55 protein-coding genes and 1 pseudogene (1 of these 56 running past the window's edge) are annotated in these 56,972 nt (G+C 58.5%); 30 read left to right on the top strand and 26 right to left on the bottom strand.

What is annotated here, in order from left to right; translation table 11 throughout:
• The 7 genes from ACNA0J_RS21905 to ACNA0J_RS21875 all read left to right on the top strand — a co-directional run.
• Positions 1–24: the final stretch of a YebC/PmpR family DNA-binding transcriptional regulator gene (locus tag ACNA0J_RS21905; RefSeq protein ID WP_415821008.1), read on the top strand. Its footprint begins 708 nt before the window's first position; the window shows 24 of its 732 coding nt (coding positions 709–732); its start codon lies off the left edge, out of view; the stop codon is at positions 22–24.
• 140 nt (positions 25–164) lie between these two features.
• Positions 165–1,466, top strand: coding sequence for a phosphoribosylamine--glycine ligase (gene purD / locus ACNA0J_RS21900; protein WP_415821007.1), 1,302 nt, complete (start codon positions 165–167; stop codon positions 1,464–1,466).
• Positions 1,467–1,599: 133 nt separating this feature from the next.
• Positions 1,600–2,511, top strand: coding sequence for an oxygen-dependent coproporphyrinogen oxidase (gene hemF, locus ACNA0J_RS21895; protein WP_415821006.1), 912 nt, complete (start codon positions 1,600–1,602; stop codon positions 2,509–2,511).
• Between the two features lie 20 nt (positions 2,512–2,531).
• Complete coding sequence (gene nadD, locus ACNA0J_RS21890) at positions 2,532–3,161, top strand: nicotinate (nicotinamide) nucleotide adenylyltransferase (protein ID WP_415821005.1); 630 nt, start codon at positions 2,532–2,534, stop codon at positions 3,159–3,161.
• Positions 3,162–3,247: 86 nt separating this feature from the next.
• Positions 3,248–3,649: a ribosome silencing factor gene (gene rsfS / locus ACNA0J_RS21885; protein ID WP_415821004.1), complete on the top strand. Its 402-nt coding sequence runs from the start codon at positions 3,248–3,250 to the stop codon at positions 3,647–3,649.
• A 150-nt stretch (positions 3,650–3,799) separates the two neighbouring features.
• Complete coding sequence (gene rlmH / locus ACNA0J_RS21880; protein ID WP_094822058.1) at positions 3,800–4,270, top strand: 23S rRNA (pseudouridine(1915)-N(3))-methyltransferase RlmH; 471 nt, start codon at positions 3,800–3,802, stop codon at positions 4,268–4,270.
• A 43-nt stretch (positions 4,271–4,313) separates the two neighbouring features.
• Positions 4,314–4,943, top strand: coding sequence for a Maf family protein (locus ACNA0J_RS21875; protein ID WP_415821002.1), 630 nt, complete (start codon positions 4,314–4,316; stop codon positions 4,941–4,943).
• Between the two features lie 85 nt (positions 4,944–5,028).
• Here ACNA0J_RS21875 and ACNA0J_RS21870 read toward each other — a convergent pair whose 3' ends face one another.
• Both ACNA0J_RS21870 and ACNA0J_RS21865 read right to left on the bottom strand, forming a co-directional pair.
• Positions 5,029–6,018, bottom strand: a complete 990-nt coding sequence (locus ACNA0J_RS21870) for a Bug family tripartite tricarboxylate transporter substrate binding protein (RefSeq protein WP_415821000.1) — start codon at positions 6,016–6,018, stop codon at positions 5,029–5,031.
• 236 nt (positions 6,019–6,254) lie between these two features.
• Entirely contained in the window at positions 6,255–6,908 is a 654-nt protein-coding gene (locus ACNA0J_RS21865; RefSeq protein ID WP_415820999.1) for a DsbA family oxidoreductase, read from the bottom strand.
• A 196-nt stretch (positions 6,909–7,104) separates the two neighbouring features.
• On the opposite strand from ACNA0J_RS21865, the gene ACNA0J_RS21860 reads away from it, so the two are divergent.
• From ACNA0J_RS21860 to ACNA0J_RS21825, 8 genes are all read left to right on the top strand, one after another.
• Positions 7,105–8,022 carry a LysR family transcriptional regulator gene (locus ACNA0J_RS21860; RefSeq protein WP_415820997.1) on the top strand — a complete coding sequence of 306 codons (918 nt, stop codon included), beginning with the start codon at positions 7,105–7,107 and terminating at the stop codon, positions 8,020–8,022.
• A 69-nt stretch (positions 8,023–8,091) separates the two neighbouring features.
• Positions 8,092–9,480, top strand: a complete 1,389-nt coding sequence (locus ACNA0J_RS21855) for a 3-isopropylmalate dehydratase large subunit (RefSeq protein WP_415820995.1) — start codon at positions 8,092–8,094, stop codon at positions 9,478–9,480.
• 1 nt (position 9,481) lies between these two features.
• Entirely contained in the window at positions 9,482–10,000 is a 519-nt protein-coding gene (locus tag ACNA0J_RS21850; protein WP_415820994.1) for a 3-isopropylmalate dehydratase small subunit, read from the top strand.
• Positions 10,001–10,052: 52 nt separating this feature from the next.
• Complete coding sequence (locus tag ACNA0J_RS21845) at positions 10,053–11,057, top strand: Bug family tripartite tricarboxylate transporter substrate binding protein (RefSeq protein WP_415820993.1); 1,005 nt, start codon at positions 10,053–10,055, stop codon at positions 11,055–11,057.
• Between the two features lie 2 nt (positions 11,058–11,059).
• Complete coding sequence (locus ACNA0J_RS21840) at positions 11,060–12,052, top strand: phosphoglycerate dehydrogenase (protein ID WP_415820992.1); 993 nt, start codon at positions 11,060–11,062, stop codon at positions 12,050–12,052.
• Between the two features lie 44 nt (positions 12,053–12,096).
• Entirely contained in the window at positions 12,097–12,966 is an 870-nt protein-coding gene (locus tag ACNA0J_RS21835) for a fumarate hydratase (RefSeq protein ID WP_415820991.1), read from the top strand.
• The gene (locus ACNA0J_RS21830) at positions 12,963–13,604 is read left to right on the top strand and encodes a fumarate hydratase C-terminal domain-containing protein (protein WP_415820990.1); all 642 of its coding nucleotides are present in this window, start codon (positions 12,963–12,965) and stop codon (positions 13,602–13,604) included. The genes ACNA0J_RS21835 and ACNA0J_RS21830 overlap by 4 nt, the downstream gene beginning before the upstream one ends.
• Positions 13,605–13,672: 68 nt before the next feature.
• A complete protein-coding gene (locus tag ACNA0J_RS21825; protein WP_415820989.1) occupies positions 13,673–13,999 on the top strand; it encodes a putative signal transducing protein in 327 nt (108 codons plus the stop codon).
• 46 nt (positions 14,000–14,045) lie between these two features.
• On the opposite strand, the gene ACNA0J_RS21820 is transcribed toward ACNA0J_RS21825, so the two are convergent.
• The 4 genes from ACNA0J_RS21820 to ACNA0J_RS21805 form a co-directional block, all read right to left on the bottom strand.
• Positions 14,046–14,573, bottom strand: coding sequence for a dihydroxyacetone kinase subunit L (locus tag ACNA0J_RS21820; protein WP_415820988.1), 528 nt, complete (start codon positions 14,571–14,573; stop codon positions 14,046–14,048).
• A 92-nt stretch (positions 14,574–14,665) separates the two neighbouring features.
• On the bottom strand, positions 14,666–15,664 hold the full coding sequence (locus ACNA0J_RS21815; protein ID WP_415820987.1) for a dihydroxyacetone kinase subunit DhaK: 999 nt from the start codon (positions 15,662–15,664) through the stop codon (positions 14,666–14,668).
• Positions 15,665–15,699: 35 nt separating this feature from the next.
• A complete protein-coding gene (locus ACNA0J_RS21810; RefSeq protein WP_415820986.1) occupies positions 15,700–16,680 on the bottom strand; it encodes a Bug family tripartite tricarboxylate transporter substrate binding protein in 981 nt (326 codons plus the stop codon).
• A gap of 33 nt (positions 16,681–16,713) precedes the next feature.
• Positions 16,714–17,604 (bottom strand): dihydrodipicolinate synthase family protein, encoded by an 891-nt coding sequence (locus ACNA0J_RS21805; RefSeq protein ID WP_415820985.1) that lies wholly within the window; start codon positions 17,602–17,604, stop codon positions 16,714–16,716.
• Positions 17,605–17,753: 149 nt separating this feature from the next.
• Here ACNA0J_RS21805 and ACNA0J_RS21800 point away from each other — a divergent pair, with 149 nt between their 5' ends.
• Entirely contained in the window at positions 17,754–18,485 is a 732-nt protein-coding gene (locus ACNA0J_RS21800) for a GntR family transcriptional regulator (RefSeq protein WP_415820984.1), read from the top strand.
• Between the two features lie 69 nt (positions 18,486–18,554).
• Here the strand turns inward: ACNA0J_RS21800 and ACNA0J_RS21795 are convergent, their stop codons facing one another.
• Positions 18,555–19,319 carry an IclR family transcriptional regulator gene (locus ACNA0J_RS21795; RefSeq protein WP_415820983.1) on the bottom strand — a complete coding sequence of 255 codons (765 nt, stop codon included), beginning with the start codon at positions 19,317–19,319 and terminating at the stop codon, positions 18,555–18,557.
• Positions 19,320–19,494: 175 nt separating this feature from the next.
• Here ACNA0J_RS21795 and ACNA0J_RS21790 point away from each other — a divergent pair, with 175 nt between their 5' ends.
• The 6 genes from ACNA0J_RS21790 (at position 19,495) to ACNA0J_RS21765 (ending at position 26,906) form a co-directional block, all read left to right on the top strand.
• Positions 19,495–20,778: an NAD(P)/FAD-dependent oxidoreductase gene (locus ACNA0J_RS21790; RefSeq protein WP_415820982.1), complete on the top strand. Its 1,284-nt coding sequence runs from the start codon at positions 19,495–19,497 to the stop codon at positions 20,776–20,778.
• Between the two features lie 81 nt (positions 20,779–20,859).
• On the top strand, positions 20,860–21,882 hold the full coding sequence (locus ACNA0J_RS21785) for a dipeptidase (protein WP_415820981.1): 1,023 nt from the start codon (positions 20,860–20,862) through the stop codon (positions 21,880–21,882).
• 17 nt (positions 21,883–21,899) lie between these two features.
• The gene (locus tag ACNA0J_RS21780; protein WP_415820980.1) at positions 21,900–22,916 is read left to right on the top strand and encodes a tripartite tricarboxylate transporter substrate binding protein; all 1,017 of its coding nucleotides are present in this window, start codon (positions 21,900–21,902) and stop codon (positions 22,914–22,916) included.
• 35 nt (positions 22,917–22,951) lie between these two features.
• Positions 22,952–23,968 carry a Bug family tripartite tricarboxylate transporter substrate binding protein gene (locus ACNA0J_RS21775; RefSeq protein ID WP_415820979.1) on the top strand — a complete coding sequence of 339 codons (1,017 nt, stop codon included), beginning with the start codon at positions 22,952–22,954 and terminating at the stop codon, positions 23,966–23,968.
• Between the two features lie 52 nt (positions 23,969–24,020).
• Entirely contained in the window at positions 24,021–25,784 is a 1,764-nt protein-coding gene (locus ACNA0J_RS21770; protein WP_415820977.1) for a gamma-glutamyltransferase family protein, read from the top strand.
• Between the two features lie 162 nt (positions 25,785–25,946).
• Positions 25,947–26,906 carry a LysR family transcriptional regulator gene (locus ACNA0J_RS21765; RefSeq protein ID WP_415820975.1) on the top strand — a complete coding sequence of 320 codons (960 nt, stop codon included), beginning with the start codon at positions 25,947–25,949 and terminating at the stop codon, positions 26,904–26,906.
• Here ACNA0J_RS21765 and ACNA0J_RS21760 read toward each other — a convergent pair.
• From ACNA0J_RS21760 to ACNA0J_RS21720, 9 genes are all read right to left on the bottom strand, one after another.
• Positions 26,878–27,855, bottom strand: a complete 978-nt coding sequence (locus ACNA0J_RS21760) for a Bug family tripartite tricarboxylate transporter substrate binding protein (RefSeq protein ID WP_415820974.1) — start codon at positions 27,853–27,855, stop codon at positions 26,878–26,880. The two genes, ACNA0J_RS21765 and ACNA0J_RS21760, sit on opposite strands and share 29 nt — an antisense overlap.
• Before the next feature lie 89 nt (positions 27,856–27,944).
• A complete protein-coding gene (locus ACNA0J_RS21755) occupies positions 27,945–29,573 on the bottom strand; it encodes a hydantoinase B/oxoprolinase family protein (protein WP_415820973.1) in 1,629 nt (542 codons plus the stop codon).
• Positions 29,570–31,675 carry a hydantoinase/oxoprolinase family protein gene (locus ACNA0J_RS21750; RefSeq protein WP_415820972.1) on the bottom strand — a complete coding sequence of 702 codons (2,106 nt, stop codon included), beginning with the start codon at positions 31,673–31,675 and terminating at the stop codon, positions 29,570–29,572. The genes ACNA0J_RS21755 and ACNA0J_RS21750 overlap by 4 nt, the downstream gene beginning before the upstream one ends.
• 420 nt (positions 31,676–32,095) lie before the next feature.
• Entirely contained in the window at positions 32,096–32,539 is a 444-nt protein-coding gene (locus tag ACNA0J_RS21745) for an acyl-CoA thioesterase (RefSeq protein ID WP_415820971.1), read from the bottom strand.
• Position 32,540: 1 nt separating this feature from the next.
• Positions 32,541–33,257, bottom strand: a complete 717-nt coding sequence (locus ACNA0J_RS21740; RefSeq protein ID WP_415820970.1) for a GntR family transcriptional regulator — start codon at positions 33,255–33,257, stop codon at positions 32,541–32,543.
• 19 nt (positions 33,258–33,276) lie between these two features.
• Entirely contained in the window at positions 33,277–34,539 is a 1,263-nt protein-coding gene (locus ACNA0J_RS21735) for a TRAP transporter large permease (RefSeq protein WP_415821026.1), read from the bottom strand.
• Positions 34,540–34,553: 14 nt separating this feature from the next.
• The gene (locus tag ACNA0J_RS21730; protein WP_415820969.1) at positions 34,554–35,021 is read right to left on the bottom strand and encodes a TRAP transporter small permease; all 468 of its coding nucleotides are present in this window, start codon (positions 35,019–35,021) and stop codon (positions 34,554–34,556) included.
• A 21-nt stretch (positions 35,022–35,042) separates the two neighbouring features.
• Complete coding sequence (locus ACNA0J_RS21725; RefSeq protein ID WP_415820968.1) at positions 35,043–36,029, bottom strand: TRAP transporter substrate-binding protein; 987 nt, start codon at positions 36,027–36,029, stop codon at positions 35,043–35,045.
• Positions 36,030–36,050: 21 nt separating this feature from the next.
• Entirely contained in the window at positions 36,051–36,866 is an 816-nt protein-coding gene (locus ACNA0J_RS21720; RefSeq protein WP_415820967.1) for an alpha/beta fold hydrolase, read from the bottom strand.
• 146 nt (positions 36,867–37,012) lie between these two features.
• Here ACNA0J_RS21720 and ACNA0J_RS21715 point away from each other — a divergent pair, with 146 nt between their 5' ends.
• The 4 genes from ACNA0J_RS21715 to ACNA0J_RS21700 all read left to right on the top strand — a co-directional run bounded on the left by ACNA0J_RS21715 (position 37,013) and on the right by ACNA0J_RS21700 (position 41,257).
• On the top strand, positions 37,013–37,801 hold the full coding sequence (locus ACNA0J_RS21715; protein WP_415820966.1) for an enoyl-CoA hydratase/isomerase family protein: 789 nt from the start codon (positions 37,013–37,015) through the stop codon (positions 37,799–37,801).
• Positions 37,802–37,884: 83 nt separating this feature from the next.
• The gene (locus tag ACNA0J_RS21710; RefSeq protein WP_415820965.1) at positions 37,885–38,865 is read left to right on the top strand and encodes a Bug family tripartite tricarboxylate transporter substrate binding protein; all 981 of its coding nucleotides are present in this window, start codon (positions 37,885–37,887) and stop codon (positions 38,863–38,865) included.
• Positions 38,866–38,869: 4 nt separating this feature from the next.
• Entirely contained in the window at positions 38,870–40,084 is a 1,215-nt protein-coding gene (locus ACNA0J_RS21705; protein WP_415820964.1) for a CaiB/BaiF CoA transferase family protein, read from the top strand.
• Positions 40,085–40,102: 18 nt separating this feature from the next.
• On the top strand, positions 40,103–41,257 hold the full coding sequence (locus ACNA0J_RS21700; RefSeq protein WP_415820962.1) for an iron-containing alcohol dehydrogenase: 1,155 nt from the start codon (positions 40,103–40,105) through the stop codon (positions 41,255–41,257).
• Between the two features lie 21 nt (positions 41,258–41,278).
• Here the strand turns inward: ACNA0J_RS21700 and ACNA0J_RS21695 are convergent, their stop codons facing one another.
• A complete protein-coding gene (locus ACNA0J_RS21695; protein WP_415820961.1) occupies positions 41,279–42,163 on the bottom strand; it encodes a LysR family transcriptional regulator in 885 nt (294 codons plus the stop codon).
• A 167-nt stretch (positions 42,164–42,330) separates the two neighbouring features.
• Here ACNA0J_RS21695 and ACNA0J_RS21690 point away from each other — a divergent pair, with 167 nt between their 5' ends.
• Both ACNA0J_RS21690 and ACNA0J_RS21685 read left to right on the top strand, forming a co-directional pair.
• Positions 42,331–43,137 carry a class II aldolase/adducin family protein gene (locus ACNA0J_RS21690; protein ID WP_415820960.1) on the top strand — a complete coding sequence of 269 codons (807 nt, stop codon included), beginning with the start codon at positions 42,331–42,333 and terminating at the stop codon, positions 43,135–43,137.
• Between the two features lie 195 nt (positions 43,138–43,332).
• Complete coding sequence (locus ACNA0J_RS21685; protein WP_415820958.1) at positions 43,333–44,184, top strand: tripartite tricarboxylate transporter substrate binding protein; 852 nt, start codon at positions 43,333–43,335, stop codon at positions 44,182–44,184.
• A 205-nt stretch (positions 44,185–44,389) separates the two neighbouring features.
• On the opposite strand, the gene ACNA0J_RS21680 is transcribed toward ACNA0J_RS21685, so the two are convergent.
• Positions 44,390–45,400 carry a 4-hydroxythreonine-4-phosphate dehydrogenase PdxA gene (locus ACNA0J_RS21680; protein WP_415820957.1) on the bottom strand — a complete coding sequence of 337 codons (1,011 nt, stop codon included), beginning with the start codon at positions 45,398–45,400 and terminating at the stop codon, positions 44,390–44,392.
• 32 nt (positions 45,401–45,432) lie between these two features.
• Entirely contained in the window at positions 45,433–46,407 is a 975-nt protein-coding gene (locus ACNA0J_RS21675) for a Bug family tripartite tricarboxylate transporter substrate binding protein (protein WP_415820956.1), read from the bottom strand.
• A 110-nt stretch (positions 46,408–46,517) separates the two neighbouring features.
• Here ACNA0J_RS21675 and ACNA0J_RS21670 point away from each other — a divergent pair, with 110 nt between their 5' ends.
• The gene (locus ACNA0J_RS21670; RefSeq protein WP_415820955.1) at positions 46,518–47,462 is read left to right on the top strand and encodes a LysR family transcriptional regulator; all 945 of its coding nucleotides are present in this window, start codon (positions 46,518–46,520) and stop codon (positions 47,460–47,462) included.
• 117 nt (positions 47,463–47,579) lie between these two features.
• Here ACNA0J_RS21670 and ACNA0J_RS21665 read toward each other — a convergent pair whose 3' ends face one another.
• From ACNA0J_RS21665 to ACNA0J_RS21635, 7 genes and pseudogenes are all read right to left on the bottom strand, one after another.
• The gene (locus ACNA0J_RS21665) at positions 47,580–49,388 is read right to left on the bottom strand and encodes an IlvD/Edd family dehydratase (RefSeq protein WP_415820954.1); all 1,809 of its coding nucleotides are present in this window, start codon (positions 49,386–49,388) and stop codon (positions 47,580–47,582) included.
• Positions 49,389–49,511: 123 nt separating this feature from the next.
• The gene (locus ACNA0J_RS21660; RefSeq protein ID WP_415820952.1) at positions 49,512–50,465 is read right to left on the bottom strand and encodes a 2-hydroxyacid dehydrogenase; all 954 of its coding nucleotides are present in this window, start codon (positions 50,463–50,465) and stop codon (positions 49,512–49,514) included.
• A 30-nt stretch (positions 50,466–50,495) separates the two neighbouring features.
• The gene (locus ACNA0J_RS21655) at positions 50,496–51,827 is read right to left on the bottom strand and encodes an MFS transporter (protein WP_415820951.1); all 1,332 of its coding nucleotides are present in this window, start codon (positions 51,825–51,827) and stop codon (positions 50,496–50,498) included.
• A gap of 69 nt (positions 51,828–51,896) precedes the next feature.
• Positions 51,897–52,688, bottom strand: a complete 792-nt coding sequence (locus tag ACNA0J_RS21650) for an SDR family oxidoreductase (protein ID WP_415820950.1) — start codon at positions 52,686–52,688, stop codon at positions 51,897–51,899.
• Positions 52,689–52,737: 49 nt separating this feature from the next.
• Positions 52,738–54,318 (bottom strand): aldehyde dehydrogenase (NADP(+)), encoded by a 1,581-nt coding sequence (locus ACNA0J_RS21645; protein WP_415820949.1) that lies wholly within the window; start codon positions 54,316–54,318, stop codon positions 52,738–52,740.
• A 102-nt stretch (positions 54,319–54,420) separates the two neighbouring features.
• Positions 54,421–55,145: pseudogene (locus tag ACNA0J_RS21640) on the bottom strand (dehydroquinate synthase/iron-containing alcohol dehydrogenase family protein); the annotation flags it as partial.
• Between the two features lies 1 nt (position 55,146).
• A partial coding sequence (locus tag ACNA0J_RS21635; protein ID WP_415820948.1) for an iron-containing alcohol dehydrogenase occupies positions 55,147–55,560 on the bottom strand: 414 nt, incomplete at its 3' end.
• Positions 55,561–55,743: 183 nt separating this feature from the next.
• On the opposite strand from ACNA0J_RS21635, the gene ACNA0J_RS21630 reads away from it, so the two are divergent.
• On the top strand, positions 55,744–56,673 hold the full coding sequence (locus ACNA0J_RS21630; protein ID WP_415820947.1) for a LysR family transcriptional regulator: 930 nt from the start codon (positions 55,744–55,746) through the stop codon (positions 56,671–56,673).
• The last annotated feature ends 299 nt before the right edge of the window (positions 56,674–56,972 follow it).

Here is a 56,972-nt window from a genome sequence, read left to right as displayed (position 1 = left end):
GTTGTATTTGACGAAGCCCAGTAGTAACCGCCATGCCCCCAGGGACATACGTCCCCGGGTGGGTCTGCAGTAAAAAACCGACCGGCAAAACGGGGTGACCCGTCAGCCTTTTGTGCCAAGCCTGTGGCGGCAACGCCCTGGCCTCTTTAAGAAGTCATCGAAAAATGAAACTCCTGGTAATCGGCTCTGGCGGCCGCGAACACGCCCTGGCTTGGCGCCTGGCCCGCTCGCCCCGTGTCCACAAGGTCTATGTCGCGCCTGGCAATGGCGGCACCGAGCAGGGCGACCTGCTGCAAAACGTGCCGCTCACCAGCCCTGAGGATCTGGCTGATTTCGTTGAGCGTGAAGGGGTTTCTCTGACGGTCGTAGGCCCCGAGGCGCCTCTGGCAGCCGGCGTCGTCGACGTTTTTCGTGAACGCAAACTGAAAATCTTTGGCCCGACCAAGGCCGCGGCACAGCTGGAAAGCTCCAAAGACTACGCCAAGGCCTTCATGGTGCGCCATGGGATTCCCACGGCCCGCTACGAAACCTTCACTGATCCCGCCCGCGCCCACGCCTACATCGACCAGGAAGGCGCCCCCATCGTCATCAAGGCAGACGGCCTGGCCGCCGGCAAGGGCGTCGTCGTGGCCGCCGATCTGGCCGAGGCCCACGCCGCCATTGACGCCATGCTCGGCGACGGCAGCATGGGCCAAGCCGGTGCCCGCGTCGTCATCGAAGAATGCCTGGTCGGCGAAGAAGCCAGCTTCATCGTCATGTGCGACGGCCGCAACGTCCTGGCACTGGCCACCAGCCAAGACCACAAGCGCCTCAAAGACGGCGACGCCGGCCCCAATACAGGCGGCATGGGCGCCTACTCGCCTGCCCCCATCGTCACGCCGGAACTGCATCATCGCATCATGCGCGAAATCATTCTGCCCACCGTTCAGGGCATGGCGCGTGATGGCATCCCCTATACGGGTTTCCTGTACGCCGGCCTGATGATCGCCCCGGGCGACGATCCGGATCGGTCCATCAAGACGCTGGAATTCAATTGCCGCATGGGCGACCCCGAAACCCAGCCCATCATGATGCGCGTCAAAAGCGATCTGCTCGATGCGCTGGAACATGCCGTCGAGGGCACGCTCGACCAGGCCGACATCACCTGGGATCGCCGTACCGCCCTGGGCGTCGTTCTGGCCGCACACAACTACCCCGGCACACCGCGCAACGGCGACACCATTGCGCCGCTGCCTGCCGAGACCGAAGACTGCACCGTTTTCCACGCGGGCACCCGCCTGGAAAACGGTCAATTGAAAACCTCCGGCGGCCGCGTGCTTTGCGTCACCGCCTTGGGCGACTCCGTCCGCATGGCGCGTGAGCGTGCCTATGCTGCCGTCGACGGCGTGCAATTCGATGGCCGCCAATACCGGACCGACATCGGATGGCGCGCACTGAAACCGTCCCAACAAAAGGCCAAACCTTAATCAAACGCAAAGCAATGGTGGCCTCTCAGGCTTAAGCTATCCAGGTCACGCGGCGTCAGCTTCTCCGCCGCCGCGTCCCACACTGCTGACGATCTTCGTCAGCAGTCAGCCTGAATCCCCATCTGGACACTGCATGAGCAATATCCCCGTTTCCGACGTACGAGACTACCTGACCGGCCTGCAAGCGCGTATCGTGCAAGCTCTCGAGCAAGCCGGCGGCGAGGATTTTCGCACCGACGCCTGGCAGCGTGCCGAGGGTGGCGGTGGTGTGTCTCGCTTGATCGAAGGCGGTCAATTGCTCGAACGCGGCGGCGTATTGTTCAGCCATGTCCAGGGTACCCAGTTGCCGCCCTCCGCCAGTGCCCACCGTCCGGAGCTGGCCGGCCGTCCCTGGCAAGCCATGGGCGTGTCGATGGTCTTGCACCCTCGCAATCCCTATGTGCCCACCGTACACATGAACGTGCGCATGTTCATGGCCGCGGCTCGCCCGGGCCAAGACGAAGACGACGTATTCTGGTTCGGCGGCGGCATGGACCTGACGCCCTACTACGCCTTCGAAGAAGACGCACAGCATTTCCATCAGGTCTGCCACGATGCGTTGGCTCCCCATGGCGACACGTACTATCCCCGCTACAAGCGCTGGTGTGACGAGTACTTTTTCCTGAAACATCGCCAGGAAACCCGTGGCATTGGCGGCGTGTTCTTCGACGACCTCAACGAACCCGGCTTTGACGCCTCGTTTGCGTTGCTGCGCTCGGTCGGTGACGCATTTTTGCCCGCCTACCTGCCCATCGTCGAACGCCGCCGCCATATCCCCTACGAGCAGGCTCAACGCGATTTTCAGGCCTATCGGCGTGGACGCTATGTCGAGTTCAATCTCGTATATGACCGCGGCACCCTATTCGGCCTGCAATCCGGCGGCCGCACCGAGTCGATTTTGCTTTCGATGCCGCCCGTGGCACAGTGGCGCTATGACTGGCACCCCGAGCCCGGCACACCGGAATCCGAGCTCGCCGCCTTCCTGAAACCCCGAGACTGGGTGTAATCCCAGCGCCGCTGTCCACAATGCCTGTCCACTCAGAAAACGAACCCCGTATTGGCCTGCTGGGCGGCAGTTTCGACCCCATTCACCTCGCACACCTGGCGCTGGCTCGCGCTGCCCTGCGTGAATTGCATCTCGCGCAGGTGCAATTCATCCCCGCTGCCAACCCATGGCAACGCGCGCCCTTGAACGCCGCGCCCGAACATCGCCTGCGCATGATCGAGCTGGCGATCGACGGCGAGCCCGGCATGGCCGTCAATCCCATCGAAATCGAACGCGGCGGCGCTACCTATACCGTCGACACTCTACGCGCCTTGCCGTCTGGCGCCCGTTACGTCTGGATCCTGGGCGCCGATCAGCTGACCAATTTCTGCACGTGGAATGAATGGCGAGAAATATCGGCCCGAGTAGACCTGGCTGTCGCTACACGCCCCGGCACGCCGTTGATTCCCCCCGAGGAATTGACGCATTGGCTAGCCAGTCAGAACCGTCAGGATGGTTCCACACACCGCGAATTGACCACGCTGCCCTTTACCCCCATGGCGATCTCCGCCTCTGACATCCGTGCCAGGCTGGCTCGCGGCGACACGACCGAGGGCCTGCTGCCCCCGCCAGTCGCCCGTTACATCGCAGCGCACGGCCTTTACCGCTAATTCCAATAGTCCGACACCGGCAGCCGGACTCGCGCTGCCCTCAAACAGCTCCACCAGGTTTCCCCTCGCGGGTTATATTTACACCCATGGATATTCAAAAATTACAACGCGCCGTCATTGACGCCCTCGAAGACGTCAAAGCCCAAGACATCAAAGTCTTTAACACGACGCATCTCACCAGCCTGTTCGACCGCGTGGTCATTGCCAGCGGGACATCCAACCGGCAAACCCGCGCCCTGGCGTCCAGCGTGGCCAATTGCGGCCGTGCCCTGGACCTGACCGGCATCACCGTCGAAGGCGAAGACACCGGCGAGTGGGTCGTCGTCGACTTGGGCGACATCGTCATCCACGTCATGCAGCCTGCCATCCGCCAGTACTACAACCTGGAAGAAATCTGGGGCGACAAGCCCGTTCGCGTCAAGCTACTGCCCGGGTCAGGTGCCCCCGTACACGCTGCTGACCGCGATACTGGCGAAGACGAGGCCTGAAACCCTCGCTAGCCTGCGCGTTACGGCTCGCCCGGCCGCAGCCTGATGCCCGGCCCAAGCCTGCCGTAGCCGTATACTGAATCTGCCGCAGCCCGAACTCACGCGCCTCACGTTGCGTCGTGTGAGTTCTCTCCAGCCAGAGGCCATCACGTGAAACTCATCGTCATCGCCGTCGGCAACCGCATGCCCGCCTGGGTCGAAACTGCCTGGGACGATTACGCAAAACGCTTGCCTGCCGACTGCGCGCTCGAACTCCGCGAAATCAAACCCGAGCCACGCACGACGGGTAAAACGCCCGCCCAAATGATGGCGGCAGAAGCCCGCCGTATCGAGGCTGCCATTCCCCCCGGCGCCTTGAAACTCGCCCTGGACGAACGCGGGCGCGACCTGACCACGATGGCCCTGTCGCAACGCCTCGAACAATGGCGCGGCGATGGCCGGGACGTGGTGTTCCTGGTAGGAGGCCCGGATGGCCTGGACGCCTCGCTCAAGGCCGCCAGCGACGGGCAGATTCGTCTCTCGTCGCTGACCCTGCCACACCCCATGGTGCGTGTCGTGCTGGCCGAACAGCTTTATCGTGCCTGGGCGATCATGACGAATCACCCGTATCATCGGGCCTGAATCTGTCCACCTCTCGCGTGTACACAGATCATCCAGCTCACTCATGGCAAACCCAAGCCCTGCTCTCAGCACCATGACCTCACAGATCTATCTCGCCTCGGCTAGCCCGCGCCGCCGTGAACTGTTGACCCAGATCGGATTAGCTCACACCGTATTACAGGTCCCTGCGCCTCCGGGTGAAGACGAGCCGCAGCATGCTGGTGAAACCGCGGCAGACTACGTCCAACGCACTGCCCGCGAAAAAGCCGAGCGCGGACAACAATGGATGACGTCCCAGTCACTGCCAACGCTGCCGATCCTGGCGGCCGACACCACTGTCATCCTGCAAGGCGAGGTGTTGGGCAAACCTACCAACCTCGCTCACGCCACCGACATGCTAAGCCGCCTGTCCGGCACCAGCCATCACGTTCACACCGCTGTCGTCCTGTGGCACGACGGCCAACTGCACGAAGACGTATCGATCTCCGAAGTCCGCATGCGCACGCTTAGCGCAGACGATATCGCCCGCTACTGCGACAGCGGCGAGCCCTTTGGCAAAGCGGGCGCATACGGCATTCAAGGTCTCGCAGGCACATTCATCGCCCATTTATCCGGCAGCTATACCGGTGTCATGGGCTTGCCCGTGTTCGAAACGGCGAACCTGCTGCGCCGCGTGGGCATAGCGCTACCGTAGCCTCATCAGAGCCGTCCCCATCAAAAATGGCCAGCCTGCAAAATTCACAGGCTGGCCATTTTTTGTGCAGATAAACGCAACGTAATTACTTTTCCGCTTTCGCCCCGGAAATCTGCACCAGCTCCGCTGCCTCGACCATCCCCTTTTGCACCATGTCCCAATACGCGTCGATCGACATGGGTTCAGCCGGTACCGAGCCGAGATCCACGAACTTTTTACGCAGCTCCGGATCTTGCAGCGCTTTGGTCAACGCGTCATTCAGCTTGATCAAAACCGGACGCGGCGTCCCGGCAGGTGCCACGAGCCCATACCAGGAATCCATGTAAAACCCTTTGACCCCCGCCTCGTCAAACGTCGGCACATCGGGCAACGCGGCAATTCGCGATTTCGCCGTGATCGCCAGCGGACGCACCTTGCCCGAAGCAATCGGCGCCATCGCACCCGTGGTGATGATCATATCGATACGGCCCGCCATCACATCCGTCAACGCAGGCGCCGTGCCTTTAAACGGTACATGCAAAATATCGATCCCGGTACGTGTCTTGAAACTCGCTCCCGCCAGATGCTGCGACGAGCCCACACCGCCGGAGCCGTATGTCAATTTCCCCGGATTCTCTTTCGCATACGCCACATAATCCTGGACCGTTTTAAACGGCGAATCCAGCGGCACCAACATCGTCGAAGGCGAGGTATTGATCAACCCCACTGGCGCAAAATCCTTGATCGAGTCATATCCGATATTGTCGTACAGCGCAGAATTCAAGCCGTGCGATGCCACAGTCGCCAACATAATGGTGTAGCCATCAGGCGTAGCGCGCGCAGCAGCCACCGAGCCGATATTGCCGCCCGCCCCGCCCTTATTGTCCACGACAATGGATTGACCCAGATGCTTGCCCATTTCGGCGGCCACCATGCGCCCGACGCCGTCCGCCGGTCCGCCAGCCGCCCAGCCAATAATCATCGTGACGGGTCTGCTCGGATAGCTGTCCACCGATTCTGCCTGCGCAGACAAAGCGGACAGCCCGAGAGAGAGTGCTAGCGCAACTTGTTTATAACGACGCAATATTGTGGTCATAGTAAAACGCCTGATCAGAGAAAATCGAAATAGGAACACAAAGGATCGCTACGATAGCGCAATCCTTCAGCGATATACGGTTGCTACGAGGAATCGACAACGTCGGCGGCACGGCACGTGCATGCCACGACATCACATTGACGCCGGCGAACGGCCGAGGCGTAGCGATACCTGCCGGTCTGATTACGACATCGTCAGCTCAAGGTATCGCGCCGTTGAATACGACGCGCTAGCTATCACGCCTCCGAGGCAACTTGACGCAACGCCTGCTCAAACGCCTCGGGCGGCTGCCCGCCAGACACTAGATACTTATCATTAATGATCACTGACGGCACAGAGGTAATCCCCAACTCGCGCCATTTCGCCTGCTCTGCGCGGACCTCATCCGTATAGCGTCCGGACGCCACGACATCACGCGCAGCGTCCGCGTCCAGTCCCACGTCTTGCGCGGCTTGCACCAACACCTCGGTCTCGCTGGTGTCGTAATTATCAAAGTGATAGACCTTCAGCAATTGCCGTTTGAGTGCGACTTGCTGCGGTTGCCCCAGCGTACCTGCCCAATACAGCAATCGATGTGCGCCGAACGTATTGTAGGAACGGCTTTCTTCCGTCTGATGCATCGGCATCCCCACCGCCGCCGCGCGTTCTGCAATCACCTTGCGGTTCTCTTGCAAACGCGCCTGGTCAAAGCCGTACTTCTTCATCAAACGTTCGCCCGTATTCTGCCCACCCTTGGGCATATCCGGATTCAGCTCGAACGGCTGCATATGAATGTCGAACTGCGCCTCGGAGCCAATGCGATCGATAGCCGTCAGCAAACCACCCAAGCCTACCGCACACCACGGGCAAGCGACATCGGATACGAAATCGATTTTGATTTTTTTGGACATGAATGGCTCCGGACAATGCGCTGATAGCGTAAATCTATGCATCAAATACAAAGAAATACGAGCTGGCGGCTAAAACATCAATCTAACACGTGCTTGACCAGTATATAGGGACCCTGCCGAGATTCCACGTACAGCAAAAAGTTGTTAACGTTGAACGTACTGAGAATTGAGATGCCTCACGTGGACTACAAAGAATATGCATATCGACTTCCTCGGCATTCAAGCGTTCTTGGCAATTGTCGAAACCGGCAGCTTTCAACTGGCCGCAACAGAACTCAACCTGTCCCAAACAGCCGTCAGCCACCGTATGCGGAAGCTGGAAGAAACACTCGGCGTCAAGTTGATTGCCCGTACTACACGCGACGTCACGCTCACCGAAGCTGGCCGCGCTTTGCTTCCCACCGCGCGCAGTGCGGTGAAGGAGCTTGGCATGTCTTGCGACGCCATCCGTAAACACGGCCAAAATGCACCCGATTGGCTGGCGTTTGCTTGCCTCCCTAGCCTGAGCCACGGACTGGTAAGTCCTTTACTCCTAGCGGCCAAAGACCGTTGGCCGGACGCACTCGTCAGAGTCTTCGATACCTCTGTCCGAGAGATGGTAGAGCTACTCGAGTCACGCGTCGTGTCATTTGGAGTGTCGGTACTGCAACAGGGCTATGGTGATTTACAAGTCGAATCGATAGGCGACGAGCATTTCGTACTCGCATGTCCGCCGCAGCACCGGTTTGCCCAACAACCGAATGTCGATTGCTCCACCCTCGAAAACGAGTCCATGATCCGGATCAGCCTGACTTCGGGTAACAGCGCAACCATCGACAGCGCACTCGGCCACCTGCGCGAGCGCTTGCGTTGGCGTTATGAAGCGCTTCATAACGCCATGGCCCTGGATATGGTGCGCGCGGGTCTGGGACTAGCTATTGTGCCGCGCCTCTTCGTCCCGCCCAACTCTGGCGTAGCCGTTGTGCCTATCAAGGCGCCAATCATCAAGCGAACGCTGTGCCTGCTGTCCCGCGGGGACGATACGCCGAGCGCACAGGAGCAATGGCTGCGCGATCAAGCGATGACCCTGTTGAAGATGCATCTGACAACGAAAGAAGATGATTCGTATGCATGAATAGCGCAGAACTATTCATTTGATCTTACTGAAGGGCATATCTAGACTTTCTCCCGAACAAATCCGCATATGCGGGACCGGCTGCCAGCCGCAGCCGATAAAGGAGACAGCCTCATGCCCCCCAACGTCGGCGAGCCGACTGTCGCGCCCAGTACGCACCGCGGCCAAACCATCGCACAGAAAATTATCGCGCGCCATGCCGGGCGCGAGCATGTCGAGGTGGGTGAGTATCTCAGTTGCGTTCCAGACCATGTCGTAACGCAGGAGCTTTACTGGCCCACACATAAAGAGAATCTCGAAAAAATCGGTGCCAAAGGGCTTGCTCGGCCCGACAAGGCCATTATCGTCATCGATCACACCGCTGCAGCCGCCGTAGGCTCTCGGCATGCCGCAACCCACAAGCTGCTCAAGGAACTCACCGAGAGATTCGGCATCGAGAATTTCTTTGGGCCCAATACCGGTCTGCGTCACTTGGTACTCGTGGAACGAGGATTTGCCAGACCTGGCTCGCTGGTCTTCTCTGACGAAGGGAATATCGCCAGCATTGGTGCTGTCGGCGCATTGAACATACCTACATCCGCCGATATTCTCGTTCCTTTGCTAAAGGATGAGAACTGGCTTCGCGTTCCGAAGACCGTTCGCATCAATCTTTTCGGCCAGTTGGCATTCGGGGTTTCCGCCCGCGATGTTGTTCAATCCATCATCCGAGATTATGGAAGCGGCGAATTCCTTCAATGCTGCGTCGAATATGGCGGCCCCGGCGTACATGACCTCACGCTTGACGACCGACAAACGATTCTGGCCTCGACCTTTCACACGATGTCGGACACCGCGATCATGGAAGTGGACGACGTGGCGCTTGCTTATGTCGACGAGCGCGCGAACGGCCGCCCCTATGAGACCATCTTCAGCGACCCCGATGCGCAGTACGAACGGGTCATCGACATCGACCTGTCCTGCATCGAGCCATTAGTCACAGTGCCGCCCGAACTCACCGGGGCACAGCCGGTGTCGCTGCTTGCAGGTACCCCTATCCATCAGGCAACCATTGGATCGTGCGCCGGCAATCGGCTGCAAGACATGCGCGACGCGGCCGCCATCTTGAGCGGCCGCACCATTGCCCGAAAGGTCACCCTGTACATCTCGCCGGGCAGTCAGAACGTATACGCACAAGCTGCCCGCGAAGGGTTGCTAGCAATTTTCGCCACCGCGGGCGCAACCGTACTCTCTCCCGGCTGTAATACCTGTTGGGGTTATCTCGGCGTACTGAACGAGAACGAGAACTCCATATCCACCCATCAATTCAATTACCAAGGCAGAAATGGCGCAGAAACCGCTCGCATTTTTCTGGCCTCACCTCTGACCGTGGCCGCCTCCGCTGTCTGCGGAGAAATCGTGGACCCACGTATTTTGCTGGGAGAAGCACGATCCCCTAACGCATTGATGGAAGCGGACTGATATGGAAGACCCCCAGCTGAAAGGACGAGTCTGGAAATTCGGTGATCAGGTCTCCGGCGATGACGGGATCATCGACTTTTCCGCAGTGCGTGATGGCTTCGGCAAGCCTTTCGATGCGCCTCTGCTCCGGTCCATGTGTTTTCGCAGACTCAACCCGCGGTTTCCATCGGAAGTGCGAGAGGGTGACATCGTGGTGGCCGGCAAGAATTTTGCCCACCATAACCATATCGAAGTCAGTGCAGCCATCAAACTCTCCGGTATTTCAGTGGTTCTCGTGGAATCCTGCGAATCTGGATTTGTCAGGCGCGCCTTATCACAAGGCTTGCCGATCTTGACTGTCCCCGGCATCACGGCCCACGTCAGCAACGGAGACACCATTGGGGTCGATCCCGCCAATGGCCTGATCACCCTCGCCGACGGTAGAACACTGTCCGCGCAACCATTTTCTGAGCGAATGCTGGCCATCTGGCGGGCCGGCGGCCTGGTTCGAGCCCTTCAAAACGAGTTTCAACAACGCTAACGGCTCTCACCTGCGATTGCATGGACATACCAATAATATCCACGGAGACAATATGCAAATCAAATACTCGGCATTTTTGCCAGCGAGCGTCCGGCGTGCCGCTGCCACATTGCTATGTGGCGCGATGGCGGTCTCGCCATTATTGGCACGCGCAGAATACCCTGACAAGATGATCCGCCTCGTGCACCCGTATGCAGCGGGCGGCGCGGGCGACCTGCTGACCCGCGAACTTGCCGACGGCCTCAAGACAGCTTTCAACGGCGCCGCCGTCATTACCGACAACAAACCAGGCGGCGGCACCATCGTGGGCGCCGTCGCGGTGGCCCATTCGGCGCCGGACGGCTACACCGTATTGATGATCGGCCCGGCCACGCATGTGATCATGCCTCTCATCAATCCCAAGATCCCCTACAACGCGAAGAAGGATTTCGAACTGGTGGGCATGTGGAGTGTCATCGGCAGCATGGTTTCCGTGAATGCCGAAACCCCCGTACATTCGCTGAAGGAACTGGTCGACTATTCCCAAAAGAATCCTGGCAGCTTGAACTATTCGAGCGCAGGCGCGGGAACCGGCCCACACCTGGCTGGCGAGATGTTCAAGGATCTCACCGGGGCTCGCATCACCCATATTCCGTACAAAGGGGCGTCGCCGGCCGTGATGGCACTGGCGGGTAACGAAGTCCAGGTGTCGTTCGTCAACATCCCGCCGCAGGTACCCTTCGTGAAGAACGGAAAGATCCGGCCCCTGGCGGTATCCACGCCCCAGCGCTCGCCCTTGTTACCTGACGTTCCCACCACTGCCGAGGCAGGAATGCCGGGGTTCATTTCCGAATCCTGGTACGGCGTAGCTGTCCCCGCCGGCACGCCCGCGGACATCCGTGCCAAGCTGCTAAGCGGTATGCAGGCAGCCGCTGCCGATCCGGCCCGCAGGGAGCGCCTGGCGGCGGCCGGCGTCGAATTGCGGGTGACCGATGCAGCAGAGTTGGCCCAGTACATTGACTCGGAAGAGCAGCGTCTCAAACCCGTACTCAAGCGTCTCGACATCAAGATGGAGTGACCGTGAAAAAACCAATCCGCAACGGCATTTCCGGGCGAGTACTCGTCACAGCCAAGAGCGTGGCCCAGTCCCAGAAAGCCATCGCATTAATGCAGGAAGCGGGCCATGAAGTCATCGTCCGAAACACGCCGGCCCCAATCGATGGGGCCTGGCTGGTAGAACAGGTACGGGACATCGACGCTCTGGTGTTCGCCATGGAGCCCATGGACGCAGCCGTAATCGGAGCAGCCAACCGGCTCAAGCTGATCGCCCGGCCGGGTGTCGGCTACGACAACGTGGATCTGGAGGCGGCGACCCGCAACGGCGTGATCGTCTGCATCGCGGCCGGGACCAACGACCAGAGTGTCGCCGATTTCACCCTTGCCCTGATACTGGAAGCGATGCGCGGCATTTCCCGCGCGTCGACCAGCGTGCGAGCACATGGATGGGAGCGGTTCACAGGAACCGAGGCCTGGCGCAAGAAGATCTGCGTCGTGGGTCTGGGTCGCATCGGCCGAGGTGTGGTCAAACGTGCTCGCGGCTTCGACATGGAGGTGCTTGCTGTCTGTCCGCGGCCGGACCTGGATTTCGGCCGGGAACAAGGTGTGCGTTTCTGCTCACTCGATGAAGCGTTGGCGGAAGCAGACATCGTGACGCTGCATTTGCCCCTCGATCACTCGACGCGGCACATGATCAACGCACGCACGCTGGCACAGATGAAACGAGGTGCTTACCTGATCAACACCTCGCGCGGTGGTTTACTGGACGAAGAGGCCGTTGTGCAAGCCATCCGCAGTGGCCATTTGGCAGGCGTAGCCGTCGATGTCCTGCAGCAACAGGGGGTGGGCAGTCCTAGTTGCCTGATCGATGTCGAAGGCATCACCGTCACGCCGCACATGGCCACCTTTACGCACGAATCCATTGAGAGGGTGGCAATGTCCGTGGCTGAGAGCGTCATCACCGCATTAGCCGGCAGAATGCCGCGCCACGTCATCAATCCCACCGCGTGGGATTGATCGGTGCACGATCACTACCCTACTTTTTCGGCCGAGGCCGCATAATGTCCATCCAACCCGAAACCATCCGCCGTGTCACAGCGAAGCTCTACGACCGCTCGCTACGCGGAATTCCGTCCGACACCCGTTCTGCCCTCCTCGCACTGGAAACCACTGATCGCAGCGAAACCGCCAGGCACACGCTGCGCATCATGGTGGAAAGCGCAGACGCCGCAGCACGCGACAATCACTTCATTTGCTCGGATGCCGGTGTGCCGGTGTTCTTTGTGCGAGTCGGCACCCAGGCGCGCTTCGCGGGCGATGTCCGCCAGGCCATCACCGACGGGTTTGCGGACTTGGTGGGCAACATTCAGCCGCCCCTGCTGCCCCACGTCACCCACCCGCTCACGCTAGAGCGAGGCCATGCTGGCAAGGGCATGCCGCTCACCACCTTTGACCTAGTCGATGGCAGCGACTGTGTGGACATCACCTGCAGCCCCAAGGCACTGGGTTCGGGACGGTGGGAAGCGTTGGAAATCTTCAGTTTTCCCGATCTGGCGACTATCGAGCGATACGTCATCGACACCGTCTGCAAGGCGGGCTCGCAGCCCTGCCCGCCAGTGGTGATCGGTGTAGGCGTAGGCGGCTCTTTCGACTACGCCGCCAAGATGGCAAAGGAGGCCACTTTGCGCCCTATCGGAGAACGCCATGCCGAACCACTGGTGGCCGACATGGAGCGTCGATTGGCTGCAGCCATCAACAAGACCGGTTTCGGCCCCATGGGGACGGGCGGCGATAGTACCGCGCTATCGGTCAACGTGAACTACTGTGCCGGCCATGGTTTTACCCCGGTGGCCGTGGCTTTCAACTGCTGGATCAACCGGCGCACCCGCGCGCGGATCTACAACGACAATCGAGTGGAGATCGTAGAATGAGCATCCGCACGCATCGTATGAATTTCCCGCTGTCGGCCGAGGACGCACGCTCGCTTCGTGCCGGTGACCAATTGATCTTGGATGGCGAAATAGTCGTAACGGCCGGCCTGCCCACGCACCAGCGCCTGCTAAAAGCGCTCGACGGGGCCGAACCGCTACCTCTGCAACTGCACGACGGCTGCCTGTTTCACATCGGCAGCTACAGTCAGGAGGCAGCCGATGGCAGCTTCCAGGTGCTCTATATCAATCCCACCACGAGCACCCGTTTCAATCCCTACATGCCTGCGCTGATCCGCCAGCTGGGTTTGCATGCCGTGGGCGGCAAGGGCGGGCTGGATGCGGCGTCGGTCGAGGCAATGAAAGAGACCGGCTGCGTTTATCTCTCCTTTCTGGGGGGAGGTTGCACCCTGCTGTCGCAATCGCTGCGCGGCGTGCTGGAAATCGGCTGGCCCGATATGCTGACCCACTACCGCGTAGTGCGGCTAAAGGTCGAAGGGCTAGGGCCAGTCACCGTAGCCATTGATGCGCATGGAAACAGTTGCTATGCCGATGCACAAGCGCAGGCCAGCGCCGCCATGGATACCATCCTGTCGGAGCTGGACGCCGGCCGCGCTGAATTCTGCAGGAACGGCCCATAAACAGACACGCAAGATTTTGCGTCTACTTGCCGTATGATTAACGCGTCTGCCCTCCTCCGGACGCGCCCATGATTCGACTAATGCGAGCACCCGATTTAATGCTGGCTCAACATTGGGTCAACCTGCTAACTCAGGCCGGCATCACCTGCCACCTCACGAACCGCTACATGCAAGGCGGCGCAGGGGAAATCCCGGTAGATCAATGCGGCCCGGACATCTGGCTGGAAAACGAACACGACAAAGCCGTGGCCATGCAAATTATTGAGGGTCCAGTAAAGAACGAGCTATTCGGCGCCAGATTCAACTGGCACTGCGGCGACTGCGGAGAATGGCTGGAGCCGCAATTCACCACCTGCTGGCAATGCGGCGCGGCACGTCCTCAAGGTATTGAATAGTCTGGCTCTCACCAAAACTGGGCCGAGCCTTGAAATAGTTTTGGTTTTAACCAAGCGCATCGCTCTGCACGGAAAGCCCTTCCACCATCCTCAACAGCGCCACCATTCCCGGATCATCCATCCCGATAGTTCGATCCGCAAACATGCGAGCGCGCCCTATCCGATTCGGCCTGTCACGGAATTCATCGAGCGCCCTCTGCACGGCATCACGGGCCACAGGTAAGAGACAGTCTTCGTCAGCCGCTGCTTGCAAGGCCACACAAATCGCCTGCAGCCCATCCAAAACCGTTTTATCTCCCAGGCTGGCGCCTCCTCTGGCAGACAAGGCCTCAATCACAACAGTGAGCAGATCCGCAATGTCTGATCGACTCAAACTCGTTTTGCCGGCGCTTTTTTTCGCAGCAGTCATGAATGCCACCGTCAACAGCGTACCGAAACTCGAGCCCGACGCTCTAGCGCTAGCCTGTGCCAACTTTTTAAAAGCCCCGTCCAAATCATCAGGCAGGCTCAACAGTTCTTGCTCAATCAGAACGGCACATTTGTCGAGCGTCGCCCCCAGATCCGCATCGCCCAACCTGCCATCCAATTCATTCAATTCTGGGGCCGCTGCGCGCATCGCGACACACCAACGACCCGTGGCAGCTTTCAATTCAGACTGAGACAACATCAATGCACCCTCCAGAACGGACAATCCGCCGGCGCCGTCAATAACTGCTCCAGCTCATCATCCAATTTCATCAAGGTCAACGACGCACCTGTCATCTCCATGGAAGTCGCATATCTGCCGACCAACGGCTGCACGATTTCAACTCCCTTGCTCCGCATCACGGCAGCCACTCGTCGGAACAGGATATACAGATCTTCCGCTGGCGTCGCCCCCAGGCTGTTAACGATGACCCCGACGCGACTCCCCTGACACAACGCCAACTCAGGCATCAAATGGCTGAGCATCTCATCGGCCAATTCATCAGCGGTTTTCAGCGGCCCACGCCAGAGTCCCGGCTCTCCGTGAATCCCCATGCCGAACTCCATCTCTCCGTCCTGAATCGTGAACGAGGGCTTGCCCGATTCTGGCACCACGCACGGCGTAATCGCTACACCGATAGAACGGCAAGCCTCATTCGCCTTGTTCGCGAGGCGTGTAACCTCTTCGAGCGACGCCCCCGCAGCAGCCTTCGCGCCAGCCACCTTGTAGACCAACACCAACCCCGCCACGCCTCGGCGCTTTTCCTGTTGATCGATCGGCGCGCTCGCCACATCATCCGTCACACGCACAGATGCCGTAGCAATACCCTCCAGCTCAAGCATCTCTGCCGCCATATCAAAGTTCATACGGTCGCCACCGTAATTGCCGTATAGCTGCAAAACACCCGCGCCCCCATCAGCAGCGCGCGCTGCCTCCATGCAATCCGCCATCCGAGGGCCTGCAAAGACATTGCCTACCGCACAACTGTCCAGCAAGCCCTCGCCAACATAGCCCAGAAACACAGGCAGATGGCCCGATCCGCCGCCAGTCACAATACCTACTTTTCCGGCAACCGCTCCTCGGTTGCGCGCAATCACGCGGCCATCGTCACCCATTCGTTTGAGTTCAGGATGGGCGACGCAAAGCCCCTCCAGCATTTCATCGACATAGTGTTGGGGATTGTTGAGAATTTTTTTCACGGGATTGATTCACTCGCTATTTACGCCGCATCGCCTCAGTCGACTTTCAGTCGACCGTCTTTTGCTGCCTGTGTTGCAACCGCATACTCGGCGTTCAACACCTGCGTAAACTCTGCCGGCGTACTGGAATAAGCCACACTGCCGAGCTCAGTCGCGCTCTTGACCGCCTGCGGATCCTTGACCGCCTGCGCGATCAGATTCGCCAGTTGATCCCGCAGCTCCTTGGGCATGCCACTCGGCCCCAATATGCCCACGTAGGTAGTGCCGTCGATATTGCCAAATCCCAGTTCAGCGATCGTCGGCACGTCTGGAATAATGGGATCCCGCTCAGGCCCCAACACGGCCAATGCCTTCAATGCACCGCTCTTGATATGCGGCAGGCAGCTGGGCACCTGATCGAACATCGCATCGATCTGCCCGCCGAGCAGACTGATCAATGCAGGGTTGGCCCCCTTGTAGCTGAGCACCGTGAACTGCGCCTTGAGCAGGCTTTCTGTCTGGATCAACGCCAAATGATTCGGCGTTCCAGGCCCCGAGTGGGCCGCGTTGACCCGCCCCGGTTCTGCGCGGGCATACTCGGCAAAATCCTTCAGTGTTTTGAAACGCTCGTCATTCCCACGGGCCAGCAACACCATCGAGCTCTTGTTCACCAGGCCCAGCGGGGTAAAGCTGTCGCGGCTATAGCTGGTCTTGACCATCTGCGGCACCGTGACGATGACACCGGCCCCGCACAGCAGCAAGGTATAGCCATCCGGATCAGACCGCGCCACCTGTGACGCCCCGATCGATCCGCCAGCGCCGCTTTTATTGTCCACCACCACGGACTGGCCCAGCACTTTTGCCAATGCGGTGGCAATGGTCCGGCCCACAATATCCGTATTGCCCCCGGGCGCGAACGGCACGACCAGCGTCACGGGCCGGCTCGGATAAGACTGCGCCCAGGCAGGCCTGCCGATCGCGGCGCCCACACATAAACCCGCCCCGAGCTTGATCATGCTGCGGCGTTGAATATTCATCTGTCGTCTCCTCTCTTATTGATCGCGTATGGTTTAACGGTCAAAGCGCAACACTGCCGCCATCGCCGCTTCGATTCGTTGGCGTTGTTCAGGCGAGGTTGCCGGCATCGGTGCACGCGGCAGCCCTGCTTCGCAGCCCTGGAGCGCAATCGACGTCTTGATATTCGCGGGCAAGTTATCTCCCACCAGCGCATTCCAGAATGCCAGCATGGCGGCGTGCATCTCGACGGCCTTCACATGATCGCCGGCCTGAACGGTGTTCCATAAATTGACGCATACGCCAGGCAACGCAGCCGGCGTCGCGGCGATCGTGCCGTGCGCACCGAGCGCGAACGACGAATAAAGCAACGCGTCCACAGCGGAATACACCTTGCATCCCTCGGGCACGCCCAACAGCAGATCGGCCATCAGCTTCAGATCGCCCTGGCTTTGCTTGATGCCTTGAACGCCGGGTAATTCGGACATCAGGCGAATCATCTGAGCAGGATTCAGATAATTCCAAGGCACGACGTTATAAATAATGACCGGGGTATCCACGGCCTGTGTCAAGGCCTTGAAATGATTATGCGTGGCCTGCTCATCCGGCTTGAACAGATAATGCACCGGGGTCACCTGCAGTGCAGCGACAGACAGATGCTCGATGGCCTTAGCGCGATTGATGGCATCCCGGGTGCTATTGGAAATAATCCCCGCCACGATAGGCACCTGTCCCGCGACCTCGGCTGCCGTGATTTCCATCACGCGCTTGAACTCGTCGATCGTCAGCGTGTGGCCTTCGCCAGTGCTTCCACCCGGGCAGACACCGTGTACTTGCTTGTCGAGATTAAACCGAATGACCTTGCGCAACGCAGCCTCGTCAATGCTGCCATCTGCCGTAAAGGGGGTAACGAGCGGCGGAATAACGCCGGTGAGATCCAATCCCATACACACTCCGTTTGCAAAAACAATCAATAGGGGTACTATCCCTTTCGCTGAGCTCGAACTATACACCAACTAACATGTTAGTTATATGTTAGTGATAACCCGTAGATCAGGCACAATCAAATTTATGTCCGGCTTGCTGTATTCGACCTATGAACACAACCTCTGTTAAACCCCGCTCGGCAAAGTCGTCCAGCGGCACTGCTGCCACGGCATCGCTCAGCCAGCGCGCCCTCGCCTACCAAGGATTTCGCCAGCAGATCATCGACGCCCGCATCCTGCCAGGCCAGTTCGTCTCTCAGCGCGAGCTGATGGAAATGCTGGAAATGCCGCTTGCGGCGGTCAGGGAACTCATCCCGCGTCTAGAGGCGGCAGGGCTGATCAAAACCGTGCCACAGAGAGGCCTGCAGATCGCTACCGTGGATATGAAGCTGATCCGCAATGCCTGGCAAGTCCGCACGATGATCGAACGCGAGGCGGTGATCAATTTCTGTAGAGTCGTGAATCAGAGCTCGATCAATGAGCTCATCGAAAGCCACGAGGCGATCCTCAAACGCGCGCTGGCATCCACACCTGACGACGCACTGGAGCGCGATGCCCAATCCGTCGACTGGGGGCTGCACGACCAGATGGTCGATGCCATCGGCAACGAAATTCTCTCGGAGATCTATCGGGTCAATAGCCTTCACGTGCGATTGATTCGCTACGATGCCCAGTCGATGCGGCCTGTGCAGGTCGTGCCCGCCATGGAAGAACATCTGGGGTTCTTGAGGGCCTTGGCTGCCGGCGATCACGAACGAGCGCTTGCGAACATGATGCAGCACATCGAGCAATCGAAACACCGTGTGCTGGAGGGCATGTTCGGACTCGAACGCGAGGCATGATAAACAGATATCGCGATGCCCTGCGGTGAGGAAAACACAACGCCCTGATCGCTCAATCGCGACACCGCTCTATTTACGCTTGCTGATGACCCTCGCCGCACGCATGACCAACGGCCCCAGTTCTTGCCGCGCGCGGTCCAATGACCAGCGCGGCTTGGGAACAGAAATATTCACTGCCCCGATCGGCGTACCCGTTTCGTCATAGATGGCAGACGCGACGTTCACATCCCCCGCATAAAACTCCTCATCCGCATAGCCATACTGATCATGGCGCGCTTGCTCAATCAACGTTCGTAACGCAGCCATGTCGGTGGTGGTGCGCGGTGTGTGCTTGATCGGTGTGACAGTCCTCAGCTTCTGATCGAGTTCCGCAGGCGATAAATGCGCCCATAAAGCACGCCCCGACGCGGAGGATATGCAAGGAATACGCGAGCCGACGGGCATGTACTCCGGGATATGGCGCGCCGGGGCAACCCGCATCACAAAGACCATGTTGTCCCCGTCATCTGGGACGCTCAGGTTGACGATTTCTCCGCATTCCTGATTGAGTTGATGCAGCACCGCGTGCGCGTGTTGGAACAACGGCTGCCGATACAGATAGCTGTACCCCAGCCCGACGCCTTTGACGGTCACGCTATAACGCTTGCTGCGTGCGTCCTTCGATAAATAGCCTGTGCGCTCCAGCGTGTACGCCACGCGCTGCGCCGACCCCATCGTGATGCCGTTGATCTGGGCTATCTCCTGCAAACTCAGCGAAGCATGGGCTCGAAACGACTCGAGCACCGACAGCCCTTTCTCCAACGATTGGATCATCAGTGCGGAAGGCTCAGACATTCAAACTCCGAAATTGGCGGAACGTAGATGGCAGCCAGGCGCAGTCATAGCCCTCCCTAGGGAAACCCAGACGTTGCCGCGCTCACGGGCTTGCAGTATAAATTCCAAACATTATATCGCTATACACTTTTATTTATCGTATAGCGATAATAAATAGCAAAAGAAGAGGTAACCGTTGCAGCACAGAAGCAGTCAATCAGCCGCATTCCCGGATCATGTCGAGGTCGCCATTGTGGGCGGCGGCATCATCGGCATCAGTACCGCCTACGCCCTCGCCCGCGCTGGCGTCCGGACCGCCGTGTTTGAAAAGGCGGCGCTGGGCTGTGAGCAGTCTTCCCGCAATTGGGGATGGGTCAGGACGCTGGGACGCGATCTGCCAGAGGTCCCGCTGGCGATACGTTCGAACCAGATTTGGGGCGAAATCCAGGAACAAATAGACGTGGGATTTCGCCGTACAGGCATGCTGTACTTGCAGGACAATGATGCGGACACATCCTCGCACCAAGCCTGGATCGACCATGCACGAGCCTATGGCACCGATGCGCATCTATTAGATAGTGCGGCAGCCAAACGCCTGCTGCCCCAAACCGCCCGAGCCTGGACCGGGGCCATGTACAGCGCCACCGATGGCGTTGCCGAACCCCAATTGGCGACAACCGGGATCGCCGCATTGGCGCGCGCCGCAGGCGCTCAAATTCTGGAGGACTGCGCCGTGCGTGGTGTAGAGCAGTCCGCGGGGCGAGTATCCGCCCTGCTCACCGAAAAGGGGCGCGTCGAAACCACCACAGTATTGATCGCCGCCGGCGCCTGGTCCAGGCTGTTTTGCGGCAACCTGGGGGCTGACTTTCCCCAGCTGAAGGTTCGCGGCTCGGTACTACGTACGACACCCATCGATACCGGCTCGACCGCAGCGATCAACGGCAAGGACTTTACCTGCCGCAAGCGCGCAGACGGCGGCTACACCGTATCGCAGTTCGGCGCGTCGATGGCAGATGTCGTCCCCGATAGTTTCAGATTGATGCGTTATTTCATGCGCTCGTGGCTGGCCAATCGCAGCTTTGTGCGATTGAGATTCGGCAAACGGTTTTTCGAAGAGCTGTCCCTGCCTCGCCGTTATCCCGCGGATCGCGAGTCGCCATTCGAACGCCATCGCGTGTTGGATCCGCACCCGTCGATGCGGGGCAACGCTCAGGCCTGGAAAAAATTGACGGATGCTTTTCCGGCGTTCCATAACGCCCGCATCGCACAATCCTGGGCGGGCTACATCGATGTCACACCGGATGCGATGCCTGTCATGGACGCCGTCCCCGATGTGCCCGGCCTGTTTCTGGCATCGGGATTTTCCGGTCACGGCTTTGGTATTGGACCTGCCGCTGGCGAGGCCATGGCTCAGCTCATTCAGGGCCAACAGACCACCGTTGACTTGAAGCCATTCCGCTATGACCGATACCGTCGCTAAGCCATACGCATAGCGCCATGCCGGCGCCTCACCTCATTCATTCAGTCCAAATAATCACCTCAATAGCAAGGGAATTAGTTCATGGTCAGCCACACCGCCGATTTGCACCGCCAAGCCACGATTGTCGATGGACTGGTTTTCTTTAGTGATGGCAGTACCCGCGACATGTTGAGCGGCGGCGTGAGCGCCATCAACGTCACGATCAGCGACATGGGCGCCGATTTCGAGCAGGCACTCAAGGACGCCATGCTATGGCGGCAACGTTGTGCGGCGCCTGATAGCCCCTGGCTGCTTGTCGAAAATGCCGAAGACATTGCGCGCGCCAAGCGAACCGGCAAGCTCGGACTGATCATGGGTTGGCAAAATGCCAAACCTCTCGGCGATCAAATCGACCGTGTCGCGCTTTTTCACACACTCGGCATTCGTGTCATTCAGCTGACCTACAACGAGGCAAACCTGATCGGCGACGGATGCCTTGAAAAACGCAATGCAGGCTTGAGCGATCTGGGACTGAATATGATCGACGAGATGAACCGCGTCGGCATAGCAATCGACCTGAGCCATTGCGCGCCCCAGACTTGCCTGGACACCGCGGCACGCAGCACCCGGCCCGTCTTTCTGACCCATGCCAACGCCAACGCAGTGATCAAGCGTCCACGCAACAAGTCGGACGACGTCATCAAGGCAGTAGCAGCCACGGGCGGCGTCATTGGCTGCAGCATTCACGCCTACCTCAACTGGAGTGGCGATCCGAAGAAACAACCACTGCTGTCGGACTTCGTCGCGAACGTCAAATATATCGGAGACCTGGTGGGCTACGAGCATGTAGGCATAGGCACCGACTATCCGTCCGTCGACACCTATGAGGCTGTACGCCACGTCATGGTGATGTCGCGTACCAAATACGCCAAATCCGGCGGAGATTTCTCTGATGCCTTTGGCGATGTGATGGAAGCACGATACCCCGTCGAGATGCCCACCCCGGCACAGTTTCCCGCCTTTACCGAAGCGCTGCATCAGGCCGGGTTGAGCGACAGCCAGATTCTGGGCGTGCTCGGCGGCAATTTCGCCCGTGCATTTGCGCAGGCCTGGGCCGCCAACTGAATCTCGCGGAGATCATCATGACATCACTCGTCAGCAGCATTCGCAATGCTGCCCCACAACAGCCCATTGCGCGTTGTGCCAGCGTTACCGCCGCCTTGGTAGCCAGTATGGCTGCGATCTTCCCTGTCACAGGATCCGCAGCGGATGACTACCCCACCCGCCCGGTGCATATCATCGTGCCCTATCAGGCGGGCGGGTCGACGGATACTGTCATCCGCAAATTTGCCGAGCTGGCTGCAGGCAAACTGGGGCAATCCATCGTTATCGAGAACCGGGGCGGCGCAGGCGCGACGCTCGGTGCGCGCGCCATCAAAACGGCAGAACCCAACGGCTATACGCTCGCTATCCTGCCCAGCCCCGTCTATCGCATGCCGCACATCCAGGATATGGGCTATGACCCCACTCGCGATTTCACCTACATCATGATGCTCAGCGGGTATACATTGGGTGTCGCGGTACCCACGGCGTCCCCTCATAAAACATGGGGCGAATTCATCAGCTTTGCCCAACAGCATCCGAACGAAATCACTTATGGCACAGCGAGCGTGGGCAGCGCCTCGAATGTCATGATGGAACAAATCGCGACCCGCAACAACGTGACGTGGCGTCACATCCCGTATAAAGGCGAATCGGATGTCATCACGGCAGTACTGGGTGGCCAAGTCTCTGCATACGCCGGGTCGACAACGGTACAGCCCTTGGTACAGGCTGGAAAAATGCGTATGTTGGTGACGTGGGGCGCGCAACGCAGTGCGCAATATCCTCAGACTCCCACCTTGCACGAACTGGATGGCACCCCGCCCGCCAATGCGCCGTTTGGTATTGCAGGTCCCAAAGGCATGCCGCCTCAGACAGTCGCCAAGCTGCATGCCGTATTCAAAGACATCGCAGAATCTGATGCCTTCAAACAAATCCTGACTCAGTATGGGCAGGAACTGGTCTATATGAATGGCGAGGATTACGCGGCCTATGCGAAAGAGCAGTATCAGCAAGAAGCCGAAATTGTTCAAAAACTGGGATTGGCCTCGAAATAGCCCTCTGCCCTGCCTCACGCGTGCCGGAGATCACCATGTTGACTCGTTCAGTTGTGTTCTTGAAATTGCAATCCAGTATCCGCCGCGCTGCGCGGCTCACCGCAGTAGCCGGATTAGTGGCAGCGCTGCCTGCCACCATCCAGGCCGCCGAATCCTGGCCTGATCAACCGATACGCCTAATCGTCGGCTACCCGCCCGGTGGAGGAACCGACACCGTCGCACGCGTCCTGGCACAACAGCTGGGCAAAGAGCTCAACCAGACCGTCGTCGTGGAAAACCGGGGCGGCGCCAGCGGTACCATCGCAGCCCAACAAGTCGCCCGATCCGCGCCCGACGGCTATACCGTGATGTTCGCCACCGCATCGCCATTGACGGGCGCACCACTGACAGTAAAAGGGCTCACTTATGACCCGATGAGTGATCTCGTCCCCGTCACACGCATCGGCGGGGGTCCATTCATCCTGGTGGCGAATCCGAAATTTCCGCCCAATAACCTGCGCGAACTGGTCGACTACGCAAAGGCGCATCCAGGCGAGGTGAACTACGCCTCGCCTGGCATCATGACCGCCAATTATTTCTTTTCCGAGCAATTGAACATGGACTCGGGTATCCACACGGTACACGTCCCGTATAAAGGCAGTTCGGCCCTGTTGAACGACACCATGGCGGGCCAAGTGCAATACACCCTGGATACCCCGGGCACAACGCTGCCGCTGATTAAAAACGGCAAACTCAAGGCACTGGCCGTCTTCAGCGAACAACGCCTGGAGCGGGCGCCAGACATCCCGACCGCGAAAGAAAGCGGCTTTCCGGCATTGGTAGGCGGCTCATGGTATGGCCTGCTGGTACCGAAAGGAACGCCGCCTGAAATCGTCGATGCCTTGTACAGAGCAACCAAAACCGCATTGAAAAATCCCGACGTCCGCCGCACCATGGAGGATAGAGACGTCATTATCGAGGGCAGTTCCCCAGCAGAGTTTCGAAAATACTTGACCGCGGAATTCGACCGGTGGAAATCCGTCACGCAAAAGCTCGGCATCACGCCACAATAATTCCGCTCGCTCTTCGAGAACGATCACGCTTGACCACCTACTAGAGATTGCCATGTCCACTACGACATACGCTCCCGACCTCACTGCAGGCAGCGCCCCCTCATCGATGCGTCCCACCCTGGCTGGCCTGAACCATATGATCTCGGCTGGCCACTACCTCGCCACACAAGCGGGTATGGACGTTCTGCAGCAAGGCGGCAACGCCATCGATGCCGGCGTCGCGGCGGGCATTGCGCTAGGTGTGGTCCAGAGCGATATCGTCAACGTTGGCGGTGTGGCGCCCATCCTGGTCTACGAAGCAAAATCAAATAAAGTATGGAGCATTTCCGGGCTGGGGTACTGGCCTCGCGCTACCCGCCTGGAAACATTCATGCAGAAATTCGGCGGGACCATTCCCGCTGGCGTTCTACGTACAGTCATCCCGGCCGCACCGGATGCCTGGATCACGGCGCTGGAGCGTTTTGGCACAATGAGTTTTGGCGAGGTCGCCGCCGGCGCCATACGGCTGGCTCGCGAGGGCTTTGTCATGTATCCCCTGATGGCAGAGGTGATAGCCGACAACGCCAAAAACTACGCCCGCTGGGCCTCGAGCGCCGCTGTCTACCTGCCTGGCGGCAAGCCTCCTGTCGCTGGATCCATCTTTCGTCAAACCGATCTCGCCGCCAGCCTCCAATACATGGCAGATGAAGAGCGCACCTGCCAAGGCAGCGGCCGACAGGCAGGTCTCGCAGCCGCACGCCGCGCCTTTTACGAAGGCGATATCGCAACCGCTATCGTCAACTATCACAAACAAGAAGGCGGTTGGCTGACCCATGAGGACTTGCGCGATTTCTCTGTCGAGGTGGACCCTGCACTGAGCATCGACTTTCGAGGCACACAGATCCATAGCTGCGGATTCTGGTGTCAGGGCCCGTCGCTGCTGCAAATGCTGAACATCCTCGAATCGCGAGACTTGCGTGCGCTCGGCCACAACTCCGCCCCGTACATCCACTTGCTGACCGAGGCCATCAAGCTGGCCTTTGCAGACCGCGAAGTGCACTATGCCGACCCGCGCTACGCCACCGTGCCGCAACAGGAGCTGCTATCCAAAGCCTATGCCGCTGAACGCCTGGCCATGATTGCGATGAACCATGCAGGCCCCGACATGCCGGCGGCAGGCCGCTTGCCACAGAATCGTCCTATCCCTATGCAGCCCGCGACGGCTGACGATACGGCCCGCACCGATCCTCGCTTGGACACTTCGTATGTCGCCGTCGTTGATAAAGATGGCAATGCGTTTTCCGCGACTCCCAGCGACGGCTCATATAACACGCCTGTTATTCCGGGCACGGGATTGTGCGCATCCGGGCGCGGCAGCCAATCCTGGGCGGATCCCGAGCACCCTTGCCGCGTCGGCGCAGGGCGCCGCCCTCGCCTGACGCCCAACCCGTCCCTGGCAATCAGGCCTGGACAATACGCCATGCCCTTTGGCACACCCGGAGGGGACGTGCAGTGCCAGGCGATGCTGCAGACCTTTCTGAATATCGAAGTGTTCGGTATGGAACTGCAGCAGGCTATCGAAGCCCCTCGCTTTGCGACGTTCAGTTTTCCCTCATCGTTTGAACCCCATAACGCGATGCCTGGCCGTCTCATGATCGAGGATATGGTGGACCGCAGCATCGGCGATGAATTGACCGCGCTGGGCCACGCCGTGCAGTGGTGGGCAGGCCGCAGTTGGCGCGCCGGCGCAATGTGCGCGGTGAAATATGATCAACAGACAGGAGTCCGATGGGGTGCGGCGGACCCGCGCAGGCCGGCGTACGCCAGTGGTTGGTGACGTCAAAAACATTTCCACACCAAAGCACATAGCAAGCGACAAGCTGTGCTACACCATGGAACTCGAGCGCGGCGGCATGCGCGACACTGGCGCACAAGGCGCTATGCTATCTAATGATCAATTAACGTTTTTCATTTCGAAAAAACGAATAAAAGGATAGTCATGTCCCGCCATATTTCCATGCGCCATCTGCGCTGTTTTGTCGAGGTCGCCCGCAGCGGCACCTTCACCGCCGCATCCGCCCGGTTGTACATGACGCAATCCTCGCTCACAAATGTCATCCAGCAGTTTGAGGAATCCGTCGGCGTAAAACTCTTCGACCGCAGCACGCGGCGCGTCTCCATGACTGCAGAAGCCGAACGCTATCTCGTCGAGGCCGAACAACTCATCAAGCGCTTTGACGCATCCATTTCCGATTTGAGAGCTTTCGCCAGCTTGCAGCGCGGCCATATACGACTCGCAGCGGCCGCATCCGTCATTGATTACTACCTCTACCGAGTCATAGATATCTTCAAAAAGGACTTCCCGGAGATCACGATTTCCATCCGGGATGCAGGATCAAGGCAGGTAGAGAAAATGGTCGCCGAAGGTACCATCGACTTCGCGATTGCTGCCCCCCATCAAGGCCTGGAAGACCTGATGTACAACCCGCTGCTCACCGACCGCTACGGCGTGATCGTCGACAAGGATGATTCTCTGGCGAACGACACAAGTGCACTGAATTGGAACAGGCTGGATCCGGAGCACTACGTCGGATTCAGCTCCGATACGGGAATCGACTCATTTCTGCGAAAGCACGCGCAAGGCTTCCGTATGCGAGACGGCCATCGCGATGAGGCGTCGTCAACCACATCACTGTTCTCGCTGCTGAAAATACCGGGGCGTTACTCCATCGTGCCCGCACTCACTGCCACACATGAACTGGCGACTGAGCGCCTGAAGTTTCGCCCCCTGAAAGGACCGGAACTTTCACGCGAAATATGCCTGATCTCCCGCCGGCTTCGCTCGCTCGCACCAAGTGCCGATGCTTTTCTGAAAACCTTCGAACAGATCCTGCAAACCACCCCCACCCCCAAGCATGTCAAGATCGCAGTCAATCCATCGAAATCCCGGCCTGTTTAATGATCTCCTTCAGCTTGATTGTTTCCGTACGGATACGTTCAGCAAGTACCGCCGCAGTCCCTCCTTCAATCACAAAGCCCATCTCTTTCAATTTTTCCTGATTAGCAGGGTCTTTCAGCGCCGTATTGAACGCTTGATTGAGTTTGTCGACAACGGTCGATGGCGTTCCTGCTGGCGCGAGAATGCCATACCAGGCGGTCAGTTCATAGCCAGGAATGCCTGACTCCGCAACAGTCGGTAGATCGGGATGAGCAGCAAGACGCTGCTTACTTGTGACGGCCAATGCGCGTAATCTCCCCTCTTTGACCAACGGCATCGCCTCGGGTACGACAGCGATCATAAAAGTGGTTTGATTGCCGATTAGATCCGTCAGAGCAGGAGCACCGCCCTTATAGGGCACATGCACCAGACTGACTCCCAGCTTGCGCTTATAAAGCTCTGCCCCCAAATGGGATGGCGTGCCGCTGCCGGCCGAGGCGAAACTATAGGCAGCTTCGTTATTCTTCAAAAAGGTATTGAGCTCCGTCATCGTGCGAGGAGACAATTGGCCATTGATCACCACCACATGGGGCAAGGTGCTGGTCAGAATAATAGGAGCAAAATCTTTCTGAGGGTCAAAGGGCAAGTTCTTGTATAGACTGGGATTAGCAGCTAATGCAGTCGATGTTGCCAGCACTAGCGTATAACCATCTGGCTTTGCCTTGGCGGCATAACTCGTACCGATATTGCTGCCCGCCCCGGGGCGGTTCTCAACAACGACCGGTTGCCCCAATTGCTCGCTGACACTCTTACCCAGCAGCCGGGCCACCAAATCGGTTGACCCTCCCGCCGCGTACGGAACGACTATACGAATGGGTTGATCAGGATAGCTGGCCAATACGGCTGGTGCCGCCATACCGGCAGCCAATATCAACAGCGCTCTACAGAAACTGCGTCCGGTGATTTTCATACATTCCCCTTGAGATCATTGATATATGAAAGGCGGTATGTTCCGCCCCAAACCCTCGAGCCGCGCAGTATGGCTGCGCAGCTCAACGACTACGATGCTGCCAACGTATATCCTTGCTGCTGATCGCGATGACTCATCTGCGCTACGCGCTCGACACGTGGACCATAGCCTCCGCCACCGGGTGTCCTCATGATGATTTCATCACCTGGCTGTATCCAATGTGGCTGTCGACTATTCACTGCTTGACCGTTAATCAGCAGCGCTCCGCAGGCGCCATCCTCGCCCCCCGCAATACCGGGAGCCGCAACAGTGATTCGCTCCGTCATGAAGACAACCGACATCGGTGCGTGATGCCGGCTGACAAAACAAATCTCCTGCCCCAAGCCGCCTCGATAACGCCCCTCTCCACCTGAACCGCTGCGAAGCGCTTTGTATTTGAAAAGTAGCGACGCCTCCCTCTCCGCAACCTCCACAGGAGTCGGAGAGATATTGCTGGGCCATGCCATCACTGAAGCTCCGTCCTTGCTGGACGATGCGCCCATGCCTCCGTTGTAAAACAACACGATGGCAAAAGGCTTTCCATTACTGCGAGTGCCACTAAAGTTGGCAATCCACAACGGCGAGCCCGCACCCGCAATCACCGCCTGCGGAATGACTTGCGCCATCGCGCCGAACACAACCGTGGGGACGTAATGCCCGGTGCAAGCACGGCCGCCGACGGGTGCCGGCTGGCGAGGATTCAACAAGGATCCTTCGGGAGCCATGACCTTGATGGGGCGAAACAGGCCATCGTTATTGGGCAGGTCGGGCAGGAGCAAGGACTTGATCGCGTAGACTGACATCGCCGTGGTGTACGGCAGGACGCAATTGATTCCTCGAGCCTGCTGGGGTGAAGTGCCAGCGAAATCGCAAGTGATGGAGTCGCCTTCGATTGTCACTTCGATGGCGTACCGGAACAACTCCTCAAAGCCATCGGTGTTCATCTCATAACGGTATTTCCCGTCGGGCAAGGCGCTGATCGCTGTCCGCATCGCGGCCTCGCTGCGCTCGAAAAGTGCCTGTGCCAAACCATCTATCTCACTCAGGGCGTATTCGGACAAGAGCGCATCAAGCCGGCCATCGATCAACTCCAACGCCCCGACCTGTGCCCAGATATCTCCGACGGTCTGTTCCGGCGTACGAACATTGGTGCGCAGGAGTTGCAGCAACGTTTCGTCCACCTTGCCGTCACGCAACAATGGCATCAAAGGAATATGGAATCCCTCTTCGAACAGCTCTCGTGTATCCACCGAGCGGATCTTGCCGCCGATGTCGGGGACGTGCGCAGTAGAGGCCGCGAACGCCACCAGCACACCCTGGTGAAACAAGGGCTTGACCAACGTAACATCATTCAGGTGTCCGGTGCCGACCCAGGGATTATTCGTGATGTAGATATCGCCTGGGCGCATCGATTGCGCCCCGAAACGTTCGATCACGGCTTGCGTCGTGCGTGGCAACGTACCGATGAACGACGGAATACTGCCGCTATTCTCCGACAACGATCGCCCCTGCGAATCCGTCATCACAACAGCGAAATCATTCGCCTCTGTCGAGAGCGTAGAAAACGAAGTACGTACGATCAGCTTGGCAGCTTCGTTGACGATCGAGCGTATCCGCGCCCAGAACACCTCCAGGAAGATCGGATCCGCCGCCACATCGGGGGAATAAGGCTTGTTCATGCTTGCTCCAGAATATCGACGATGAGATTTCCGCTGGCCGATTGTGTGACTCGGCCCCGGGGACCGACAACGAGCGTTGAACCGGCGTCCTCGACCAGCAACGGGCCCATCGCCTCGAATCCCGCCCGCAGACTGGCGCGATCGTAGACAGGCGTATCGGCGTAGTCGTTGTATTCGCGGAAATACACTTGGCGGTGCGCCTTCGGTTGAGCGTTTGCCCCCGCCTCCAGCACCTCATTTGGCGGCGCCTGCCGCGGTGGAGCTTCGCCCGAGACCCTCAGATTCATCAGTTCCACGGGGACATCGGGTGGCGTCCTGCCGAACTTTTCTCGATATCCCTCTTTGAAAGCCGCAGACAGGATCTCTCGCACCTCAGCTTCTGACGCAGCCCCCTCGCCATGATAGGGTCCTGCGGGCAATGCCACCGTTAACGTGAACCCCTGCCCCACAAAGCGGCCATCCGCATATCGCGCCAAGCGCACCGGCCCAAAGGTCGCTTCAAGACTATCGAGCGACTGACACACCTGACTTTCCAGATCTCGAAATGCTTGCTCCAGATTTTGCAGCGAATCCGTATCCGGGCGCACGCTGACCGTACGCGAACGATCTGTCCGTGCCGCTGCGACCAGCAAACCATAGGCGGACGCCACGCCCGCCGCTGGTGGACAAACCAGCTTGCGCACCCCCACCTTCTGCGCCACGTAATAACCATGCAACGGGCCGCCGCCTCCGGTGCATAGCAGCACGAAATCGCGTGGATCCCGGCCTCGCTCGGCAACGTGTACACGCGCTGCGCCAGCCATGTTCTCAGCCACGATATCGTGAATACCCCAGGCCACACCGACGACGTCGCGACCGACTTGCTCACCCGTCGCCGCGAGCTGCTGACGAGCCAGAGGCACGTCAATTTGCATCGTGCCGCCAGCGAAGTACTCGGGATTCAGATACCCCAGCACCAGATTCGCGTCCGTTACCGTCGCATCCTTGCCGCCCAAACCGTAGCAAGCAGGCCCTGGTTCAGATCCCGCGCTCTGCGGGCCGACTTTCAATAGACCCAATGCGTCACGATGCGCGATACTCCCGCCGCCCGCGCCGATCTCAATCAAGTCCACCGTAGTGATGCGAATCGGCAAGCCACTGCCCTCGGCAAAGCGCTTTTGCCGAGCCGCCTCAAAACCATAAGCAATTGCCGGATTGCCATCTTCGACCAGACATAGTTTGGCAGTCGTCCCGCCCATATCGAAGGCCAACAGATTGGATAGAGAATCTCGCAAGCTGTAGTGCGACGCAGAAATCGCGCCTGCGGCCGGCCCTGACTCCAGCAACTCGATAGGTGCACGACGCGCCTCATCGACGTGGCAAAGACCGCCATTGGACAACATCATCAACACGTCAGTGGGTAGGCCCAGTGCCTCCAACCGCTGCTGCAACGCCGTGAGATAGCGACGAGCCAACGGCTTGACATACGCGTTGGCACAAGTCGTCGACATACGTTCAAACTCGCGAATGACCGGTGCGACCTCGCTCGACAAGGTAATGTCCAAATCAGGATACACGGCGCGCAAGGCGTCTCGCACAGCGACCTCATGTCGGGGATCGACATAAGCATGCAACAGGCACACCGCGAGAGACTTCACCCCCTCATCCACCAGCGGAGCCACCGCACGCCGCACCTCATCGAGGTCGACTGGCGCGAGCTCCTCGCCGCCAGCATCCATCCGGGCGCTAATCTCGGCACGCCAGCGGCGCTGCACCAATGCGGGCGCCGCTTCGATGTTCAAATCATACAGATCGTATTTGCGCTCATTGCCGATCTCGACCACATCGCGAAAGCCCTGCGTCGTCAATAGGCCAGTCGCCTCGCCACGCCGCTCGATCAAGGCATTGGTAAACAAGGTCGTAGCATGAACAATACGCTTGACGTCCGCTGGCTGAATGCGGCATTGCTCGATCAACGATTTCACACCATTGGCCACACCCTCGGCCGGGTCCCCATGAGTGGTCAGCACCTTGAGCGACTGCAGGGCTCCCCCGTCATAATTGAGGGCAACCACATCGGTGAATGTGCCCCCTATATCAATCCCTATAGCCCAGGTCGACATGTGCACTTTGCTCCTTCAGATCGGAATGATGGAATGAATGCCAACCATGATAGAGAGATGACTCTCATGATTCCAACGAAAATTATCGGCTTATTATTCTGTTTTTACGATAAATAGAAAGCGCCGTATTGTTCCGGAATCCATCCTGCACATTTTCCACACCATGCAGACAAACCCGGCTTAATCCGTCTCAGCGCTATCAGTGGATACGCTACGACCGCCATACCACCAGCGGTGCCATGGCGGCGCAATATGTCCATCAGCATGTGGGCGAAGTACGAGGCGCCATGGAACTGGTATCACGCAAACTAGATGCCGACAGCAGAGGTCGGCGGGCACTACTACAAGCTATCCGAGCCGGCTTGGCGCGAGGTCCTCAGGCCGCGCGGCTCATCGCGAACGAATAGAATGTAAACGAGCTCAACGACGGGCCATCGACAACGGCTCAAGCGCAGCCAGAAAATCAGCCGGAATCGGTGCTGGCCGACGGGTTTGCTTATCGACATAGACGTGCACAAAGTGTCCCGCAGCGCGCGTCTCTGTGTCGCCTACTTTAAAGATACCAACCTCGTATCGAACACTCGATCGGCCAATATGCGCGACACGCAGACCTGCCTCGAGCGCATCGGGAAAGGACACTGACGCGAAATACTGGCAACCGGTTTCAACGACCAGACCAATCGTGCTGCCCGATGTAAAGTCGAGCACGCCACACTGGATCAGATAGTGATTGACCGCCGTGTCGAAATACGAATAGTAGGTCACGTTATTGACATGCCCATACACGTCGTTGTCCATCCATCGCGTCTGGATCGGGACAAAGACGGGATAGTCGTTACGGCTGATGGGTTGTGGCCTGCTCATACTATCTAGTCCGACGAGACGAAGGATAGGCCACGTCGTGGCTGGCCAACATTGATTCAGGCAGTGTGCTGATGAACTCCGCAAAGCCCTTTCCACTGACCGCGATATGCTCGATCATTGCCCGCACGGCGGCGTCTTCGTCGCCTGCGATGATGGCATTCGCAATCAGCTGATGATCCAACGCAGACTGCCGCATACGCCCGGGTAGCTGGAACGGGTTGCGGCGATAACTCTGCGTGCGCCGCCGAGCCATGCGGACTTGCTCGGCCAGGAACCGATTACAACAGCCTTGGTATATGGCCTCGTGAAAATCAGCATTTGCCTGGCCATAGGCGACCAAGTCATCCCCGGCACTCAACTGCAGACACAACTCCATTGAGTCCAGCATCATTTGCCGCCACGGCTCTTGCATCCTGCGAGCCGCCAGTTTCGCGCAAGAAGCCTCCATCTCGGCCAACAATTCAAACATCGCACGCAACTCGCTAATCGACATCCGCGCAACGAATATGCCCTGCCGAGGCACAATCTCCACCTGCCCTGCCATGGCTAGCTGTTGAATCGCCTCGCGCACCGGGGTCCGCGACACGCCAAATCGATCTGCCAGCTTGCGTTCGTCCAACACATCGCCAGGCAACAATGCTCCGTTGTCGATGTCGGCCTCGAGAGAAGCTCGGATATCGATCGCCAAACCAGTTTTTTTGGTACTTCCAGGTGACATCTCAATTTCTTCCATGGCATCAGTGCAGAACGTCCTGCAGCACCAAGGTAAAGGCGGGCACATAGGTGACCAGCATCAACACGGCAAACATGGCCAAGATACATGGCCAGATCGCCCGCGTGACTTCCCCTAACTTGAGCCCACTTACGGCCATTCCAACAAATAAGCAGTATCCAACAGGCGGCGTAGCCATTCCCATGGCCACATTGGTAACGATGATAGTTCCAAAATGAATGGGGTCGACCTGAAAACTAGCGGCGATTGCCATCAGCAGCGGCCCCAGGACAACCATAATAGCAATTTCGTCCATGATTGCCGCCAGCAACATAAACATCACGTTCAGCGCCAGCAGCATTTGCCATTTTTCGTGGATATGCGCAGTCAGCCATTCGGTCAGATGATGCGCCAACTGCGCTTGTGCCACAATGATTCCAAACCCGCTGGAAAACGCGATGATGGACATGATGATCGCCGTAACAGAAAGCGCGCGCCAGACAATCGCTGGAAGGTCATTCAACTTCAAGCGGCGCTCGATCACCGTCCCGACAAAGATGGCGTAGACGCAGCTGACAACTGACGCCTCCGTCGGGGTGAATATTCCTCCATAGATCCCGCCCAATACGATGACGGGGGCAAGCAAGGCCCAGATTCCACCTCGCAGGGCGTCTCGCACCTCGGCAAATGTCGCCCTCGGAATCGTCGCCACCTTGTGTCGCTTGGCATGCAGATAGCAGATGATCATTAGACTGATCGCCATCAGCAAGCCAGGCAGGATACCTGCCGTAAACAGCCGTGAAATTGACTGTTCGGCGATAACTCCCCAGATCACAAAGGCAATAGATGGCGGGATAAGCGGGGCGAGAACACCTGCGCATACGACAAGCGCGACGGCAAAGCCCCGCTGATAACCGCGTTGCGTCATGACGGGAATCATGATGGCGCCAATCGCCGCCGTCGTCGCCGGCGCTGATCCTGATATCGTCGCAAAAATCAACGCGGCGACCACAGTCACGTGTCCAAGGCCCCCTGTCAGGTGGCGAACAAAGACATCGGCAACACGCACAAGGCGCTCAGACAATCCTCCGGCGCTCATCAGTTCGCCGGCAAGCATGAAAAATGGAATAGCCAGCAAAGAAAAGGATTGCGTGCTTGCCACGAAACTCTGTGATAGCAGGATGAGATCAATATCTGCGATCCACAGCGCCCCTACCACGACCAGCCCAATGGCGAAAGCAAATGGCACGCCAATGACAACCAGGCTGCCAAAACCCGCAGACAGCATCCAGGCGAGCGCGCTCATCGTTGCCCTCCTGCTCCGTACACCACACGTTCCAGAGCAAATATGGTGAGCAAGATTCCAAATCCAGGCGCTACGGCATGCAGCAATTCCAACGGGTACTCTGACGCCGCCGACAACATCCCACGGGTTTCGAGCATGTAGTCGATCCCCGAGCGCACCAGCGCTATCCCCAGACCCACGACGCATAAAGCAATGATGCGCTCCACCAGTGCCCTACCTGCCGGCGGCAACGAGTCAGGCAACAACGACATGCGCGCGTGCAATCCGTTACGCACGACCAACGCCGTAGAAATAGCGATAATCCAGGCAAAACCCAGTAAAGCGATCTCCTCACTCCATGACAGCGCCTGACCCAGCAAGTATCGCGAAAACACCTGCAACGTCAGGACGAACAACATGATTAAAGTCAGGGCCACGACCACCATCCGCAGCCCCCGGTCCAATCCATCAAAAAACCGATGCATGCGCCCTCCCCCCTGGCATGATTACTGGGCACTGTTGAGGGCTTGATCAAGCAACGCTGATCCCACCTTGGGGCGATACTTGTCATATAGCGGCGCGACGGCACTCCGAAACGCCGACACATCGGTGATCTCATTCACGGCCATTCCGTTATCGGCCATGACTTTGCGTAAAGCGGCGTCATTCTGAGCGCTTTTGACACGTTGCGCATCGGTGGCCTTCTTGCCGGCCGCGATCACTTGTTGTTGCTGTTCGGGCGTAAGCTTGTTAAAGGCGCGCTTGGATATCAACAGTAAATTCGTGGAATAGCTGTGGCCAGTTAGCGAAAGAAACTTCGTGACTTCGTATAACTTATTGCCCGCAGCGACCGCCAACGGTACTTCCAAACCATCAATCGTGCCCTGTTGCACGGCAGTAAAAGTTTCGCCCCACGCCATGGGCACGGCCGAACCATGCATGGCATTGAACATGTCTATGAATACCGGATTTTGCATCACCCGGTACTTCACGCCCTTGACGTCTTCCGGGGCGGCAACGGGGCGTTTATTGTTGAGCATATGGCGAAATCCTCCCTCGGTGAACCCGAGCACAATGACGCCTTTGGCTTCGAGCTTCTTCGCCAACTGTTCTCCTACCGCCCCGTCCAGGACCTGATACGCATTGTTCGCACTGGCGTAAAGAAACGGCAGATCATTCAGCCCAAAAGCAGGCTCCAGCTGAGCCACAACGGAATTAGTAATGACCGCAGCGTCGACCGTCCCAAAGCGCAGCCCCTCCAACATTTGCTTCTCGTCGCCCAACTGCCGATTCGGGTAGTACTGCACCGTAATACTGTCGCCAGCGCTCTCTTTGAGCGCATCGCTGAAATAATGCGCAGCAAGCGCATAGGGATCGTCAGGACTGTCAGTCGTGGTCCAGCCGATTTTCAATATCGATTGTGCCCATGCACCAGCAGGTATCACCAAGGATAGTGCCAACGTTGCCAGCCAGGCTTTTGCCGTGTATTTCATGTTGTCTCCTCTGTGGATTTTTTATAGCGTGTAGATAAAGTCTTTAAGGATCTGGTTAAACAGTGCAGGTTCTTCCAGATTCAGTACATGACCGCTTCCTGGAAATACTGCCAATCTGGCACCGGGCCAGTTACCGGCGAGATATAGACTCGGCTGCAGACACGGTGCGTCCTGATCACCACATAGAATCAACGCGGGCAGCGAGGTCGTGCGCAGTTGTGCCTCAAAGTCCCACAAAGACGGTCTCGAACCCTGAACTCCTCTCAGCGTATTAGCGAGCCCTCGCGAATCATGCTCAGCCAGCTGGGAGAGAAACTCCGCAAATCCCCGTGGATCCTTACGCTTGTAGCTATCGCGAGTCAGGTCCACATCGCAAGCCCGCACAAACGCTCCCGTGCCTTGCGCGGCGACTTGATCGGACATGGCTCGAAAGGCAGCCTGCTTGCTGTGATAGAGCTGCGGTTCGGATCCCGAGCCACAACTCGCTATCGTTGCCGAACGCACCCTTGCCGGGAAATCTAGGGCGATCTGCACCGTGACAAAGCCCCCCATGGACAACCCAACGATATGAGCCTTTTCAATCCCCAAATGATCCAACAGGGCGATTGCATCGCGCGCTGACTGCTGTTGGGAATAAGAACCAAGGGCCTCTGGTACACCAGAAGGCAGATAGCCACGGGCGCTATACGTGATGCAAGTGTGACTTCGTGCCAAGGCACGCACCTGGGGCTCCCAGCTTCTGAAGTCGCCCGCCAATTCATGAATGAACAGGATAGGGCTGCCGCTTCCCGTGACCTCGTAATAGAGGGAGGTGTCATGTACCTGGGCGAAAGGCATTGCTGAACCATTACTCGAAAGAATATTAATGGCCGGAATTTTGTATTAGATCCCTTTCTGGCACATCAGTGTTTTCCATATGTTTTAATTAAATTAGTCGTGGTATACCTTAAACACATTCAACAAATACCAAAAAAGAGGTGAACATGGAGGAACAGCAATCCACTCCCCCGACGCTGCACGTCGAGGACGCCATTGCGACGATTCGTCTTAATCGGCCAGCCCAGGCCAACCGCATCGAACCAGAAGACCAACAGACCCTGATTGAGCACTGCCAACTGTTGGCCAAGAGTCCGCGCGTACGGGCCGTGATCCTGACAGGAACAGGCAAACATTTCAGTGCGGGCGCCGATCTCACCACCCTGCTGGAATCGACCGAGGAATCGCCGGGGACCGAGTTGGTAGTCAATCCGTTTGCAGCCATGGTCAGTGCGGTAGAACACCTGCCCCAACCCGTGATTTGCGCGCTGAACGGCGGGATTTATGGCGGCGCAACCGATCTGGCGTTGGCCTGCGATCTACGGCTTGGCACGCCCGCCGTAAAGATGTTCATGCCGGCGGCCCGATTGGGGCTGCACTACTACCTGGACGGCATGCGGCGTTATGTCTCGCGCCTTGGCTTTAACACGGCGAAACGCTTGTTTCTGTTTGCGGAAAATCTAGACGCCGAACAAATGCTGGCTACAGGGTTCATCGACCGGATCGTACCCGCAGACCAACTGCAGGATGCCGCGCGCGAAGCGGCCCTTACCGCAGCCAGTATGGCCCCGCTGGCGGTCCAGGGGATGAAGGCCGCGCTCAATGATCTCGCCCAGGAACGATTAGACCCGCAGAAATTTGCGTTACGCGAATCGCAGTGCCTGCGGTCGGACGACATTCGCGAAGGCGTCAAAGCCTGGAAGGAAAAGCGGACACCCCTTTTTGAAGGCCGTTGATCAGATTGATCAGCTTGGGCCGGACATCCACTGCATGACATGCGCCGAGCCCGCTAATAACAACCTTAGAGGAGACAAAGTAGATGAAATTCGTCCACCAAAACTTGCTGCGTTCTGCTGGAATCCTGACGATGATGCTCGCCTGCAGCGGCACTGCATTCGCCTCCAACTACCCCAACCAGCCCATTCGGCTCCTGCTTGGCTATACCCCCGGGGGAGCCGCTGACGCGACAGCTCGATCTATCGCGCCCAAGCTCAGTGAAGTACTCGGGCAGCCTGTCGTCATCGAATACAAGGCCGGCGCAGGCGGAGGCATTGCCGCCGAAGCCGCAGCGAGGGCTACGCCGGACGGATACACACTGCATCTGATCGATTCCGGCGCCATGGTCATTTTGCCGAATATCCGCAAAATCAACTTCGATCCGCTCACTTCCTTCACGCCCATCGGCATGGCGGCAGATAGTGGCTTGGTACTGGTCGCACATCCGTCCTTGCCTGCCAAAACGCTGCCGGAACTCATCGCCCTCCTGAAGGAGAAGCCGGGTCAATACAGCTACGCCACATCGGGTGTAGGCGGCGGAGGCCACGTCGCCGGCGAACAACTGAAAATCGCAACAGGCACATCCATGCAACACGTCGCGTATCGCGGAGGCGGCCCTGCCATGGCAGACCTCATAGGCGGCCAGATATCGCTGGGCGTCTCTACGCTGGCTCCGGCCATCCCCCAAATCCGAGCCGGCACGATTCGGGCATTGGGAGTGACCTCTTTAAAACGATCATCGTCGATTCCCGACGTTCCTACGATTGCTGAACAAGGCGTCGAGGGCTTCGAAGCCCTCAATTGGTTTGCCATCGTCGGCCCCAAAGGCCTACCCGACGACGTCGTCAAAAAGGTCAATAGCGCCTTGAAAACAACGTTGGCCAGCAAGGAAGTCCAGCATGCCCTGCAAGAGCAAGGGCTGGACGCCATCGGCGGCTCGCCAGAGCAATTGATGCAGCAAATCCGCACAGATCTCGATAAGTGGAAAACCGTCGTACAAACCGCAGGTATCAAAGCAGAGTAAATAAATGTCTTCTTCCCCGCTTTCCGGCATCAAGGTGTTAGAACTCGCACAGATCATGGCAGGCCCGACCTGCGGCATGATGCTCGCGGACCTAGGCGCCGATGTCATCAAAATCGAAAAATTGCCCCACGGGGATGATTCCCGCGTCTATACCGGCGCCTCGACCAAGGCACTCCCCGCTCCCTTTGTCATGCTCAATCGCAATAAACGCGGTATGGCAATAAACCTCAAGCTGTCTGCGGGGCAGGAAATCATGCAACGCATGGCTCGCTCGAGCGACGTGTTCTTAGAGAACTATCGAAAGGGCACGATGGACAAGCTGGGTCTGAGTTGGGACACCCTGTCCGAACTCAATCCCCGCCTGATTTATTGCTCCATCTCCGGTTATGGACGTACGGGCCCCTATGCCGATAAGGGCGGCTTTGACCTCATCGCACAAGCCTTCGCAGGCCTGCTCAGCGTCACCGGCGAAAAGAACGGGCAACCCGTCAAGCCTGGGAACTCGGTCGCAGATATCAATTCCGGCGTGCTGGCTGTCGTCGGCGTTCTGGCCGCACTGCTGCATCGTGCGAATAGCGGCAAAGGACAGTACGTAGAAACCTCGCTCATCGAGTCGTCGCTACAACAAATGTATTGGTTCGCGGCGATGTATTTCCAGACGGGCCAGTCCATGGGAGCCTCGGGTTCGGCTCACCCCTTGGCAGCCCCCTACCAAGCGTTTCGTACTCAGGACAGTTGGCTCGTCCTAGGCGGAGCGAACCAAGCAAACTGGGAACGCATCGCGGATATGCTGGGTCATTCGGAATGGAAATCCGATCCGCGATTCGCAACAAACGCCGCCCGCAAACTACACGAAGACGAGCTGGCTGAAGCCATCTCAGCGGAGCTGCAGAAAGACACGACCGAATGCTGGATCACCCGCTTCGATGCTGCCGGGATCCCTGCAGGTCCCGTGCATAACGTCGCAGAGGCCCTGAATCATCCCCAAACACGCGCCCGCGATATGGTGATCGACGTCGAGCATCCCGTCGCAGGCAAAGGCAACGCGCTTGCACTACCGATAAAGTTTTCAGAAACACCTGCCGTCGTCAAACATCCGGCCCCTCTGCTAGGAGAAAACACTCGCGAAATCCTGCGTGAATTCGGCTACCAGGATGGTGATATCACAGACCTGTTGCGACAAGGCGTCGTCGGCGATCCACAATCACTCGCCGTTTGAGCATAAGAGAGACACACATTGAATCCGTTCACTTTCAACACCACGCCGTCAATCGTATTCGGTGCATATAAAGCTAAGTCTATTGCTCAATACGCCGCGCGGTTGGGGCCGCGCGTATTGATCATCACCGATCCTGGTCTGATTAAGACCGGTATCGTCGATCCTGTCGCGGCTGGTCTGAAGACCCACAATCTGGAAGTTCACTTGTTTGATCAGGTAGTGGCCGACCCTCCTGAATCACTGGTCTTACGCGCTATAGACATCGCGCGCACAACAAGAGCGACAGGCATCATTGGCTTAGGCGGCGGCTCGTCACTAGACGTGGCCAAACTGGTCGCTGCCATGTCTGCAAGCACGCAGCACATCTCTGAAATCTACGGCATCGACAATATTCGCGCATCACGTTTACCGCTCGTGTTGATCCCGACCACAGCGGGCACAGGTTCGGAAGTCACGCCCATATCGATTATCACTGTAGGTGAGCACGAGAAAAAGGGAGTAGTCTCGCCCGTCCTCTTACCGGATGTCGCCGTACTCGATCCGGTGCTGACACTCGGCCTTCCCCCTGCGGTGACCGCTGCGACCGGCGTTGACGCCATGGTGCATGCGATCGAAGCGTATGCATCCAGTCATGCGAATAACAACCCTATTTCCAAAGGCCTGGCAATTCAGGCCCTGAAGCTGCTTGTGGGCAGTATTCGGCAAGCTGTCCAGAATGGCAGCGATCTGCGAGCGCGTTCGGCCATGCTGTTGGGGTCATTGCTTGCAGGACAAGCCTTCGCCAACTCACCCGTGGCTGCCGTACATGCCCTCGCCTACCCGCTTGGTGGACATTATGGCGTCCCCCACGGCCTATCAAACGCCCTGATGCTGCCACATGTACTACGATTTAATGTCGCAACACATCCCGAGCCCTATGCAGAGCTGGTTGCTCAGCTCAACCCGGAGTTTTCAAGCGCCACCTCGTCCAAAGCCGCGATGGATTTGATTAGCCTCATCCAGCAACTGATAAATGATATTGGACTGCAGGCCCGGCTGCGCGAAATCGGGATCCCTCAAGAGGCATGCCCCATGCTCGCGAGCGAGGCCATGAAACAAACGCGACTGTTGGTCAACAACCCACGCACGGTCACCATCGAAGACGCGCAGCGCATGTATGAGACTGCTTGGTAGGATGTGCGCGTAGCACCGTCGCTACGCGACCGGCGAGCTTTTCAGATGCTGTACAAACGTTCGCGCGAGCTCGGTCTGTGGTCGCAGCGTACTCCACAGCAGATAGCTATGCACCTGAACCTCAGGCGCCAACGGCCGGCTCGTCAGCCCCGGCACAGGCAACGCCTTCAACAGACTCGACTCGACCAGCGCGACGCCTGCGCCGTGGAAGGCCAGCACAATTCCCGTCATCGATGTCGCGACCTCGACCTGTATGTTCGGGGGTGGATTGAGAAACCCGGCCAAACAACGACGCAACAACGCTTGCGGCACATAAGTAATCACTGGATAAAGAGATAGATCCTCAATAGTGATCGACTCGAGTGCAGCCAACGGATGCGTCTCAGGGAAAATACAGCTGAGCTCGGCATGCCCCATAGGCAGCGACTGCACGCCCTCGTGCTCTCCCGGTGCAAAAGCCACGCCTAGATCTATCTGTTCATTAATAAGTTTTTCTGTAATCAGGTTCGAGTCCATCGATTGCAGTGAGATGCGAACCTTTGGACGTATCTTGACGAATTCGGCGACGGCCTGCGCTAACCATGCATTGGCGATGGGCGAACTGGCTGCGATAGACAGTGACCCCTGAATGCCTTCGGCAAGGTCCTGGCTAAAGCGCTCCAACCCGGCAACCCGCCCGAAAATATCCTGCACCTCCGGCAAGAGTGCGCGAGCCTCCGGCGTTGGGACCAGTCGGCCTCCTTGACGCCGAAACAACGTGAATCCCAGGCGCTGCTCAAAGTGTTTGATCGTCGCGCTGACCGCGGGCTGCGTAACGTGTAACAATGCCGCCGCCCCCGTGATCGACCCGGACATCATGACAGCATGAAAAGCCTCTAAATGGCGCAACTGAATGCGAGCAAGCATAGCGGACCCGACGTCTCCATAAGCCGGGTTTATGACCGGCACTATTTATGTGATTGGTCACTATGTTAGAGCACTGCCTAGAATCCAGCATTCACCAGCCTCAGCAGACCGACCGCACAGCCTAGAGTGCGTTGCCGGCCTCTGCCACAAACCTGCCAGGAGTCCTCATGCCGTCAACACAGGAAACCGTCTACCGTCCCAAGCAAGAGAACCTGTATTTTCCGAAGTATCCGACATTCGACTCGATCGAGGCAGAGCGCTGGCACCGCCGTCAGCGCCTGGCTGCGGTCTGTCGGGTGTTTGCGAAATTTCGCTACGAATACGGTTTTGCCGGCCATGTCACGGTCAGAGACCCGGAACATCCCAACCTGTATTGGACCAACCCTTTTGCCATGGACTTCGGACGCGTGCGCGCCAGCGACATGATGCTGGTAGACCACGCTGGCACCGTCCTGGAAGGCACATGGGCGGTCAACCGGGCGGGCTTTGTCCTGCACTCCGCCATTCACGAAACCAACCCGGATGTGATGGCCTCATGCCATGCCCACACCACCAACGGTATGGCATGGGCCGCGCTGGGACGGCCGCTGGACCCGATCACCCAGACCGCTTGCGGATTCTACGAAGACCAGGCCCTGATTACCGAGGAAGCCGGCGCAGTGGTGGTGGAAGATGACAAGGGTCACGCCGTCGCGCACGCCTTCGGCAACGCCAAAATCGCGATCCACCAGAATCACGGTCTCTTTTCAGCGGGACGGGAAACGATCGAGGAAGCCGCCTGGTGGTTTATTGCCGCGGAGCGCGCCTGCGAAATTCAGCTCAAAGCCGAGGCCACCGGCAAACCGCTGAAAATGATCAACCGGGAAGCCGCCCTGCACTCGAAAAATCACTTGGCGACGCCCTTTATGGCCTGGCTGCACTTTCAACCCATCTACGACGCCATCGTGCGCGAACAACCTGATTGCTTGCTGTAATCACAGAGCCCGCAAAGCGGGCTCGAACAACAATAAATGACATAAAGGAGAATAACCATGGCATTCCCTATCGGCTCAACGCTGTTCGCCGCAATACTTGCCAGCGCAAGCCTCTGTACACCTGCCTGGGCAGCATGGCCCAACGATAAACCCATCGAACTCGTCGTAGGCTTCGCTGCGGGTGGAGAAACCGACGTGTTGGCACGCACGCTGGCGCCGTTTATGCAAAAGCACTTGTCGGATGCGGCGAATATCGTCATCGTCAACAAGCCGGGCGCCTCAGGTGCGATAGCGAACTCTTATGTCCAGCGTGCACCCAAGGACGGCTATACGGTAGCAATGGTCAACACGCCACCGATGAATTTCATGCCGTTGGTGCAATCCACGCCTTACAACCCAGATCAGTTTGCGTTAATCGGAAGGGTTGTCAGCGACCCTACCTTATTAGTGGTACGCGACGATAGTCCCTATACCTCGTTAAAAGATTTGGTTGCGGCAGTTAAAGCCAAACCAGAGAGCGTCTCGATTGGTCAAAATGGACTAGGCAGCAATGGCGGAGTCGCATTGAATGTTCTGATGTTGGAAAGCGGTGCATCGTTTACCGAGGTTCCGTACACGGGCACGGGCCAATCAAAAATTGCTTTGATGGGGCAACATGTGGACATGATTTTCGCGAGCCACACAGCGGTGCCAAATCCAGCCGGAGAGCAGACAAAACTGAGAATTCTGGCACAGTTCGTACAAGACCGTGCTCCCATGCTGCCGGATGTACCGACTGCAAAAGAAGAAGGCTTTGATGTTGTCGTGCCATCGGATCGTGGCCTGGCGGTGGATAAAGGCGTACCAGCCGACATGCGGAACAAGCTGCAAACCGCATTGGAAGCAGCCTTGAAAGATCCAGGTTTTCTCGACTCGGCAAAAGCTTTCTCAGCCATCATTGCCTATAAAGACGGACAAGCATGGCAAAAAGATATCGATGCTGCGAAACCGTCATTGACCCGGCTGGCAGCCGAACTCAAACGCAGCGGCCGTCTTCCTGCGCAATAGCGCACAGCGCTGTCACGCAATATACGCTGCATCGCATCATGTCCGCTTCGGCCAACACGCTCGTTATAGAAGAATATTGGCCGAAATGATGACCGACCGCGCAAGCCATTAATGGCTGAAAGAGTTGCGACAGCCAGCGGACTCCCCCACCCAACTGACGCCATTGCAAACAAGCGGGTCTCAGGAGGGACCCTGCAGGCTTACGCTATTGCACAACCCGCGACGCGCTGGCCATCCGCACACACAAATCAAAAGCGCGCTGCAAACCCTGCACGTTGGCGATGCCTTTGCCGGCAATATCAAAAGCACTGCCGCTGGCTGAAGTCGCCACCGGCACAGGCAGGCCGCCATGCAAAGTGACACCATGATCAAAGCCCATGAGCTTCATGGCGATCTGCCCTTGATCGTGGTACATACAAACCACGGCATCAAAATCGCCTCGCCGCGCGCGGATGAACACGGTGTCAGACGGATAGGGACCCGATGCAGCCAAGCCCTGCGTCGCTGCCGCGCGAACTGCTGGGCCGATGAGATCGATCTCTTCGCGGCCGATAGAGCCGCCATCTCCGGCATGAGGGTTCAGTCCACACACCGCGATACGCGGCTCGGACAATCCACTACGGCGTAATGCATCGTCAATCAGCTTGATCGCTTCGATCACGCCTTCGATACTGAGATGATCAGCCACCTCACGCAGCGGTACATGGGACGTCACGCGTGAGGTCCACAAGGCATCGGTAATATTGAATTCGCAGACGAACTCAGACACACCAAAACGCTCCTGCATATGACGAAGTTCGTCTTCAGCCTCCAGCCCGCCTAACTTCAGGGAATGTTTGTTCAGCGGAGCAAACAGAATGGCTGACGCCTGGCCTGCCGACACGAGGTCAATGGCGCGTTCCAACGCCAGAAAGGCGGCTCTGCCGGCGAGTTCCGTCGACTGGCCACGCTCGGGAAGGCGACCTCCCAAAGCATCAATCTCGAGCAATGCAACTTGGCTGGACCCCGGACGAATGTCTTTGATATCGCTGACGATCCGGGTATCGATACGAACGCCAGCCACACGTTGTGCATCCTCCCAGACGCACGCATCCCCGACGATAAACAGTGGAAAGCGATTCAAATTGTTGGGAGCCGCTAGCAATCGAGCAGCCATTTCAGGGCCGACGCCGGCGGGATCGCCGAGTAGTACAGCGAGAGGCGGAACAGCAGACATAGGATTTGCAGACATAGAATGAGGCTTTACGGTTATTGCGCTTTGAGGCCCGCGTTGGCGACGAGCTTGCCATAGCGGTTGAATTCTTCTTTATTGAACTGAGCAAACTGCTCGATGGTCATCGGACGGATTTCACCTCCCAAGGCAGCAATGCGCTCACGCGCCTCAGTCGTCTGCAGAACGGCCTGCAACTCCTGGCTCAGTTTCTGGACAATAGGCGCCGGTGTACCCGCAGTCGTATAGAGCGCATACCATATGCTCACATCGGCGTCTTTAACACCCTGCTCGGTCAAGGTCGGGACATCAGGCAACTCGGCCGCTCGGCTCTGGGCGCTGACCGCCAACGGACGCAGCTTGCCAGATCGGATCTGAGGCATTGCCGACGATGAACTGTCGAATATCATCTCGATCTGTCCGCCTATCAGGTCGATCTGAGCCTGGGCACTGCCCTTGTAGGGCACGTGATCAAGACGTAAACCGGTCGCCGCGGCAAAAGCGACGCCACTCACATGCTGGGTGCTGCCCACGCCCGACGAACCATAACGAAAAGGCTGGGGCTGCTTGCGCATGGCCTGCAACAGGTCATCGACATTTTTATAAGGCGAAGTCGCGGACACCACCAGCACGCTCGGCATGACAGCAACCAGACCGATAGGCTGCAAATCGCGTAATGGGTCATATTTCAGCTTGAGAATATGCGGTGCAATGGCTTGCGCCGTCGTCGTTGCCAGCAGCAGCGTCAGCCCATCCTTTTCCGCACGGGCAGCAATGTCGGCGGCGATGGTGTTAGACGCGCCAGGACGGTTCTCCACGACCACCGACTGATCAAAATCCTTGCCGAACCGCTCGGCCAGCAGGCGAGCCAAGATATCCGTACCGCCGCCAGGGGGAGAGCCAACCAGGATCCGTACAGGCTGCGAAGGATAGTTCTCCGCCGCAGCGACATGACAGGACCACATCGACAAAACGGCAGCGCATGCCATCGCTGCCCGGGAGAATACGTTCATGTCTGTCTCGATATCGTAATTGGTATGCCGCGCAGCTTAGCAAGCAGCGCCATTCCCAATCCAATCTCTTTTTGGCACTAAGCCATATATTTTTGTATATCATTCTGGGTATGACAGCCCTCACCGATGCCCAACTGCTGCTGCGTCTGCGCACCCGGCAACTGCTGCTGATTCGCCTGCTGGACGCGGAACGCAATCTTGGCCGCGCGGCCACCGCACTCAACATCAGCCAGCCTGCAGCGACCAAGCTACTGCAACAGGCAGAGGAAACTCTGGGCGTCAAACTTTTCCAACGAAGTGCGCGCGGTGTTCTGCCTACGACCGCTGGCGAAGTCGTCGTACGCTACGTGCGCACGCTGTTCAGCGATTTCGGCATCATGCGTGAGGAGTTGGCGGCGCTGGCCTCGGGATTAAAAGGTCACCTGCGCATTGGCAGCGTGCCCGGCGCCGTTCCATCTCTGGTCGCGCCTGCCCTGATCGAATACAAACGCCTGCACCCGAACGTGCAGGTCGGCGTCATCGAGGACACCAGCAACGTTATCGTGCATCTGCTAGAACGCGGCGAAGTCGATCTGGTTTTAGGCCGTCTCACTGACCAGCATGCAGCTGGCGACTATGACGTCAGCCCGCTATCGGAAGAAGCCTTGGTGGTCGTGGTCCGTCAAGGCCATCCCCTGCTTGGACAGAGCAGCGTCTCACTGAAGGAATTGATCTCCGCCACGTGGATCATGCAGCCGCCTGGTGCACCTCAGCGTACACGCCTGGATGCGGCGCTACGCGAGGCAGGCATCACTCGCAAACTCAATATCACCGAGACCTCATCTACGGTCTTGACGACAGCGTTACTGCAGATCTCTGAGATGGTGGCCGTGATGCCAGCCTCGCTCGCCGCACATTATGGGCGACTCGGCGCATTGCGTGCGTTGCCTCTGAACACACCAATGCGCTTGCCAGCCATCAGCCTTATTACGCCTGCGGGACGGCCGTTAAGCGCAGCGGCCGCCCATTTTGCCCCCTTGGTCAGAGCCTTGGCACAAGAGGGCAGCCTTCCATAGGATATCGGTGATTGCTCTTGCTAGATCGCACGCGTCGCGCGTTCGATGCTCTCGCTAAAGGGAATCGAGGTCGTTTCTGCCTGCGCGGACATATCGAAGCGTTCCCCTTACGACGCGTCAATGATTATGACGCGACTCACCACGTGTCTCCAAGATATTCATATAAAGCGTGGCTGGTTCCAGGCACGCGCCGCTGCCGTGCTGGCCCACGAGACTCCGATAAATCTCCTCCCACGGAGTCTTGTGCTCCAACGTGGGGGCGATCCACGCATCGCGCCTGCGGGCGAGCTCATCTTCCGGCATTATCACGTCCACCTTGCGCGATTTCAGATCAATACGAATCCTGTCGCCCGTTTTGAGTAGCGCAAGGCCACCGCCGACAGCCGCCTCCGGCGACACGTTGAGGATCGACGGACTCGCCGAAGTGCCGCTCTGCCTGCCATCACCTATTGTCGGCAATGTTTTGACACCGCGCTTCAGTAATTCGGCGGGTGGCTGCATATTAACGACTTCCGCGCCGCCCGGATAACCGACGGGCCCGCAGTTACGAATGACGAGAATGGAGCGCTCGTCGATACCTAATTCCGGATCGTCGATGTGCGCATGATAATCCTCTGGTCCCTCAAACACGATAGCCCTACCCTCGAATACGTCTGGGTTGTCTGGATTGGACAAAAACTGTTTGCGGAAAGTGGAATCAATAACGCTAATCTTCATCACGGCGCTGTCGAAAAGATTGCCGGACATGACAACGTAACCCGCCGCCTCCTTCAACGGACTGTCGAAGGCGCGAATTACTGTACGGTCCGGCACCTCGACTGCAGCCAGGTCTTCGGCCAATGTACGTCCCGTGACCGTCCTGACCTCCGTGTGGAGACGTCCGGCCAACATCAGTTCCTTCATGACCGCCGCTACACCTCCCGCGCGGTGAAACGCCTCGCCGAGAAATCGTCCGGCCGGTTGGCAGTCGACGAGTAGCGGAATCTCCGGCCCAAGGCGCTGCCAATCATCGAGCGTGTGGTTGACCCCCATGTGCCTCGCAATAGCGACAATATGAATCGGACAGTTCGACGATGCCCCGAGCGCCGCTGCGGCGACGACCGCATTCTCGAACGCGGCCTGGGTCATGATATCGGACGGCCGCAGATTTTCGGCGACCATCTCGACGATCCGCTCCCCTGTACGATACGCCATCCATCCGCGCTCCCGATAAGGCGCGGGAATCGCGGCGCACCCGGGCAGTGACATGCCAAGCGCCTCGGCGAGGGAATTCATCGACAGCGCGGTGCCCATCGTATTGCAGTGCCCCACCGACGGTGCAGACGATGCCACCATGTTCATGAAAGCGTCATAGTCGATTTCGCCCGTAGCAAACCGCTTGCGCGCATCCCACACGACGGTGCCAGAGCCCGCCAGACGCCCCTGGTACCAACCGTCGAGCATCGGTCCACCCGAAAGAACGATCGATGGAATATTCACCGTGGCCGCCGCCATCAGACAGGCCGGCGTAGTCTTGTCACAGCCGGTAGTGAGCACCACGCCGTCGATTGGATAGCCGTGCAGAATCTCGACGAGACCAAGATACGCGAGGTTGCGGTCGATCGCGGCCGTCGGGCGCTTACCGGTTTCCTGGATCGGATGTACCGGGAATTCGAGGGGAATTCCACCTGCATCGCGGATGCCGTCCCTGACGCGCTTGGCCAGGTCGAGATGATGCCTATTGCATGGCGCAAGGTCCGAACCGGTTTGCGCGATTCCGATGATCGGTTTGCCCGACTGCAGTTCGTCGCGTGTGATACCGAAGTTCATGTACCTCTCGATATACAGAGCGGTCATGCCCGGGTCGGCGGGATCGTCAAACCAGCGGCGGCTGCGCAGGCGGGGACGATTCCCCGTTGCAACCGACGGATGCTTTTCTGTCGTCATGGTACGCACGTTCCTAAAAGAGTGTCAGTCGCGCAAATTGGGGCGCGACACCTGATGCATTGATACGGTTCTTAATTGCCGAACGCTTAAGCGTGGCGTTCCGCGCTCTCGCGCTCGCCTTGCCTATCTCATTGGCCCAAGAAACTCCGTCAGCAACGGCCGACCGGCGAAGTAAGCGCTCAGGTTTTCCCGTACGAGAGCCCCCATGGCGGCGCGCGTTTCCCTCGTTGCACTCGCTTGATGGGGCTGCAGAATGACATTGTCGAGTTCGCAGAACTCCTGTGCGATATCGGGCTCATTGTGAAAGACATCAAGCGCGGCTCCAGCGATCAGGCGCTCGCGCAAGTACGTTAGCAAGATAGGTTCGTCAACGATCGCGCCCCGGCCAACATTCACTAACATTCCATCGTGTCCCAATGCGTCGAGCACAGGTTTGCCGATCAGACCGCGCGTGTCAGTATCAGCGGACGCACAGATCACGAGGAAGTCCACTTCAGCAGCCAACGCGACCACATCGTCAAAATAGCGATAGTGCACATCGTCGAAACTGCATCGATCGTGGTATGCGACTTCAAGCTTGAATGCTTCTGCTCGCCTGGCCACTGCGCGCCCCACGCGGCCGAGGCCCAGTATGCCGAGACGCTTGCCCCATACGCGCGTTGTCAGGCCGGGATTGCCCTCGGGCCAGCGCCCCTGCCTCACGTAGCTATCACACTGCGGAATACGGCGGGCGCACGCGAGCAGCAAGCCGAACGCCATGTCTGCGACATCCTCCGTCAACACATCTGGCGTGTGGGTCACGCGGATATTTCGCCGCCGTGCGTGCGCGAGGTCGATTGCGTCAAGTCCGACGCCAAAGCTGGCGATGAGCTCGAGGTCCGGGAGTAAATCCATCGTCGCTGCGTCGGCGCCGTGCTCACCGTCAGTCGCGAGCGCGCGCACACCTGGGCCGGATGTCCGAAGGAAGCTCACCTTGTCGGTTGCCTCCCACAGACGGTGCACGTTATACGTTTGTTCGAGAATCGCCATATCAGTCGGCGTATATGGCCGTACAAGAATCAAGGGTTGCTTGCTCATAAGGTCGTAGTCAGTAGAAGACGGGGGCATTTATCGTCGCTGCGCGCCGACATCGCGGAAGCGAATGTTTCGCGGTATCGCATAGGCGATGAGTAAAGCCGTTACTGCGCAGGTCAGTGCGATCGTGTAGAGACCCATTGATGCGCTGCCGGTCACCTCCTTGACCTTGCCCACCATATACGGTGCGATGAGCCCGCCGATCTGCCCGATCGAATTAATGAGCGCCACACCCGCAGCGGCCGCCGCTCCAGTCAATACGCGCGCGGGGAAAATCCAGAAAATGCCGAACGACGCGATCACGCCGGTCGCCGCGATCATCATGCCGATCACGAGAATCACCGTGTTATTCCCATACGCCGCGCTGAGCACATAGCCGATTGCCGCCGCCAATGCGCAACCCGTTAGGTGCCAGCGGCGCTCACCGGTACGGTCCGACGTCCTGCCCAGCAAGATCGTGCCAATCAATGCCACGATGTACGGCAGTGACGTAATCAGGCCGATCATGAACGGGTCGGTGGTGCCGGCTGTCTTGATCAATTGCGGCATCCAGAACAGAAAACCGTAGATGCCCATGCACAGTCCGAAATAAATGAGCGAGAACAGATACGTGATTGGCAGCTTCAGCGCCGCAGCGAACGAATGTGTACTGCCCACTTGGGAGTCGCGCGCAAGGATCTCGCTCAGGCACCGCTTCTCGTCTTGCGTGAGCCACTTCGCATCCTTGACGTGGTCGTCGAGTACCAGCAGCACGACCACGCCCAGAAAGACCGAAGGCACGCCTTCCAGCAGAAACAGCCACTGCCATCCTGGCAAGCCGTGCACACCGTCGAAGTACTTGAGAATCGCACCTGAAACCGGCCCTGCGATAATGCCGCACAGCGCGATGCTGCCGAAAAATAGATTATTGATCCGTCCACGGCGCTCGGCCGGAAACCACCGTGTGAAGTAATAGAGCACACCCGGCACGAAACCGGCTTCCAGCACACCGAGCAGGAAACGCAAAAAATAGAACATATTTTCCGAGCGCACGAACATCATCGCGGCCGAGACGATGCCCCACGTAATCATGATCCGCGCGATCCAGATGCGCGGACCGACCTTCACCAAAATGGCATTACTCGGAATTTCGAATAGTAGGTAGCCGACAAAAAAAGCACTGGCGCCGAGACCATAGGCGGCGTCGCTCAGGCCGATATCCGATTGCATCTGCAGTTTGGCGAAGCTGACATTTACCCGGTCCAAGTAAGCGACGACGAAACAGGCGAGGATTAAAGGAACAATACGCCAACTAACCTTGTTAAGAACTCTGGCCTCGTCGATCAGATTGGCAGGCTGCTCGCCTGCCACCAATGATGCTTGCATTTTGTGTCTCCAATTTGTTTTGTAGTGCTGCTTAAAACGACCCACGTCTAACGGCTACACCTGCTCGCGCTAACCACGTCCTATAAAAGGCATCGCGGTGGCCATGACGGTCATAAACTGAACGTTGGCTTCCAGCGGCAGGCTCGCCATGTAGGCGACGGAACGCGCCGCGTGCGACACATCCATCACCGGCTCAAGTGCACGTTCGCCATTCGCCTGAAGCGTGCCTGCGCCCATCTTCGCCGTCATGTGAGTCTGCGCATTGCCGAAATCGATCTGGCAAACCGCTATGCCGTATTGGCGTCCGTCCAGCGCACAGGCCTTTGTCAAGCCGTTGACTGCGTGCTTGCTTGCGGTGTAATCGGCAGAATGCAATCGTGGGACGTGCGCGGAGAGCGAGCCGTTATTGATAATGCGCCCGCCGCTAGGGGTCTGTGCGCGCATCTGCCGGAACGCGGCCTGCGTGCAAAGCAGCGTCCCCGTCACGTTAACGTCCATCAATTTCTTCCACCGATCGATGGACAATGCCTCTACCGACACCCCTTCCACACCAAGGCCCGCATTATTAAAGAGCAGGTCAAGGCGCCCGAATGTCTCCCGCGTAACGTCAAACAGTTGCTGCACCGATGCCGGATCGGACACGTCAGTGGGTACCACGATCGCACGAGCGCCGTCGCCTCCCTCCTCACAATACGCATGCACCACTTCATTGAGCGCATCCTCGCGGCGGCTAGCCAGTACAACGCACCAGCCGTCATCGAGCAACGTACGCGTAGTGGCTCGGCCGATTCCAGTGCTCGCCCCGGTCACGATTGCTACCCGGTTATGCTTCACGCCTTCTTTTGGCGTTTCTTGCTCCATGTCATACCCTCCTCTTGCTGGCATGGGCGCCAGCGCACACGAGCTAACGCTACGCAAGCTCGATCTTTCCATCGACGAGACGATTGACCTTCCACGGATTAGCCACTCTTAGCGCCTCAGGCAGCAACACCTCTGGCATGTCCTGATAGCACACCGGCCGCAGATAGCGGCGAATCGCGAGACTCCCCACCGAAGTCGAGCGTCCGTCGGCCGTGGACGGATAGGGACCGCCGTGCACCATCGCATGCGAGACTTCCACGCCCGTACCAAAGCCATTGACGAGCACCCGCCCCACACGCCGCTCCAGAACCGGCAGGAACGGCCGCACCGCCGAGTAATCCGCTTCATCAATATGCAGTGCCGCCGTCAATTGTCCTTCCAGCGATTCAATCAGTGCATGCATTGCTTGCAAATCCGGACAACGTACGATCAACGAAGCAGCGCCGAAAATCTCATCACGCAACAGGGCGTCCTCGCGAAACGCCTCGACGGTCGTCGAAAAGAGCGCTCCCTGCCCCTCATTCGCGCCAGCAGCAGGCTGCGCGCGCGCCACCGTTTGCACATGTGGGTGCGCAGAGAAGTTCGCTACGCTCTTCTCGAATGCCCGATGGATGCTCGGCGTGAGCATCGTTGCGGCCGGCGTACGAGTCAACGCTTCTGACGCCGCCACCACGAACCGTTCGAGCGCCGGCCCTTGCACCGCGAGGATCAACCCCGGGTTCGTGCAGAACTGACCGGCGCCCAGTGTCAGCGACTGCACGAATGCCTGCGCAATCTCTTCGCCGCGCTGCTCGAGCGCATGAGGAAACAGGATCACCGGATTGATGCTGCTCATTTCGGCGTATACCGGAATCGGCTCGGGACGCGCCGCGGCAACAGCCATCAGATCCGTTCCCGCCTGACGCGAACCGGTGAAACCCACAGCCTTGATGCGCGGATCGCGCACGAGGCCCTGACCGATTTCGCGACCGCTGCCGAACAGTAGCGAGAACGTCCCCTCCGGCATACCGCAGTCCTCCACGGCCTGGCGCACCGCCACGCCCACAAGTTCTGATGTGCCGGGGTGCGCCGCATGCGCCTTGACGATTACGGGACAGCCCGCCGCGAAGGCGGAAGCCGTATCGCCGCCCGCAACGGAAAAGGCGAGCGGAAAGTTACTGGCACCGAACACCGCGACCGGCCCGAGCCCAATATGGCGCATGCGCAGATTGGCGCGTGGTAGCGGCTTGCGTTCCGGCTGCGCAGGATCCATACGCACTTCGAGAAAATCGCCGGAGCGCACGACGTCCGCGAACATGCGCAATTGACCAACCGTGCGTGCACGCTCGCCTTCGATCCGTGCGCGCGGCAGCCCCGACTCCGCAACGCAGCGCTCGATGAGCCCGTCGCCCAGTGCGAGAATATTGGCGGCGATCGTATCCAGGAATTCCGCCCGGGCTTCCAGACTCGTTTCGCGAAAGAGGTCGAACGCGGACCACGCGAGCCCGCAAGCGGCATCCACGTCCTCGAGCGTGGCACCTCCGAAACCGGGCGCGAGGCGTTCGCCGCTTGCTGCGTCGAGCCCATACGACACACCGTTGGTTCCGCGCCGCGCGCTCTGGCCAATCAATAGGTTTCCTGCGATGTCCATTTCCATTTCCTCAATGGGATAAATCGAACCCCCGAATGTCAAACGTCGAGATTCACGTGCGCGCAAGCGCCGCACGTCCCGGCCATGCCCCACCTGCGCGCCTCACAGCGACGCTTCAAGCATGACGCGGTAATCCGCCGCGGACGCCTCGCGCGGATTGGTCTTGTGGCTGTGATCCTTGAGCGCGCCCGTGATGATGTCCGGAAACATCGTGGGCGTGACGCCGAGTTGCGCGAGCCCGGTGGGCAAGCCGAGCCGCTGCGTCATAGTGCGCACCGACGAAACCACTTCATTGCCATTGCTCACACCCATTGCCATTGCTAGGCGGTCAAGCTTGTTCTCGTTGCGCACGGAAGGTGCTTCCTGGTTAAAAGCGAGCACAGCCGGCAGAAAGATGGCGTTCAGCGTGCCGTGATGAAGTCGCGGATTGATGCCGCCGAGCGAATGGCTCAGGCTGTGCACGCAACCAAGGCCCTTCTGGAATGCGAGCGCACCCTGCATCGACGCGCTCATCATGTTCATGCGCGCGACGCGGTCGCCGGGCTCGCGCGCCGCGCGCTCGATATGCCGCCACGCGCGCCACAATCCGTCGAGCGCGATGCCGTCCGCAGGCGGGTTAAAAGCGGGAGCAAGGAACGTTTCGATGCAATGCGCGATGGCATCCATACCCGTTGCCGCCGTCAATGCGCTCGGCAAGCCCAGTGTCAGTTCGGGATCGCAGATCGCAACGCGCGGCACTACGAACGGCGAGATCACGCCGACTTTGCGGCCATCGTCAAGAATCAGGATCGCGCCGCGGCCCACTTCGCTACCGGTGCCGGCCGTCGNCGGCACCGCGATGACCGGCGCGGTTTTCGCGGTGATGTTTGCCACGCCGCCTTCGATCACAGCGAAGCGCTGCAGCGGACCATCGTGCGTGGCGCAAACGGCCACACCCTTGGCCAGATCAATGGAGGAACCGCCACCTACGGCGATGATGCCATCGCACTCTCCGGCCTCATAAACCGCCACGGCTTCGCGCACGGCAGCCTCGTTCGGATTCGGCGGTGTGCCGTCATAGATCGTTGCCGGCACACCGCCCGCAAGCGCCTCGAGCACGGTATCGATAATGCCCGCGGCGCGCACCCCCTTATCGGTCACAATCAATGGTCGGGATACGCCCACGCGTTCGCATTCACTCTTAAGCAAACGGACGGCACCAAAGTCGAACTGAATCTGCGTGATGTAGTTGATGAGAGACATGGCAATAAGCGTTAGTTATAATGAGTCAGTCAATGAATGCGTTGCCGCGGCGTTAGATACTGACCAGCCTAGACTTTGGCAGCGCTTTGACGCCTGAAAATGCTGCGTTGACCCAGTATAGGAAAAAGCTTATTGCGCAGTAATTGAGAAGTTCTAATACGGGTATAACTTTTCCTCAAGCCCATGATCCCCCCGCTCAATTCCATCATCTCCCGACTGCACCTGAAGCAATTGCGGCTTTTGATTGCGCTCGGCGACCACGGCTCGCTGCTCAAGGCCGCGCAGCAGGTCGCGCTCACGCAGCCAGGCGCCAGCAAGGCACTGCAGGAAATCGAAACCACCTTCGACACGCCGCTATTCAATCGCACCAACCGTGGGCTCCAACCCAACGAGACCGGACATTGCGCGATCCGTTATGCGCGCGTGATTTACACGGAGCTTTCGCATATGCGCGAGGAAATGGTGGGGATCCAGGGTGGCCGTGTGTCGGTTGGCGTCATCATGGGGGCAGTGCCGCTTCTTACTGATGCAATCACGGCGCTCAACCCGGACCTGTCGGTCGAGATAGTGGAAGACACAAGCGCAGCCCTGCTGAGTCTGATCGATGTGGGCCGACTCGATCTTGCGATCTGCCGTACGACAATCAGCCAGACGCCACAGATTTACGATTCGCTCAAGCTGCAGGACGAAACGCTCGCAGTGGTTGCCAACGTGCAGCATCCACTCAGGCGGGCGAAGCGGCTTACGCTACAGGATCTTGCGGAATATCGCTGGGTGGTCTACCGCGCGAACATGCCGATGCGCCAGCTACTCGAGCGCGAGTTCAGGGATGCCGAAATCCGCTTCCCGAGACATCTGCTCGAAACGACATCCGTGTTCGCCACCCTCGCGATTCTGCGAAGCAATCCGTCATTCGTCGCGCTCGTGTCCATCGACGTCGCGCAGTTTTTTGCCCGTCACGAGATGACCTGCATTCTTTCGCTCAATCTAACCTCACGCAGTGAGCCCTATGAACTCGTTACGCGGAAAGGCGCACCGCTCTCACACGGTGCAAGACTGCTAATGGAAGCGCTGAGCCGCGACCAAGGTGAGCGTCCGCCGAACGCATCTTGACAGCCCGCATGAGCGGGCATTTTGACTTTATGGCATTGCAGGTTGCCAGTCCCCGCATCCAGAGGTGCAGCGCGTCGGCCAGGGGTTTTGCTCGTTCCTGACGTATCCGCCTTCGAGCATCGATGTCCAGGTCCTTGAGCTGGCGTTCCACCTCATTAGAACAGCGGCTCAGAATCCGCCAGCGCGTGACCTCGAGCAAAGTAAGCGTCCGGCCATCCCATATTGACACGCCCGCATAAGCGGGCGTTGCTGTTTATGGTGTTTGCGGTTGCCAGTTATGCGGCAGTAATTGATCGATC

The organism is Bordetella tumbae (genome assembly GCF_965139195.1).
Classification (GTDB): Bacteria; Pseudomonadota; Gammaproteobacteria; order Burkholderiales; family Burkholderiaceae_B; genus Bordetella_A; species Bordetella_A tumbae.
The sequence above is the reverse complement of the archived record's forward strand: the minus strand, read 5'-3'. Positions and strand labels throughout refer to the sequence as shown.

What these genes read in the sequence shown, in the direction of transcription:
- ACNA0J_RS21680 (WP_415820957.1), bottom strand. Translation starts at nt 45,400, where the DNA reads ATGTCTGCTGTTCCGCCTCTCGCTGTACTACTCGGCGATCCCGCCGGC.
- ACNA0J_RS21795 (WP_415820983.1), bottom strand. Translation starts at nt 19,319, where the DNA reads ATGTCTGAGCCTTCCGCACTGATGATCCAATCGTTGGAGAAAGGGCTG.
- ACNA0J_RS21810 (WP_415820986.1), bottom strand. Translation starts at nt 16,680, where the DNA reads ATGAATATTCAACGCCGCAGCATGATCAAGCTCGGGGCGGGTTTATGT.
- ACNA0J_RS21850 (WP_415820994.1), top strand. Translation starts at nt 9,482, where the DNA reads ATGGAAGACCCCCAGCTGAAAGGACGAGTCTGGAAATTCGGTGATCAG.
- ACNA0J_RS21630 (WP_415820947.1), top strand. Translation starts at nt 55,744, where the DNA reads ATGATCCCCCCGCTCAATTCCATCATCTCCCGACTGCACCTGAAGCAA.
- ACNA0J_RS21755 (WP_415820973.1), bottom strand. Translation starts at nt 29,573, where the DNA reads ATGAACAAGCCTTATTCCCCCGATGTGGCGGCGGATCCGATCTTCCTG.
- ACNA0J_RS21875 (WP_415821002.1), top strand. Translation starts at nt 4,314, where the DNA reads ATGGCAAACCCAAGCCCTGCTCTCAGCACCATGACCTCACAGATCTAT.
- ACNA0J_RS21805 (WP_415820985.1), bottom strand. Translation starts at nt 17,604, where the DNA reads ATGGGATTGGATCTCACCGGCGTTATTCCGCCGCTCGTTACCCCCTTT.
- rsfS (WP_415821004.1), top strand. Translation starts at nt 3,248, where the DNA reads ATGGATATTCAAAAATTACAACGCGCCGTCATTGACGCCCTCGAAGAC.
- ACNA0J_RS21740 (WP_415820970.1), bottom strand. Translation starts at nt 33,257, where the DNA reads ATGTCACCTGGAAGTACCAAAAAAACTGGTTTGGCGATCGATATCCGA.
- ACNA0J_RS21695 (WP_415820961.1), bottom strand. Translation starts at nt 42,163, where the DNA reads ATGCTTGCTCGCATTCAGTTGCGCCATTTAGAGGCTTTTCATGCTGTC.
- ACNA0J_RS21855 (WP_415820995.1), top strand. Translation starts at nt 8,092, where the DNA reads ATGCGGGACCGGCTGCCAGCCGCAGCCGATAAAGGAGACAGCCTCATG.
- ACNA0J_RS21765 (WP_415820975.1), top strand. Translation starts at nt 25,947, where the DNA reads ATGTCCCGCCATATTTCCATGCGCCATCTGCGCTGTTTTGTCGAGGTC.
- ACNA0J_RS21830 (WP_415820990.1), top strand. Translation starts at nt 12,963, where the DNA reads ATGAGCATCCGCACGCATCGTATGAATTTCCCGCTGTCGGCCGAGGAC.
- hemF (WP_415821006.1), top strand. Translation starts at nt 1,600, where the DNA reads ATGAGCAATATCCCCGTTTCCGACGTACGAGACTACCTGACCGGCCTG.
- ACNA0J_RS21865 (WP_415820999.1), bottom strand. Translation starts at nt 6,908, where the DNA reads ATGTCCAAAAAAATCAAAATCGATTTCGTATCCGATGTCGCTTGCCCG.
- ACNA0J_RS21780 (WP_415820980.1), top strand. Translation starts at nt 21,900, where the DNA reads ATGACATCACTCGTCAGCAGCATTCGCAATGCTGCCCCACAACAGCCC.
- ACNA0J_RS21650 (WP_415820950.1), bottom strand. Translation starts at nt 52,688, where the DNA reads ATGGAGCAAGAAACGCCAAAAGAAGGCGTGAAGCATAACCGGGTAGCA.
- ACNA0J_RS21670 (WP_415820955.1), top strand. Translation starts at nt 46,518, where the DNA reads ATGACAGCCCTCACCGATGCCCAACTGCTGCTGCGTCTGCGCACCCGG.
- ACNA0J_RS21645 (WP_415820949.1), bottom strand. Translation starts at nt 54,318, where the DNA reads ATGGACATCGCAGGAAACCTATTGATTGGCCAGAGCGCGCGGCGCGGA.
- ACNA0J_RS21785 (WP_415820981.1), top strand. Translation starts at nt 20,860, where the DNA reads ATGGTCAGCCACACCGCCGATTTGCACCGCCAAGCCACGATTGTCGAT.
- purD (WP_415821007.1), top strand. Translation starts at nt 165, where the DNA reads ATGAAACTCCTGGTAATCGGCTCTGGCGGCCGCGAACACGCCCTGGCT.
- ACNA0J_RS21730 (WP_415820969.1), bottom strand. Translation starts at nt 35,021, where the DNA reads ATGCATCGGTTTTTTGATGGATTGGACCGGGGGCTGCGGATGGTGGTC.
- ACNA0J_RS21825 (WP_415820989.1), top strand. Translation starts at nt 13,673, where the DNA reads ATGATTCGACTAATGCGAGCACCCGATTTAATGCTGGCTCAACATTGG.
- ACNA0J_RS21665 (WP_415820954.1), bottom strand. Translation starts at nt 49,388, where the DNA reads ATGACGACAGAAAAGCATCCGTCGGTTGCAACGGGGAATCGTCCCCGC.
- ACNA0J_RS21735 (WP_415821026.1), bottom strand. Translation starts at nt 34,539, where the DNA reads ATGCTGTCTGCGGGTTTTGGCAGCCTGGTTGTCATTGGCGTGCCATTT.
- ACNA0J_RS21655 (WP_415820951.1), bottom strand. Translation starts at nt 51,827, where the DNA reads ATGCAAGCATCATTGGTGGCAGGCGAGCAGCCTGCCAATCTGATCGAC.
- ACNA0J_RS21800 (WP_415820984.1), top strand. Translation starts at nt 17,754, where the DNA reads ATGAACACAACCTCTGTTAAACCCCGCTCGGCAAAGTCGTCCAGCGGC.
- ACNA0J_RS21725 (WP_415820968.1), bottom strand. Translation starts at nt 36,029, where the DNA reads ATGAAATACACGGCAAAAGCCTGGCTGGCAACGTTGGCACTATCCTTG.
- ACNA0J_RS21835 (WP_415820991.1), top strand. Translation starts at nt 12,097, where the DNA reads ATGTCCATCCAACCCGAAACCATCCGCCGTGTCACAGCGAAGCTCTAC.
- ACNA0J_RS21770 (WP_415820977.1), top strand. Translation starts at nt 24,021, where the DNA reads ATGTCCACTACGACATACGCTCCCGACCTCACTGCAGGCAGCGCCCCC.
- ACNA0J_RS21675 (WP_415820956.1), bottom strand. Translation starts at nt 46,407, where the DNA reads ATGAACGTATTCTCCCGGGCAGCGATGGCATGCGCTGCCGTTTTGTCG.
- ACNA0J_RS21745 (WP_415820971.1), bottom strand. Translation starts at nt 32,539, where the DNA reads ATGAGCAGGCCACAACCCATCAGCCGTAACGACTATCCCGTCTTTGTC.
- ACNA0J_RS21660 (WP_415820952.1), bottom strand. Translation starts at nt 50,465, where the DNA reads ATGAGCAAGCAACCCTTGATTCTTGTACGGCCATATACGCCGACTGAT.
- ACNA0J_RS21860 (WP_415820997.1), top strand. Translation starts at nt 7,105, where the DNA reads ATGCATATCGACTTCCTCGGCATTCAAGCGTTCTTGGCAATTGTCGAA.
- ACNA0J_RS21705 (WP_415820964.1), top strand. Translation starts at nt 38,870, where the DNA reads ATGTCTTCTTCCCCGCTTTCCGGCATCAAGGTGTTAGAACTCGCACAG.
- ACNA0J_RS21720 (WP_415820967.1), bottom strand. Translation starts at nt 36,866, where the DNA reads ATGCCTTTCGCCCAGGTACATGACACCTCCCTCTATTACGAGGTCACG.
- ACNA0J_RS21870 (WP_415821000.1), bottom strand. Translation starts at nt 6,018, where the DNA reads ATGACCACAATATTGCGTCGTTATAAACAAGTTGCGCTAGCACTCTCT.
- ACNA0J_RS21750 (WP_415820972.1), bottom strand. Translation starts at nt 31,675, where the DNA reads ATGTCGACCTGGGCTATAGGGATTGATATAGGGGGCACATTCACCGAT.
- ACNA0J_RS21710 (WP_415820965.1), top strand. Translation starts at nt 37,885, where the DNA reads ATGAAATTCGTCCACCAAAACTTGCTGCGTTCTGCTGGAATCCTGACG.
- ACNA0J_RS21715 (WP_415820966.1), top strand. Translation starts at nt 37,013, where the DNA reads ATGGAGGAACAGCAATCCACTCCCCCGACGCTGCACGTCGAGGACGCC.
- ACNA0J_RS21760 (WP_415820974.1), bottom strand. Translation starts at nt 27,855, where the DNA reads ATGAAAATCACCGGACGCAGTTTCTGTAGAGCGCTGTTGATATTGGCT.
- nadD (WP_415821005.1), top strand. Translation starts at nt 2,532, where the DNA reads ATGCCTGTCCACTCAGAAAACGAACCCCGTATTGGCCTGCTGGGCGGC.
- ACNA0J_RS21845 (WP_415820993.1), top strand. Translation starts at nt 10,053, where the DNA reads ATGCAAATCAAATACTCGGCATTTTTGCCAGCGAGCGTCCGGCGTGCC.
- ACNA0J_RS21690 (WP_415820960.1), top strand. Translation starts at nt 42,331, where the DNA reads ATGCCGTCAACACAGGAAACCGTCTACCGTCCCAAGCAAGAGAACCTG.
- ACNA0J_RS21775 (WP_415820979.1), top strand. Translation starts at nt 22,952, where the DNA reads ATGTTGACTCGTTCAGTTGTGTTCTTGAAATTGCAATCCAGTATCCGC.